This is a genomic window from Pseudomonas sp. 29 (genome assembly GCF_002754355.1).
Classification (GTDB): Bacteria; Pseudomonadota; Gammaproteobacteria; order Pseudomonadales; family Pseudomonadaceae; genus Aquipseudomonas; species Aquipseudomonas neuropathica.
In genome coordinates this window covers 1,019,870-1,077,268 of record NZ_PEEY01000001.1, presented here as the reverse complement: position 1 = coordinate 1,077,268, position 57,399 = coordinate 1,019,870, and the positions used below count along the sequence as shown (strand labels likewise).

Here is a 57,399-nt window from a genome sequence, read left to right as displayed (position 1 = left end):
ATGCCGCACAGTGACGCCAAGGTCTTGCGTGCGGCAAAAGCGGCGGGGCTGTTTCTGTCGCCGGGTGTCGCCACGCCGACCGAGGCCTTCGCGGCACTGGAGGAGGGCGCGGACATTCTCAAGATGTTTCCGGCTGAGCAGATGGGGCCGGCAGTCGTCAAAGCCTGGCTTGCGGTGTTGCCATCCGGAACGGTGCTGGCGCCGGTCGGCGGCATCACGCCGGACAATATGCAGGCGTTTATCGATGCCGGTGTAAAAGGTTTCGGCCTCGGTTCCGGACTGTTCAAACCGGGCATAACGCCGGAGCAAGTAGCGGTGAACGCCAAGGCCTACGTGGCTGCTTGGAAGGCCCTTCGCTAAGACTTTTTGGCGCTGTGTGCGCTGCATCTACAAGAGAGACAAAAAGATGAAAATCACCAAACTCACCACCTTTATCGTCCCGCCGCGTTGGTGTTTCCTCAAAGTCGAAACCGACGAAGGCGTGACCGGTTGGGGCGAACCCGTGGTTGAAGGGCGCGCGCATACCGTCGCGGCTGCCGTTGAAGAATTGTCCGACTACCTGATCGGCAAAGACCCACGCAACATCGAAGACATCTGGACTGTGCTCTATCGCGGCGGTTTCTACCGTGGCGGTGCGATCCACATGAGCGCGCTGGCCGGTATCGATCAGGCGCTGTGGGACATCAAGGGCAAGGCGCTTGGGGTGTCGGTGAGTGATCTGCTCGGTGGCCAGGTGCGCGACAAGATTCGCGTGTATTCGTGGATCGGCGGTGACCGTCCAGCCGACACCGCGCGTGCGGCGAAAGAGGCGGTGAGCCGTGGTTTCACTGCAGTGAAAATGAACGGCACCGAAGAACTGCAGTTCCTCGATACCTTCGAAAAAGTCGATCTGGCGCTGGCCAATGTCGCCGCCGTGCGTGATGCGGTCGGGCCCAACGTCGGCATCGGTGTCGACTTCCATGGCCGCGTGCACAAGCCGATGGCCAAGGTGCTGATGAAGGAACTCGACCCGTACAAACTGATGTTTATCGAAGAACCGGTACTCAGCGAAAACTACGAAGCGCTGAAAGAGCTCGCACCGTTGACCAGCACGCCGATTGCTCTGGGTGAACGGCTGTTTTCGCGTTGGGACTTTAAACGTGTGTTGAGCGAAGGCTACGTCGACATCATCCAGCCGGATGCCTCCCACGCGGGCGGCATCACCGAAACTCGCAAGATCGCCAACATGGCCGAGGCCTACGACGTGGCACTGGCGCTGCACTGCCCGCTGGGGCCGATTGCGCTGGCGGCGTGTTTGCAATTGGACGCGGCTTGTTACAACGCGTTTATCCAGGAGCAAAGCCTGGGCATCCATTACAACGAGAGCAACGATTTGCTCGACTACGTGAAGGATCCACGGGTGTTCGATTACGACAAAGGTTTCGTGAAGATCCCCAACGGCCCGGGGTTGGGTATCGAGATCAACGAGGAATACGTGATCGAGCGTGCGGCCGTTGGCCACCGCTGGCGCAACCCGATCTGGCGTCATGCCGATGGCAGTTTTGCCGAGTGGTGAGTATTGCCTGATTCAACACCAATCCCCTGTGGGAGCGAGCCTGCTCGCGAATGCTATGTCACATCCGACATCGATGTGACTGATCCGACGCCTTCGCGAGCAGGCTCGCTCCCACAGTTTTTAATCTCCACATGGATGGGAGATTTGCGTCATGACCTCAAATAAACATAAGAAGAGGCATCTCTCATGCAACCGCAAACCCTCACCGGGCAGGCGTCTTTAGTCACGCCTAGCCGCAAGCGGTTTTTCATCATGGTGTTGCTGTTTATCACCGTGGTCATCAACTACCTCGACCGCAGCAACCTGTCGATTGCCGCACCGGCGCTGACCAGTGAGCTGGGCATCGATCCGATTCACGTCGGTCTGATCTTTTCCGCATTCGGCTGGACCTACGCTGCCATGCAGATCCCCGGCGGCTGGCTGGTCGATCGTGTGCCGCCGCGCATTCTTTACAGCGTCGCGTTGCTGCTGTGGTCGCTGGCCACGGTGATGCTCGGTTTCGCGGCCAGCTTCATTGCGCTGTTCGTGTTGCGCATGGCGGTCGGTGCGCTGGAAGCGCCGGCTTATCCGATCAACAGTCGCGTGGTCACCACCTGGTTCCCCGAGCGCGAGCGTGCCACGGCCATCGGCTTCTATACCTCTGGACAATTTGTCGGCCTGGCATTTCTCACTCCGGTACTCGCTTGGCTGCAACATGAGTTCGGCTGGCACATGGTGTTCGTCGCCACCGGCGCCGTCGGCATCATTTGGGCGGCGATCTGGTACGCGGTCTATCGTGAGCCACGGGATTTCAAAGGCGCCAATGAAGCCGAAATCGACTTGATCCGCGAGGGCGGTGGTCTGGTCGATATTCAGCAAGAGTCCGCCAAGGTCAAAGCCAAATTCAGCTGGACCGATTTGGGCATCGTCCTGACCAAGCGCAAATTGTGGGGCATCTACCTCGGCCAGTTCTGCCTGAACTCGACGCTGTGGTTTTTCCTCACCTGGTTTCCGACCTATCTGGTGAAGTATCGCGGCATGGACTTCATCAAGTCCGGCCTGTTGGCATCGCTGCCGTTTCTCGCCGCGTTCATCGGTGTGCTGTGTTCGGGGTTCTTTTCCGACTTCTTGATTCGTCGCGGCTGCACGGTTGGTTTTGCGCGCAAGCTGCCGATCATTGGCGGGCTGCTGATTTCCACTTCGATCATTGGTGCCAATTTTGTTGAATCGACGCCGCTGGTGATTGCCTTTCTGGCGTTGGCATTTTTCGGCAACGGTCTGGCCTCGATCACCTGGTCGCTGGTGTCGACGCTGGCGCCGGCACGGTTGCTCGGGCTGACCGGCGGGGTGTTCAACTTCATCGGCAACCTGTCGGCGATCGCCACGCCGATCGTGATTGGCTTCCTTGCCAGTGGCGATTCGTTCGCGCCGGCGATCACCTATATCGCGGTGCTCGCGTTGATCGGTGCCTTGTCCTACTTGCTGCTGGTCGGCAAGGTCGAGCGTATCGAGTTGTAGTGGTCTGCGTCGGGCGACCATAATGCCGCCCGTTCCCTCGCTCAACGGTAAAGGCTGGATATGCAGGAAGACGCTCCGGAAAAAACCAAGGACGCCGCGCCCACCGGCACCCAGACGCTGTTGCGTGGCTTGGGTGTGGTGCAAGCGGTCGCCAGTGGCGCTCGCGATCTCAAGGAGATCGCCCGGCTGATCGGCACCACGCGCAGCACCACCCATCGTCTGGCCAGTTGCCTGGTGGATGAGCGCTATCTGCGCGTGGTGCCGCAAATCGGTTACCTGCTCGGACCGAAGCTGATCGAACTGGGTTTCCAGGCGCGTGAAGAGTTGCCGCTGGTGACCCTGGCCGGGCCGTATCTGGACGAGTTGTCGGCGCTGACTGGTGACACCGTGCACTTGGGCATTCGCGAAGGCGATGAAGTGTTGTATCTGCTGAAAAATCCGGGGCGCAACGGCCCGGAAATGCGTTCGCGGGTCGGCCATCGCATGCCGCTGGCGCGCACCGGTATCGGCAAGGCGTTGATGCTCGATGACTCGCCGAAAGATTGGCAGCGTCTCTACGACATCAGTCTGCCGGCAGGTGGGAAGAGTCAGTTCTGGCCGCAGCATCCTCAGCAGTCGTGGGAGCAGCTTGAGCAGCGCATGACCGAGTACGTCGCCGGTGGCTACGCCTTCGATCTGGAGGACAACGAACCGTCGATCCGCTGCGTGGCGGCGCCGATTCGTGATGCGAGTAAGGGCATCGTGGCGGCGATCAGTATCGCCAGCACCGTGCCGTACATGCCGCTGGAAAAAATGGCCGAGCTGATTCCCCTGATCAAAGGGGTCACAGCCCGGCTCTCGGCGGAACTCGGTCTGAAGATTTAAACCTTGAGCGTTGCCATGTCGATCACGAAGCGGTACTTCACGTCACCGGCAATCATCCGGGCGTAAGCCTCGTTGATCTGGCGGATGTCGAGCATTTCGATGTCGCAGGTGATGTTGTGCTCGGCGCAGAAATCCAGGACTTCCTGGGTTTCGGCGACGCCACCGATCAACGAGCCGGCCAGCACGCGACGGCTCATCACCAGTTTGCCTGCGTGTACCGGTGGATCAATCGGTTCGATCAGGCCGACCAGAATGTGCACACCGTCGAAGCGCAGGGTGTCGAGGTACGGGTTGAGGTCGTGCTGCACCGGAATGGTGTCGAGCAGGAAGTCGAAGTAACCGGCAGCGGCTTTCATTTGCTCGGCGTCGGTGGAAACGATCACGTGATCGGCGCCCTGACGACGACCTTCTTCAGCCTTGCTCGCCGAGCGGGTGAACAGCGTGACTTCGGCGCCCATGGCCTTTGCGAACTTGATGCCCATGTGGCCCAGACCGCCCATGCCGAGAATCCCGACCTTGTCGCCGGCCTTGACGCCGTAGTGCTTGAGCGGCGAGTAGGTGGTGATGCCGGCACAGAGAATCGGCGCGGCGCTGGCGAGTGCCAGTTTCTCCGGGATGCGCACGACGAAGTGTTCGCTGACGACGATGCTGTCCGAATAACCGCCCATGGTGTTGCTGCCGTCGACCCGGTCCGGGGTGGCATAGGTCATGGTCGGACCTTCGAGGCAATATTGCTCAAGGTTCGACTGGCAGGCTTCACAGGTGCGGCACGAGTCGACCATGCAGCCGACGCCGACCAGATCGCCTACTTTGTGTCGGGTGACGTTCGCACCGACGGCGGTGACTTTTCCGACGATCTCGTGGCCGGGCATCAACGGGTAAACGGCGATACCCCATTCGTTGCGCGCCTGGTGGATGTCGGAGTGGCAGACGCCGCAATAGAGGATCTCGATCGCTACGTCGTCGGCACGAGGGCTGCGGCGTTCGAATTTCATCGGGGCGAGGGGGGTGGTGGCCGATTGGGCGGCATAACCGATGGCGGTATACATGTGAAACCTCGCAAAAGCAGGAACAAGTGAGGCGGCGCATTCTGGGCGCCGACTGTCGGTCCGGCCATGACGATTCCTCCGGGTCTCATGCCTAATCCTCCGGCATGCGGGTTTGATCGGTCGCATTGGCAAAAGGATCTGCGATGATGCTTTCATCCCTTATTTTCGTGATTTTTTGTGAAGAGCAATTCGATGCAGTTGACCCGTCATCTTGATGCCAATGCCCGGCTGGTTTCGCTTATTGAACCGCTGGCGCTGCGCGATGGTTACAGCCAGACCGGGCTGCCGGGTGTGCAGGTGTTGCGTGCCAGTTGCGACGTTGCCCGTGGCCCGCACATTTACGAACCGAGCCTGATGATCATCGCCCAGGGCAGCAAACTGGCGTTTCTCGGGCCGCGCACCATGGAGTACGGCGCCGGGCATTATCTGATTCAGGCGCTGCCGGTGCCGTTCGAATGCGAGACGTTTGCCTTGCCGGATGCGCCGTTGCTCGGTGTTTCGGTGGCGATCGACCGGGTCTTGCTCGGTGAGCTGGTGCTGGCCATGGGGCTGGCGCCGGGCCGGCATATCCCGGCGCAGACGCCGGAGTCGATGACCTCGGTGGTGCTCGACGATGCCATGCGCGGTTGCGTCGAGCGCTTGCTCAGTTGCCTGCACGATCCGCTGGAATGTCAGATTCTCGGGCCGGCGCGGGTAAGGGAGTTGTTGTTTGTCGCGTTGCGTGGGCCACAGGCGGATGTGTTGCGGGCATTGGTCGAGCAGCAAGGGCAATTCGCGCGGGTGGCGGCGTCGATCAGTCATCTGCATGCGCATTACACCGAGCCGTTGAACGTTGAAACGCTGGCCGGTTGCGCGAACATGAGCGTGTCGACCTTTCATGAGCATTTCAAACGCAGCACGTTGTTGTCGCCGGTGCAGTATCTGAAGCGCCTGAGGTTACTGAAGGCGCAGACGTTGTTGGTCGCCGAAGGCCTGGGTGTGGCGCAGGTGGCGCATCGGGTGGGGTATCAGAGTACTTCGCAATTCAGCCGCGAGTACAAGCGTTACTTTGAGCGTAGTCCGGGTGACGAACGCGCTGCCTGATTAGACGATAATCCCCTGTGGGAGCGAGCCTGCTCGCGAATGCGGTGCATCAGTCGACATCATTTTTATATGACACACCGCTTTCGCGAGCAGGCTCGCTCCCACAGTTGTTTTGTGGTGTCAGAGGAGTTTTGGGCAACAAAAAGGCCCCCGATTCGGGAGCCTTGATGTTCAGGGGGTCGACTTACATATTTGGGTAAGTCGGGCCGCCAGCGCCTTCCGGCGTGACCCAGGTGATGTTCTGCGAAGGGTCCTTGATGTCACAGGTCTTGCAGTGCACGCAGTTCTGCGCGTTGATCTGGAAGCGCTTCTCGCCGTCTTCCTTGGTGATCACTTCGTACACACCGGCCGGGCAGTAGCGCTGCGCCGGTTCGTCGTACAGCGGCAGGTTCTTGCTGATCGGGATGCTCGGGTCGGTCAGCTTCAGGTGGCAAGGTTGTTCTTCTTCGTGGTTGGTACCGGAGATGAACACCGAGCTGAGTTTGTCGAAGCTGAGTTTGCCGTCCGGCTTCGGATAGTCGATCTTCTTGCAGTCGGCGGCGAGCTTGAGGCAGGCATAGTCCGGCTTGGTGTCGTGCAGGGTGAACGGCAGTTTGCCGCCGAAGATGTTCTGGTCCAGCCAGTTGAAACCGCCGCCAACGATGGCGCCGAACTTGTGGATCGCCGGGCCGAAGTTACGGCTGGCGAACAGTTCGTCGTAGAGCCAGCTCTTCTTGAACGCGTCGACGTAAGTGGTCAGCTCTTCAGTGCCGTCCTTTTCCGCGAACAGCGCGTCAGCCACCGATTCAGCGGCGAGCATGCCGGACTTCATCGCGGTGTGGCTGCCCTTGATCTTGGCGAAATTCAGGGTGCCGAGGTCGCAACCGATCAACGCGCCGCCCTTGAAGACCATTTTCGGCAGCGAGTTCAGGCCACCTTTGCAGATCGCGCGCGCGCCGTAGCTGATGCGCTTGCCGCCTTCCAGGTACTGCGCCAGCACCGGATGATGCTTGAGGCGCTGGAACTCGTCGAACGGCGACAGGTAAGTGTTGCTGTAGGACAGGTCAACGATCAGACCAACCACCACCTGGTTGTTTTCCAGGTGATAGAGGAACGAGCCACCGGTGTTTTCGGTGCCCATGATGTCCAGCGGCCAACCGGCGGTGTGCACCACCAGGCCTGGCTGATGTTTGGCCGGGTCGATTTCCCAGATTTCTTTCAGGCCGATGCCGTAGTGCTGGGCGTCGGCATCGCTGTCGAGGTTGTAGCGCTTGATCAGTTGCTTGCCGATGTGGCCACGGCAGCCTTCGGCGAACAGCGTGTACTTGCCACGCAGTTCCATGCCGGGGGTGTACAGGCCTTCTTTCGGGTTGCCTTCACGGTCGACGCCCAGATCACCAGTGATGATCCCGCGCACCACGCCTTGTTCGTCGATCAGCGCTTCCTGAGCGGCGAAACCCGGGTAGATTTCCACGCCAAGGTTCTCGGCCTGCTGGGCGAGCCAGCGGCACAGGTTGCCGAGGGAAATAATGTAGTTGCCTTCGTTGTGCATGGTCTTGGGCACAAAGAAGTCCGGAATTTTTTGCGCGTTTTCGGCGTTTTTCAGCACGAAAATATCGTCGCGGGTCACTGGCGTGTTCAGCGGCGCGCCAAGTTCTTTCCAGTCCGGGAACAGTTCGTTCAGAGCGCGTGGTTCGAATACGGCACCGGACAGGATGTGTGCGCCGACTTCGGAGCCTTTTTCGACCACGCAGACGCTGATTTCCTTACCGGCTTCGGCGGCCTTCTGCTTCAGACGGCAGGCGGCGGACAGGCCAGCGGGGCCGGCACCGACGATGACCACGTCGAATTCCATGTATTCGCGTTCCACAGGCTATCTCCTACTCAAGGCTCAACAGTTTTTTTTCTAATTTGGAGGTTTGATGTCGCATCCGCTATTCCTTTACGTTAACGTCAAGGGGAATATTGGAGACCGACCTTTCTCTCTAGGCGGCGCATTATATCTACACCACTCCGAGCGTCCAATACAAACGTTTGTTTGAATCGGCTCCAGCCCAGAGAAATCAAAGAAGCGCGGCTTATGAATGGTCATTTTGCTGTATTGACCGGAATAGGCGTTCCGGTCAAGATACGGGCGGTTTTGCGCTCGTCGTAGGCAGACTGGCGGTTTCAAGAGCACGTCTAAAGACAGGGCACAGGCAGTAGAAGGTGATGCGCAGCGCAGGTCCGGCGCGCAGTTTACACAGCGTGAAGATCAATGACTCGTCGGTCACCCCTGACGAACGGTCGCAGGTCCTCACACTGTGCAGCCACCAGACACCCAAGTCGGCGTTTTTAGAGGTGCCCTTTAGCCTGATGAGCATCAACCGCCAGGTTCGCCTAGGCGACTTTCTTTTCACCGGAGAGTAACGAGGAATCCATGAAGGTTCTTGTAGCTGTCAAACGCGTTGTGGATTACAACGTCAAGGTTCGCGTCAAGGCGGACAATTCCGGCGTCGATCTCGCCAACGTCAAGATGTCGATGAACCCGTTCTGCGAAATCGCAGTGGAAGAAGCCGTACGCCTGAAAGAGAAAGGTGTTGCGACTGAAATCGTCGTCGTCTCCATCGGCCCGACCACCGCTCAGGAGCAACTGCGTACCGCACTGGCTCTGGGTGCCGACCGTGCCATCCTCGTCGAATCCGCTGAAGATCTGACCTCGCTCGCCGTGGCCAAGCTGCTCAAGGCTGTGGTCGACAAGGAACAGCCGCAACTGGTTATCCTCGGCAAACAGGCGATCGACAGCGACAACAACCAGACCGGCCAGATGCTTGCTGCACTGAGCGGCTACGGTCAGGGCACGTTCGCCTCGAAAGTCGAAGTCTCCGGCGACAGCGTTGCCGTGACCCGTGAAATCGACGGCGGCGCGCAGACGGTTTCCCTGAAACTGCCGGCAATCGTCACTACCGACCTGCGTTTGAACGAGCCGCGCTACGCGTCCCTGCCAAACATCATGAAAGCCAAGAAGAAGCCTCTCGAAGTGCTGACTCCGGACGCTTTGGGCGTTTCCACCGCCTCCACCAACAAGACCCTGAAAGTCGAAGCGCCGGCTGCACGCAGCGCGGGCATCAAGGTTAAGTCGGTAGCTGAATTGGTCGAGAAACTGAAAAACGAAGCGAAGGTAATCTAAATGACTATCTTGGTTATTGCTGAACACGACAACAAAGTGCTGGCCCCGGCCACACTGAACACCGTGGCTGCTGCGGTCAAAATCGGCGGCGACGTCCACGTTCTGGTTGCAGGTCAAGGCGCTGGCGCCGTGGCTGAAGCCGCAGCGAAAATCGCTGGCGTGAGCAAAGTCCTGAATGCTGACAACGCGGCTTACGCGCATCAGCTGCCGGAAAACGTTGCTCCGTTGGTAGCTGAGCTGGGCGCTGGTTACAGCCACATCCTGGCTGCCGCCACCTCCAACGGCAAAAACATCCTGCCGCGCGTTGCTGCGCAGTTGGACGTTGACCAGATCTCCGAGATCATCTCGGTCGAAAGCGCTGACACGTTCAAGCGTCCGATCTACGCCGGTAACGCTATCGCTACCGTGCAGTCGACCGCTGCGATCAAAGTGATCACCGTGCGTGCCACCGGTTTCGACCCGGTTGCCGCTGAAGGTGGTTCGGCTGCTGTTGAAGCCGTTGCTGCTGCGCACAACGCCGGCACTTCCAGCTTCGTCAACGAAGAACTGGCCAAGTCCGATCGTCCTGAGCTGACCGCTGCCAAGATCGTCGTTTCCGGCGGCCGCGGCATGCAGAACGGCGACAACTTCAAGCATCTGTACGCTCTGGCCGACAAGCTGGGCGCTGCGGTGGGGGCTTCGCGCGCCGCCGTCGACGCAGGTTTCGTACCGAACGACATGCAGGTCGGTCAGACCGGCAAGATCGTTGCGCCACAGCTGTACATTGCCGTCGGTATCTCCGGCGCGATCCAGCACTTGGCCGGTATGAAAGACTCCAAAGTGATCGTTGCGATCAACAAGGACGAAGAAGCGCCGATCTTCCAGGTGGCCGATTACGGTCTCGTGGCGGATCTGTTCGAAGCCGTCCCTGAGCTGGAGAAGCTGGTCTAATCCAGCGGCTTCACTTATAAAGAGCCCGGCCTGTTGGTCGGGCTTTTTTTTGTCTCGGATTTGAGTGGGAGCGTTTTGCCATGGATCTGCGTTGCGGATGGTTGTGGGGGTTGGCCCTGTTGCCGGGGTTGGCGATGGCCGCTGGCAAATGCGAGCGCCTCGTCGTCACCGGTAGCCCGGATGCGCCGCCGTACCTGTGGCAGGACCCGCAGAATCCCAAGCAGTTGATCGGTGCCAGCGCTGATCTGCTGCAACAAGTCGCCAAAGACCTCGGCATCAAAGTCGAATTGCTCTACGCCGGCAAACGTTCGCAAGCCCTCGATGAAGTGCGCAGCGGGCGCATGGACATGCTCGCCGACGCGCCGCTGACCCTCAATGAGCTGGAAAACCTCGACTACATCCATCCGCCGTTGCTGGAAAACGACTATCTGGTGTGGACCCGCAAAGGCTCGACGCTGGTCTACAGCGAGGCCAAAGACCTGCACGGTCACGTCGGTGCGTTGTCGGAAAAGTCTCGTATGACCCAGGCATTTGGCACTTTCGCCGAGCAGAATCTGACCCTGACCCGGACAGCCAACCTCACTCAGGCGCTACAGAAATTGCTCTTGGGCGAAGTGGAATATGTACTCGCCGGCCGCTACTCGGGCATGGCCGCCGCGCAGGCATTGGGTATGGCCAATGACCTGTTGGTGTTCGAGCAACCGGTCGACCGGCCGGGGCTGTTCCTCGCGGTTTCGCATAACTCGGCATGCAACGATCCGTGGTTGCGCGGACAGTTGGCCAAAAAGATGACAGAATTGCCCGCGTCCGGACTGACGGAAGCCGCGCTGCAACGCAACATCGAGCGCTGGAAGGCGCAGCAGCAACAGCCGCCACAACCCGTCAGTGCCCCAAAACAGTAGGGATTCTTAGTGAGTATTCGACCTCTTTTCGCGGCTGTGGCCGTTCTGGCCCTGGCCGGTTGCGCGACCGATCCGGCACCCAATGAACAAATGCGCCTGACCGAGCAAGCCATCACCCAGGCCAAGGCTGTTGGCGCCACCGCCGACGAAGTGCCGGAAATGAAACTGGCCGAAACCAAGTACAACCGCGCCAAAGGCAACATGGCTGACCAGTCCTATCGGAACGCGCGTATGCGTTCGGAGCAGGCTGAACTGGATGCACGTCTGGCCGAAGCCAAAGTGCTGACGCAAAAAAGTCAAGAACAGGTGAATGTGCTTAACACCCGCATCGTCCGTCTGCGCAAGCAACTGGGAGATGCCCAATGAGTCTCAAGTCGAAAGTTGTCGGCGGCCTGATCCTCGCCGGTTGCGTCAGCCTGTACGGCTGCGCCGGTCAACACAGCGAATCCGCTCTGCAAGAAGCCAGCGCCGACTTCCAGAAGGTCAAGGAAGACTCCAACGTGCTGCGCATCGCGCCGAAAGACGTGATCCGCGCCGGTGAGTCCCTGGCTCGTGCCGATCGCCTGTCGACCTATTGGGGCAGCGGTTCCGATGTTGTGCACTACGCCTACCTGAGCCAGCGCTACAGCGAAATCGCCCGCGAGCATACCAATCAGGTGCTCAATGAGGAGCGCGCGGCCAAGCTCGAACTGGACCGCCAGCGCCTGCAACTGGCCTTGCGTGAATCGAAATTGCTTAGCGTGCAGCAGCAGGGCAAGTGGCTGGAAGAACAGATCGTTGCACTGGCCACCACGCAGACCGACCGTGGTCTGGTGATGACCCTCGGCGATGTACTGTTCGACACCGGTGAAGCAGAGCTGAAAAACTCGGCCAACCGTGTTGTGCTGAAAATCGTCCAGTTCCTGCAACTGAACCCCAAACGTGTAGTGCGCATCGAGGGCTACACCGACAGCACCGGCGGCAAACAGGAGAACCTCAAGCTGTCCCGTGACCGCGCACAATCGGTGGCGGACGTGTTGATGGACCTGGGCATCGACGACAAACGCATTCAGGTCGAAGGCTACGGCGACGAATACCCGGTGGACGCCAACGCTTCCGAGCGTGGGCGGGCACAGAATCGTCGGGTTGAAATTGTCTTCTCCGATGAAAAAGGCCAGCTCGGCGCCGCCCGTTAAGGGTTGCGTCTCTGGAAAGCCCGGGCTGTCATGCAGTGCCGGGCTTTTTTACGTCTGTCGATTGGCTCGCAATCCGTACAGTAGGGGGCAGACACCGCACTGTATGGTCGAGTAATGTGGCAACTGTCCCAGTACACTTCTAAACTGTTCCGGTATTGTTTCACACAAGAATAAAATGCCCGTGAAATCGAGTGCTGCGTCATGACCAATCTCTTGCTCTACCAACGTATTGCTCAGCAACTGGCCGAAGACATCCGCCGTGGGGTCTATCAACCGGGGGAGCGCGTGCCTTCGGTGCGCAAGATGAGTTCGCAGCTCAACGTCAGCCATGCGACGGTGTTGCAGGCTTACGCCAATCTCGAAGATCAGGGGCTGATTCGGGCGCGCCCGCAGTCCGGTTATTACGTGCACCAGACGCCGGCACTGACGGCGCCGACGCCGGACATCGCCCGTGTCGAGCGGCCGGGGCTGGTTACCCGCAGCAGCATCATTCAACAGGTTCTGGTCGAATCACGCCGCGAAGGTGTGTTCCCGCTGGGTGCGGCCGTGCCGAGTGTCGATTACCTGCCAGTGCGCGCACTGCATCAGCAACTGGCCAAGGTCACCCGCTTCCATAGTCCGCGTGCTTTCAGCTACATGTTCAGCCCCGGTTTTGAGCCGCTGCGCCGGCAAGTGGCGATCCGCATGCGCGACGCCGGTGTGGTGGTCGATCCGTCGGAAGTGGTCATCACCCACGGTTGTGTCGATGCCTTGCAGATGTCGTTGCGCGTGCTGACCCGCCCGGGCGATCTGATCGCCGCCGAATCACCGACCTATTACGGTTTGCTGCAATTGGCCGATCTGCTCGGCTTGAAGGTCATCGAAATCCCTAGCGATCCCGCCACTGGCATGAGCCTCGAAGCGCTGCAACTGGCCGCCAACCAATGGTCGATCAAAGCGCTGGTGCTGACCACGCGCCTGAGCAATCCGCTGGGCGGCACCATGCCCGAAGAGCGGCAGAAACAGTTGCTGCGTCTGGCCTCGGACTTCGACATCCAGATTGTCGAAGACGACATCTATGGCGAGTTGATGTTCGAGCAGGGCAAAACCAAAGCGCTCAAGGCTTATGACCGACTGGATCGGGTGATCTACTGTTCGAGCTTCTCCAAAACCTTGTCACCCGGTGTGCGCATCGGCTGGATGATCGCTGGCAAATATCAGCAGGAAATCCAGCGCTTGCAGACCTTCAGCACCCACTCGGCGTGCAGCGTGACGCAGATGGCGATTGCCGCTTATCTGGAAAACGGCGGTTATGACCGGCATTTACGGTACATCCGCCAGGAATACCGAAAAAACCTCAGCGCGTTCCAGTTGGCGGTGCAGCAGTACTTCCCCGAAGGCACGCAAATGACCCGGCCTACGGGCGGTTTCATCCTCTGGGTGAGCTTGCCGGGTAGGGTGAATACTCAGGAATTGCATGTGCGCGCCCTGCAGCAGGGCATCAGCATTGCGCCGGGACTGATCTTCAGTAATACCGAGCAGTTCAACCACTGTATTCGCCTGAACTGCGGGATTCCGTGGAACCGCGAGGCGGAGCGGGCGTTGATGACCCTTGGCTTGCTGGCGACGCAACTGTGTCAGGAAACCGCTGGCGGATTCTGAACGAGCGGTGGCTGATGCTTGTCTTGTGGCGCCCAACAAGCGAGCATATGGCCATCTGCCGTTTGCCACTGTTGGGTTCATGAAAGCGATTGCTCCTGCCGCTTGGGTTTTGCTGGGTTTGCTGATGATCGGTCATGCGCCTGGCGTCGTGGCCGCTGCGGCTCAGGAAAAACCGGCGGCGACGAGCCCGGCGAAAAAAAACACGCCAGCGCAGAAGGCAGCTCCGGCGAAGAAACCTCAGCAAAAAGTCATCAAGAAGCGCAAGCCAATCGCGTCCAAATCGAAACCTGCCAGCGAAGTGGTGAAAACCAGACTGCCGCCGGCCAGGCTCGATTTGAGTCTGCCCAAAGACATGGTTCAGGAACTGAAGCCCAAAGGCACGGTTGAGTTGCCCAAGCGCGAGGCGATCCTGCCGCAGATGTTTGGCGAGAAGAACAACGGCTTCCAGCTCAACGGCCGTTTGCTCAGCAACGAAATGCAGTTGCAACTGCGCAATGAAGAGCGCCGTGAAGTCGAAGGTGCGGCGCTGGATTTTGAATTCAAGCAGTGACTGCAGCCATCTGTGACCCGCAGACCAGACGCTTTGTCGGAGACTGGTCAGTCACATTCAGTTATCGGTAAAAACCCCGGTTCAGGGAATTTAAAACAGCCGTTTTAGCGGTTACTCTGTTCCGCGTCCCTTTTACACATCGCCCGTCGCGAGGAATTGTTCGTCATGAAATGCCGTGAAGGCTGTGGCGCTTGCTGCATTGCCCCTTCCATCAGTTCGCCAATTCCCGGCATGCCTGATGGCAAACCTGCCGGCGAACGTTGCGTGCAACTCTCGGTCGAAAACCTGTGCAGCATTTTCGGCCGCCCCGAGCGCCCGGCAGTCTGTTCCGGCTTCGCGGCGGATGTCGAAGTCTGTGGCAGCAGCTCGGAAGAAGCGATCAGGCTGATTGGCTGGTGGGAGCAGATGACGGCGGCGTGATGTGTCAAACGAACGGAACTTCAACAATAAGGAATAAGACTATGGGTTCGCTGCATCGTATCGCTGTGTTGTGTGGTTTGACCGCTGTGCTGGCTACCTCCGTCGCTCAGGCTGAAGACTGGAAAGTCGCCAAGAACGAGGACGGCATCAAGGTGTCCCTGAGTGAAGTGCCAGGTTCGGACTACAAGTCCTACCAGGGTGTTGCGCTGATGAAAACCACCGTCGCCAAACTGCGCGCACTGCAGGAAGACGTCTCCGGCGCGTGCGCCTGGATTCACGAATGCAAGACCCAGAAACTGCTCAAGCACGAGGGCGATCAGAGCTGGACCTACACCCAGTTCAACACGCCTTGGCCGGTGACCCCGCGTGATTCGGTGCTGCACATCACCACCGTTGAAGGCGCCGATGGCAGCCTGACCCGTAACCTCGAAGGTCTGCCCAAGTACATTCCGGAAGAGAAAGGCTTTGTCCGTGTAGCGCAGGTCAAAGGCTTCTGGAAATTCGTACCCAAAGGTGATCAGGTTGAAGTGACCTATCAGGTGCATACCGAGCCGGGTGGTAGCGTGCCGTCGATGATTGCCAACAAGTTTGTCGTCGATGCACCGTTCAATACCCTCAAAGCCTTGAAAGAACGCGCCGAGAAGTAATCGCGCGTTGCAACAAAACGCCCCGATCGATTCGGGGCGTTTTGTTTTGTATCTATATTGTGTTTCCAGATATGCGTTGCACGAAATTTTCACAAAGTGTTCCTGACAATTCGCCCGCGCTGTTTGCACGCTGTCCCGGTTCGCCGCTGCACTAAATGAAAGTGTCGGGCGGCAGGGCAGTTATCAATGGCAATGGTGCGGGTGATCGTGCAACATTTGCGCACCGCGCAAGCCCCGGGGTCTGGAATGACCAATAGAGGGCCTGGCGCCGCTGTATTTTTGCAACTTCAACTTCCAATGGGTCCTAAAACGACATGGCAAACCCGGACGCCCTGAATCAGCAGCGATCTTCTGCTCGCCTGCTGCAACCGACCGTCAAATCGCATCTGGCCTACACGCTGCTTTGCGCGCTGGTCATGATGGTGATGTTTTCCGTGCTGCGCCTCGCGCTGCTGGTCTACAACCGCGAGATGATCCTCGACACCCCGGCTTCGACCTTCCTCGAAGCCTTCGCCAACGGCCTGCGTTTCGACCTGCGCCTGGTGGTTTACGTGTGCATTCCGCTGGTACTGGCGCTGTTCAGTGCCCGCGCCATGGCCGCACGCGGCTTCTTCCGCTTGTGGCTGACCATCGCCTCAAGCATCGCGCTGTTCCTCGGCCTGATGGAGATGGACTTCTACCGCGAGTTCCACCAGCGCCTCAACGGCCTGGTGTTCCAGTACGTGAAAGAAGACCCGAAAACCGTGATGAGCATGCTCTGGTACGGTTTTCCGGTGGTGCGCTACCTGCTCGCGTGGGTGATCGGCACCGTCATTCTGACCCTCGCGTTCAAAGGCGCCGACCGTGCCACGCGTCCGCGCGGCCCGTTCAGCGGTGGCAGTGTCGGTACCCGTCAAGTTGCGCCGTGGTACACCCGTCTGGCGGTGTTCGTGGTCTGCCTGTTGATCTGTGTAGTTGCCGCCCGCGGCACCTTGCGTCAAGGCCCGCCACTGCGCTGGGGTGACGTGTACACCACCGACTCCAACTTCGCCAACCAGCTCGGCCTCAACGGCACGCTGTCGCTGATCGCGGCCGCCAAGGACCGTATGGGCGAAGACCGCAACAACATCTGGAAAGCTACACTGCCGCAGGAGCAAGCGCAGAAGGTCGTGCGCGATATGCTGCTGATGCCGGACGACAAACTGGTCGATGCCGATATCGCCGCCGTACGCCGTGAATACACGCCACCGGCCGACAAGACCCTGCCGATCAAGAACGTTGTCGTGATCCTGATGGAAAGCATGGCCGGTCACTCGGTCGGTGCGCTGGGTGCGCCGGGCAACATCACGCCATACCTGGACAAACTGTCAAAGGAAGGCTTGCTGTTCGACCGCTTCTTCTCCAACGGTACGCACACCCACCAGGGCATGTTCGCGACGATGGCCTGCTTCCCGAATCTGCCAGGTTTTGAATACCTGATGCAGACCCCGGAAGGCAGCCACAAGCTCTCCGGCCTGCCGCAGCTGCTCAGCGCGCGCAAGTATGACGACGTCTACGTGTACAACGGCGACTTCGCCTGGGACAACCAGTCGGGCTTCTTCAGCAACCAGGGCATGACCAACTTCGTTGGTCGTAACGACTTCGTCAACCCGGTCTTCTCCGACCCGACCTGGGGCGTGTCCGATCAGGACATGTTCGATCGTGGTCTGATCGAGTTGAAGAAGCGTGAAAACGGCAAGCCGTTCTATGCCTTGCTGCAAACGCTGTCCAACCACACGCCATACGCCTTGCCGACGCCATTGCCGGTCGAGCGTGTGACCGATCGCGGCAGCCTCAACGAACACTTGACCGCCATGCGCTACTCCGACTGGGCGCTGGGTCAGTTCTTCGAGAAGGCGCGCAAAGAGCCGTACTTCAAGGAAACCCTGTTCGTCATCGTCGGCGACCACGGCTTCGGCAACGAGCGCCAGATCACCGAAATGGACTTGGGCCGCTTCAACGTGCCGATGCTGATGATCGCGCCTGGTATTCAGGAGAAGTTCGGCACCCGTGACCACACCGTGGGGACGCAGATCGACATTGTGCCGACCATCATGGGCCGTCTCGGTGGCGAAGTGCGTCATCAGTGCTGGGGCCGTGACCTGCTCAATCTGCCGGAAGGCGACACCGGTTTCGGGGTGATCAAGCCGTCGGGCAGCGAGCAGACCACTGCCATCGTCACCGCCGACCAGATTCTGGTCCTGCCGAAGGACAAGGAAATGGGGCCGAAGATCTGGCAATACCAGTTGGGTGCCAATCCACATGCCGAGATCGTTCCGAATGCACCGCGCACTGCCGAGTTGAAACTCAAACTCGAAGCGTTCCTGCAAACGGCGACCAAAAGCCTGATGGACAACACTGCCGGTGTCATCAACGGCAAGCCTGATTGATCGCTTGCCGACAGTAAAATCCACGCAATAAAAAAGAGGCCCTGAACAGGGCCTCTTTTTTTTGCGCTTGAAGCGTTATATCCGACCGAGTAACAGCAGTACCAACAGCACCACCAACACCACGCCGATAATGCCCGAAGGACCATAACCCCAACTTCTGGAGTGCGGGAAGACCGGCAGACCACCGATCAGCAACAGGATCAGGATAATGATTAGAATTGTGCCCATGTCGATTTCCTTGTTGATAGCGTTCGAGAAGTCTTGGTATTCAAGGGCGACTGGAGACTAAGTAATTCCAGACGGCTTACAAATTCCGACCGGTGTGCATGAAAGAAAATTCAATGTTTTTTTAATGTATTTGGATCGCTCGCTTATTTCCTTTACAGCGAAAAGTTCGCCGCCTCGTTTCACTCGACAGCGCCTGCAGGAATCCATGTAGGAGCTGCCGAAGGCTGCGATCTTTTGATCCTCCATTCAGCAACTTGATGGAGCGTGGGCGCGCGCCGATCCTTCGCTACACTCCGCGCATCTTCCCCGGAACAACAAGGCTGTCTGCTATGCAAAATCGCATGATGATCACTGGTGCGGGCTCGGGCCTGGGTCGCGAAATCGCGCTGCGCTGGGCCCGTGAAGGCTGGCAACTGGCCTTGTCCGACGTCAGCGAACCCGGTCTTCAGGAAACCCTGAAAATGGTCCGCGAGGCCGGTGGCGACGGTTTTACCCAGCGCTGCGATGTACGTGATTACAGCCAGCTCACCGCGTTCGCTCAGGCCTGTGAAGAAAAGCTCGGCGGCATCGACATCATCGTCAACAACGCCGGCGTGGCCTCGGGTGGCTTTTTCAGCGAACTGTCGCTGGAAGACTGGGACTGGCAGATCGCGATCAACCTGATGGGCGTGGTCAAGGGCTGCAAGGCGTTCTTGCCGCTGCTTGAACAAAGCAAAGGCAAAATCATCAACATCGCCTCCATGGCGGCACTGATGCAAGGCCCGGCGATGAGCAACTACAACGTGGCCAAGGCCGGCGTGGTAGCACTGTCGGAAAGTCTGCTGATCGAACTGGCGCAGCAGGAAGTCGGCGTGCACGTGGTCTGCCCCTCGTTCTTCCAGACCAACTTGCTCGATTCGTTCCGTGGGCCGACCCCGGCGATGAAAGCGCAGGTCGGCAAGTTGCTGGAAAGTTCGCCAATTACGGCGGCGGATATCGCTGACTACATCTATCAGCAAGTCGCCGCTGGCGAGTTCATGATCCTGCCCCACGAACAAGGGCGCATGGCCTGGGCGCTGAAGCAGAAGAACCCGCAACTGCTCTACAACGAAATGACTTCAATGGCGGAGAAGATGCGCGCCAAAGCCAAACAGAACAACGGCTGACCTTGCCCGTTGCAGACAGCGTCGTTAGGGTGGCCGCACTGGTCACCTTGTCGAGACGCATCAATGCTCAATTACCTGTGGTTCTTTCTCGCGGCGCTGTTTGAAATCGCCGGATGTTTCGCCTTCTTCATGTGGCTGCGTCAGGGCAAAAGTGCGTTGTGGGTGATTCCTGCGCTGCTCAGCCTGACCCTGTTCGCACTGTTGCTGACCCGTGTTGAAGCCAACTATGCCGGTCGTGCCTACGCCGCTTATGGCGGCATCTACATTGTCACTTCGATTGGCTGGCTGATGGTGGTCGAGCGCGTGCGTCCCTTGGGTTCGGACTGGATCGGCGTGGCGCTGTGCGTGATCGGCGCCAGCGTGATTCTGTTCGGGCCACGCTTTTCTGCTGCCTGAAGGTCTTTTGTGGGAAGCGTCTGACAGCTCAGGGCGAGCATGGGTGTAAGGCAAAACTGATTTGCTCGCCGTGCATTGAAGAGGCGCGGCAAGCCGCGCATCTTCAGGGTTCGCTAACCCTGAAGGACGAATCTCATGCTTGTACTCAGCCGTGTCGTTGGTGAGTTGATTTCAATCGGTGATGACATCACCTTGCGCGTTCTGTCAGTGAACGGTGCCAGTGTGCGATTTGGCGTCGAGGCGCCACAAAAGGTCAACGTGCACCGCGCGGAGGTCTATGAGCGGATTCAGCGCAAGCAAGCCACGCAGAAAGTTCGCTGAGGATTTCAGTCGAACAGGTGCTTGGGCACGTCGTGCTTGAGCATCAACTGGCACTGCTCGCTTTCCGGGTCGAAGACGATCAGCGCCTGGCCTTTGGTCAATGCCTGACGCACGCGCAGCACGCGGGTTTCCAGCGGCGTGTCATCACCGTTGTCGGTGCCGTCGCGGGTGACGAAATCCTCGATGAGGCGGGTGAGGGTGTCGACTTCAAGAGCGTCGTAGGGAATGAGCATGGGCACCTCGGCTGAATCAATGGCGGGATGCTACGGCGATTGCGGTTTGCCTGCCAGTTTTGTGTTGCCTGTACCGACCTCATCGCGAGCAGGCTCACTCCTACAGGGGAACGCATTCCAAATGTGGGAGCGACGGTGCGACGATTCGACCTGCTCGCGAAGGCGATGGTTCTGCCAACAAAGATTTAACTGTCGGAACGCTGCCCCACCAGACTGTCCACCGACGGTACTCGCGTATCGCTCTCCATCTGTGTGTCATGCTCAATCTGATGACTGAAGCGATCCAGTGAAGCATTCGCTGGCGCCGCATCGCTGGCGAACACCGGCGGGCTCAGAATATAAGCGCCCAGCAAACGACTCAACGCCGCCAGACTGTCGATGTGCGTGCGCTCATACCCATGGGTCGCATCGCAGCCAAACGCGAGCAGGGCGGTGCGGATGTCGTGGCCGGCGGTCACCGCCGAGTGCGCATCGCTGAAGTAATAGCGGAACAGGTCGCGGCGCACCGGCAGTTCGTTTTCACCGGCCAGACGCAGCAAATGTCGCGACAGGTGATAATCGTACGGGCCGCCAGAATCCTGCATCGCCACACTCACCGCATGCTCGCTGGAGTGCTGGCCGGGAGCGACCGGCGCGATGTCGATGCCGACGAATTCGCTGACGTCCCACGGCAGCGCCGCCGCCGCGCCGCTGCCGGTTTCCTCGGTGATGGTGAACAGCGGGTGGCAGTCGATCATCAGCTCCTGGCCGCTGTCGACGATGGCTTTGAGTGCCGCGAGCAGCGCCGCAACGCCGGCCTTGTCATCGAGGTGACGGGCGCTGATGTGACCGCTTTCGGTGAATTCCGGCAGCGGATCGAATGCCACCACGTCGCCGATGCTGATGCCCAGCGAATCGCAGTCAGCCTTGGTCGCACAGTAGGCATCCAGACGCAGTTCGACGTGATCCCAACTGATCGGCATTTCATCAACGGCAGTGTTGAAGGCATGCCCGGACGCCATCAACGGCAAGACACTGCCGCGAATCACGCCGTTGTCGGTAAACAGGCTGACGCGGCTGCCCTCGGCAAAGCGGCTCGACCAGCAGCCGACCGGGGCGAGGGTCAAGCGGCCGTTGTCCTTGATCGCACGAACGGCGGCGCCGATGGTGTCCAGGTGCGCGGAAACGGCGCGGTCGGGGCTGTTCTTCTTGCCTTTGAGCGTGGCGCGAATGGTACCGCGTCGAGTCATTTCAAAGGGAATGCCGAGCTCTTCCAGACGCTCGGCGACGTAACGCACGATGGTGTCGGTAAACCCGGTGGGGCTGGGAATGGCGAGCATTTCCAGCAGGACTTTTTGCAGGTAGTTGAGATCCGGTTCGGGGATTTGCGTGGTCATGGAAACTCCTGATGGGTTGAGCACATCGATGGTTTCGATGAGGGGGATTTGGGGTGAATTTAAGGGCCCCTTCGCGAGCAAGTCGAATCGTCGCACCGTCGCTCCCACAGGGGAATGCATTCCAAATGTGGGAGCGAGCTTGCTCGCGAAGGCGTCAGCCCGGACAAAACAGATTCAAGAGACAGCCGGCTGACTGTGCGGAAACAACAAATCGACAAAGCGCTCCGCCGTCGGCTGCGGCTCATGGTTGGCCAGACCGGCACGTTCGTTGGCCTCGATAAATACGTACTCGGGTTGATCCGCCGCCGGCACCATCAAGTCGAGGCCGACCATCGGAATGTCCAGCGCCCGCGCCGCCCGTACCGCTGCATCGACCAGCGTCGGGTGCAGGATTGCGGTGACATCTTCCAGCGTGCCGCCGGTGTGCAGATTCGCCGTACGCCGCACAAACAGGTGCTCGCCGGCCGGCAGAATGCTGCTGTAGTCATAACCGGCCGCATGCAGGGTGCGCTGGGTTTCGTGATCCAGCGGGATCTTGCTTTCGCCACTGGTCGCCGCTTGCCGACGACGGCTCTGCGCCTCGATCAACGCGCCCACCGAATGCTGGCCATCGCCGACCACTTCCGCCGGCTTGCGAATAGCCGCGGCCACCACTTCAAAGCCAATCACCAGAATCCGCAGATCAAGCCCTTCGTGGAAGCTTTCGAGCAGCACGCGGCTGTCAAATTGCTTTGCCGTTTCGATGGCTTGCTGCACCTCTTCGATGCTCTGCAAATCCACCGCTACGCCTTGGCCCTGTTCACCGTCGAGCGGTTTGACCACCACCCGTTGATGCTCATCGAGGAAGGCCAGATTGTCGTCGGCATTACCGGCCAGTTGCTGCGAGGGCAGGTTCAGTCCGGCGCCTTTGAGCACTTTGTGGGTCAGGCTTTTGTCTTGGCACAGGCTCATGCTGATCGCGCTGGTCAGGTCGCTCAGCGATTCGCGGCAACGCACGCGACGCCCGCCGTGGCTGAGAGTGAACAGCCCGGCATCGGCGTCATCCACTTGCACGTCGATGCCGCGTCGATGAGCTTCTTCAACGATGATCCGCGCATACGGATTGAACTGCGCTTCTGGCCCCGGGCCGAGAAACAGCGGCTGGTTGATGCCGTTTTTGCGCTTGATGGCGAAGGTCGACAGATTGCGAAAGCCGAGCTTGGCGTAGAGGTTTTTCGCCTGCCGGTTGTCATGCAGAACTGACAGATCCAGATAGCTCAAGCCGCGACTCATGAAGTGCTCGATCAGGTGCCGCACCAGCACTTCACCAACACCCGGCCGCGAGCATTGCGGATCAACCGCCAGGCACCACAGGCTGCTGCCGTTTTCCGGGTCGTTGAAAGCTTTTTGATGGTTCAGGCCCATGACGCTGCCGATCACCGCGCCGCTGTCTTCATCTTCGGCCAGCCAGTACACCGGGCCGCCCTGATGATGCGGAGTGAGCCGCGTGGCATCGATCGGCAACATGCCGCGCGCCTGATACAACAGATTGATCGCCTGCCAGTCCGCCTCACTCTGCGCGCGGCGAATACGGAAGCCGCGAAACACACGGGTGGCCTGGCGGTAATCGCTGAACCACAGGCGCAAGGTGTCCGACGGATCGAGAAACAGTTGCGTCGGTTCCAGGCCGAGGATCTGCTGCGGCGCAGCGACGTACAGCGCGATATCACGCTCGCCGGGCTGTTCTCTGAGCAGCTCCTGTGCCAGCGATGCCGGGTCGGGAAACGTGTGGCCGATCAGCAACCGGCCCCAGCCGCAATGGACGGCGATCGGGTCGGCGGCCAGCGTGCTGCCGTCTTCGGCCAGACGCGCCTGCAAGCGTTCATAGGACGGCGTCTGACCGCGTAGCAGCCGTTGGTTGATGGCTGTGGCGTGGGGTTTCATCGATCAGATTCCTTGTTCACTGAGCCACAGGTTCAGGGCAGCCAGTTGCCACAACTTCGAACCGCGCAACGGCGTCAGTTGGCCTTGCGGATCGGTCAGCAATTTGTCGAGCATGGCCGGATTGAACAGACCGCGATCCTGACTCGGATCGAGCAGCAACTCGCGCACCCAGTTCAGCGTGTCGCCCTGCAAGTGCTTGAGGCCCGGCACCGGGAAGTAGCCTTTTTTACGGTCGATCACCTCACTCGGGATGACTCGGCGCGCGGCTTCTTTGAGCACTTGTTTACCGCCGTCAGGCAGCTTGAATTGGCCAGGCACTCGGGCCGAGAGTTCCACCAGTCGATAGTCGAGAAACGGCGTACGAGCCTCCAGGCCCCAGGCCATGGTCATGTTGTCGACGCGTTTGACCGGGTCATCGACCAGCATCACCGTGCTGTCCAGACGCAAGGCTTTGTCCACCGCCGCATCGGCGCCGGGCTGGGCGAAATGTTCTTTCACAAAGTCGCCGGCGGCATCGTTCGCGGTCAGCCATTTCGGCTGCACGGTGGCGGCGTAGTCGTCGTAGCTGCGGTCGAAAAATGCGTTGCGATACGCCGCGTACGGATCGGTCGCGCCGTCGACTTGCGGGTACCAGTGATAACCGGCGAACAATTCGTCAGCACCCTGGCCGCTCTGCACCACTTTGCAGTGCTTGGCCACTTCGCGCGATAGCAGATAGAAGGCGATGCAGTCATGGCTGACCATCGGCTCGCTCATCGCGCGGAACGCGGCGGGCAATTGCTCGATGATTTCTTTCTCGTCGATGCGCAGTTGATGATGCTGAGTGCCGTAGTGTTTGGCGATCAGATCCGAGTACTGGAATTCGTCACCGCGTTCGCCGCCGGCATCCTGGAAACCGATGGAAAAGGTCGAAAGGTTGTCGACGCCGACTTCACGCAACAGGCCGACGAGCATGCTCGAATCGACGCCGCCGGACAGCAGCACACCGACATCCACTGCCGCGCGTTGACGAATCGCCACCGCTTCGCGGGTGCTGTCGAGGACGCGATCAACCCAATCTTCGAGGGTCAGATTTTTCTCATCATCGTGTGGGCCGTAAGGCAGGGTCCACCAGGTTTTCTGTTCGGTGGTGCCATCGGCTTCAACGCGCATCCAGGTCGCCGGTGGCAGTTTTTCGATGCCGGCTAGCAGGGTGCGTGGCGCGGGGACCACGGCATGGAAATTCAGGTAATGATTGAGCGCCACCGGATCGAGGATCGGGTTGATGTCGCCGCCCTTGAGCAACGCTGGCAACGCCGAGGCAAAGCGCAGACGCTGGCCAGTACGCGACAGGTACAAAGGCTTCACGCCGAGACGGTCGCGGGCGATGAACAGGCGTTTGGCGTCGCGTTCCCAAATGGCAAACGCGAACATGCCATTGAGCTTCGGCAGCAGCGCTTCGCCCCAGGCGTGGTAGCCCTTGAGCAGCACTTCGGTGTCGCCACCGGAGTAGAACGCGTAACCCAGCGCTTCAAGTTCGGCACGCAGTTCCGGGAAGTTGTAGATCGCGCCGTTGAAGGCCAGGGACAAGCCCAGCTGGCTGTCGATCATCGGCTGCGCCGAGCCGTCCGACAGGTCCATGATTTTCAGGCGACGGTGACCCAGGGCAATCGGCCCTTGGGCATGGAAGCCCCACGCGTCGGGGCCGCGAGGGGCCAGGTGATGGGTAATTCTCTCGATCGCTGCAAGGTCTGCAGGTTGTTGATCAAAACGTAACTCGCCAGCTAATCCGCACATATAGTCCTTACCGGTTTTTCCGTTGGGGAGGGTGTTTCTTCAGCGGCCGAAATGGCCGGTACTCAGAAACTGACCCGGTGCGGTTGTGGGAGTTTTAGAACGATAAGTTATAAGCGGCACCGTCAGACCAGTGGGCCACCGTCATGGCCCGTGGTCTTCAGTTCATTTGCCGCGAATCAACCGACGTAACGCAAAGCGGTTGGGGTGACAGGCTTCGGCGACACTGCGTGGCAGCGGCAGAGGTTCATTGTCCAGCCATGCGGCGAGCAGTTCGCCGGACAATGGCGCGGTGATCAGCCCGCGAGAGCCGTGGCCGCTGTTGACGTATAAACCGTCCAGCCAAGGGCAGGCGATGTCCGGCACTTGGCGGGCGTCTTTGCTCAGCACCGAGTAGGTGTCGAGGAACGCTTCGCGGTCGGCGAGTGGGCCGACAATCGGCAAATAGTCAGGGCTGGTGCAGCGAAAGGCTGCGCGGCCCTGAAGATTTTCGACCGGCTGTTCGCTGATGTGCAGACGCGTAACCAGATCGCTTGAGATCTCTTCGAGCATCGCCAGATTGCCCACGTGTTCGGCGGTGGTCGGCGTCAGGTCATCGCTGTTGAAGTCGAAACTGGCGCCGAGCGTGTGTTCGCCCAGACGGGCAGGCGCAACGTAGCCTTCGGCGCAGACCACAGTGGCCAGTGCCTGGCTTTCTGCGGTTTCGGCGAGACGGGTGATCTGCCCGCGAATGCGCTTGAGCGGTAACTCGGCGCTCTGCGCAAAACATTTGATGTCGGCGGCACCGGCCAACACCACGACCGGCGCGCTGGCGAGCAAGCGGTCACCGTCGCGGGCTTGCCACTGGTCATCGACCCTGCGCAGTTGCAGTGCTTGGCAATGATTGAGCAGTTCGATGTTCGCCTGCGCCGCTTGCGCCTGACACAACGCCGGCGGATGCACCCAACCGCCTTCGGGATAGTACAAGCCGCCATGGGCCAGACCGACCCCGGCACGGGCCTGCGCCTCGGGCTGATCCAGCCACTGCAACAGGTCTTCCGGGAAGGCTTCGGCCAACTGGGCGTGACGCTCGGCTTCCTTGGCATTGAACGCCAGTTGCAGCACGCCGCAAGCGTCCCAGTCGGTGCCGCGTTGCAGGGTTTCCAGCAGGCGTCGGGTGTAACCGAAACCGCTGACGATCAGTTGCGACAGTGCCGTGCCGTGGGCGGACAATTTCAGGTACAGCACGCCCTGCGGATTGCCCGAGGCTTCTTGCGCCACCGCCGTATGGCGTTCGAGCAACGTCACCTGCCAGCCACGTGCGGCCAGGCTGGACGCCGTGGCGCAGCCGGCGAGACCGGCGCCAATCACCAGCGCTCGACGTTCAGCCGCGATCGGTGCAGGACGAGCGAACCAGGGTTTTTCCGGTGTCGGCGGCGTCACTTCCGCCGGCCAGCCGAGAAACTCGCCACGGAGGATTTCCCACTTGTGACCGATGCCCGGCGTGCGCTTCATTTTGAACCCGGCGGCGTTGAGCAAACGGCGGACCCAACCGGTACTGGTGAAGGTGCTGATGGTTGAGCCGGGCGCTGCCAGTCGCGCCAGCTCGACAAACAGTTCGGCAGTCCACATGTCGGGGTTTTTTGCCGGGGCGAAACCGTCGAGAAACCACGCATCAATCTGCGCGTCGAGCTGCGGCAGTTGTTCCAGGGCATCGCCGATCAACAGCGTCAGCGTCACGCGGCCGTGGGCCAGGGTGATGCGCTGAAAGCCGGCATGTATCGCCACGTAATGCGTCAGCAACTGATCGGCCAGTGGCTTGAGTTCCGGCCATAGGGCAAGCGCACGTTTCAGGTCGGCAGGGCTCAGCGGGTATTTTTCGACGCTGACAAAATGCAGGCGCGCACCCGCCATGGCGTGCTGCTCGAACAACTGCCAGGCGCAAAGAAAATTCAGCCCGGTGCCAAACCCGGTTTCGCCGATGACCAGTCGCCCACCCGCCGGCAGCGCGGCAAAACGCTCGGCCAGGCGGTTCTGTTCGAGGAACACGTAACGGGTTTCTTCCAGCCCCGACTGGTCGGAAAAGTACACGTCATCGAATACCCGCGAACGCGGGCGTCCGTGGTCATCCCAATCGAGTTGGGCGTGGGGCAATACAGGTTTCATGGCAGGCTCGGCAACGACAAGGCGGCCATTCTAGCCGATCGCGCAGGGGCTGCTTGATCCATGGCAAGGCTTGCGCCCGTTGACTCACGGACAATCCGCCAGCCGTGGGAATTTCTGCGCCGCTGCTGTGCCCAATCCGCTAGTCTTGCTGAATCCTGGAAGGAGCCGTCCCATGTTTGAATCCGCTGAAATCGGTCACGCCATCGACAAAGACACCTTTGATGCGGCCGTCCCGGCATTGCGTGAAGCCTTGCTCGAAGCTCAGTTCGAACTGCAGCAGCAGAAGCGTTTTCCGGTGATCATCCTGATCAACGGCATTGAAGGCGCGGGCAAGGGCGAGACGGTCAAGTTGCTCAACGAGTGGATGGACCCGCGCCTGATCGAAGTGCGCACGTTCGATCAGCAGACCGATGAAGAGTTGTCGCGGCCACCGGCGTGGCGCTACTGGCGAATGCTCCCGGCCAAGGGGCGCATGGGCATCTTTTTCGGCAACTGGTACAGCCAGATGCTGCAGGGGCGGGTGCATGGCTTGTTCAAGGATCCGCGTCTGGATCAGGCGATCGCCGGCGCCGAGCGTCTGGAAAAGATGCTCTGCGATGAAGGCGCGCTGATCTTCAAATTCTGGTTTCACCTGTCCAAGAAACAGATGAAGGCCCGGCTCAAAGCATTGGCCGATGATCCGCTGCACAGCTGGCGCATCAGCCCGCTGGACTGGCAGCAATCGGAAACCTACGACAAGTTCGTCAAATACGGCGAGCGCGTGCTGCGCCGTACCAGCCGTGATTACGCGCCGTGGCACGTGATCGAAGGCGCCGACGCCAACTATCGCAGCCTGGCGGTCGGCAAGATTCTCCTCGAAGGTTTGCAAAATGCGCTGAAGCGCCCGGACGTGCATCCGCACGATGTCAGCGCCGCGCCGCTGGGCACGCCGGTCGATCAGTTGAACCTGCTCGACAGCCTCGACCTGACCCAGCGTCTGGAGAAGAAAGACTACGAAGAACAACTGATCACCGAGCAGGCGCGCTTGTCTGGGCTGATGCGCGACAAACGCATGCGCCGCCACGCGCTGGTGGCGGTGTTCGAAGGCAACGATGCCGCCGGCAAGGGCGGGGCGATCCGTCGGGTCGCGGCGGCGCTTGATCCACGGCAATACAACATCGTGCCGATCGCCGCACCGACTGAGGAGGAGCGCGCTCAGCCGTACTTGTGGCGCTTTTGGCGGCACATTCCGGCGCGCGGCAAGTTCACCGTGTTCGACCGCTCTTGGTACGGCCGGGTGCTGGTAGAGCGGATTGAGGGCTTCTGCACGCCGGCCGACTGGTTGCGTGCCTACGGCGAAATCAACGATTTTGAAGAGCAGCTGTCCGACGCCGGAGTGATCGTCGTCAAGTTCTGGCTGGCTATTGATAAAGATACGCAGATGGAGCGTTTCCAGGCGCGCGAAGCGATCCCCTTCAAACGCTTCAAGATCACCGAAGACGACTGGCGCAACCGCGACAAGTGGGACGCCTATCGCGCTGCCGTCGGCGATATGGTCGACCGCACCAGCTCGGAGATCTCGCCATGGACGCTGATCGAGGCCAATGACAAGCGCTGGGCCCGGGTGAAGGTGTTGCGCACGATCAACCGTGCACTGGAAGAGGCCTTCGAGAAATCCGACAAGCACGCGAAGAAACACAAGGACTGAGCCGATAGACGCGCATACGCGGGGTGAATGATTGTCGCGGTGGTTGATGCGGTGGACTTATGCTCGGTCCACTCTCAACCGACTACAACAATGAGGTATGCCATGCGTGAAGTGGTGATCGTCGACAGCGTGCGGACTGGCCTGGCCAAGTCCTTTCGCGGCAAGTTCAACCAGACCCGTCCCGATGACATGGCGGCCCATTGCGTCAACGCGCTGCTTGAGCGCAACGACATCGATCCGGCCAGCGTCGAGGACTGCATTGTCGGCGCCGGCTCCAACGAAGGCGCGCAGGGCTACAACATCGGTCGTAACGTCGCGGTGCTGTCGCGTTTGGGCACCGGCACCGCCGGCATGACCCTCAACCGTTTCTGTTCGTCGGGCTTGCAGGCGATTGCGATTGCTGCCAACCAGATCGCTTCGGGTTGCAGCGACATCATCGTGGCCGGCGGCGTCGAGTCGATCAGCCTGACGATGAAAAGCGTCAACACCGATCACCTGATCAACCCGCTGCTCAAGCAGCAAACGCCGGGCATCTACTACACGATGGGCCAGACCGCCGAAGTGGTCGCGCGGCGTTATGGCGTCAGCCGTGAAGCGCAGGATCGCTATTCTTTGCAGAGCCAGATCCGCACCGCTCAGGCGCAGGCTGCGGGACTGTTCAACGATGAAATCGTGCCGATGGCGGTGAAGTATCGCGTCGAGGACAAAAACACCGGTGCAGTGCAGATTCTCGACGGTGTGGTTGATCGCGACGACTGCAATCGCCCGGACACCACCTATGAAAGTCTCGCCGGGTTGAAACCGGTATTCGCCGAGGATGGTTCGGTGACGGCGGGCAACTCGTCGCAGCTGTCCGACGGTGCGTCGATGACGCTGGTGATGAGCCTGGAGAAAGCCTTGCAGTTGGGCCTCAAGCCGAAAGCATTTTTTCGCGGCTTCACCGTGGCCGGTTGCGAGCCGGACGAAATGGGCATCGGCCCGGTGTTCTCGGTGCCGAAGCTGCTCAAGGCCAAAGGCTTGCAGGTGGCGGATATCGATCTGTGGGAACTGAACGAGGCGTTTGCTTCGCAGTGCCTGTACAGCCGGGATCGGCTGGAGATCGATAATGAGAAATACAACGTCAATGGCGGCTCGATTTCCATTGGTCACCCGTTTGGCATGACCGGGTCGCGGCAGGTCGGGCATCTGGTGCGGGAGTTGCAGCGGCGTAATCTGCGTTACGGCATCGTCACCATGTGCGTGGGCGGCGGGATGGGCGCGACGGGGCTGTTTGAGGCGGTGCGTTAATCCTCAATTCACTAGTTGTCTGTTCAGCCCTCTTCGCGAGCAAGCTCGCTCCCACAGTAGATCTTCAGTGAACACTGATTTTGTGTACACCAGAGATCCAATGTGGGAGCGAGCTTGCTCGCGAAGGGATCTACCGGGTTTACCGGTTGGAATCCTGTAGCTGCATCCGCGCGATATACGCCTTTATTTCCTGCTCAGCCTTCTCGGGACTGTCGAACGGCCCCTCAAGGGTATTTTCCCGAGTGCTGAAAAACAGTTCGCCGTTGACCCGGCACAAGCGATCACTGCGAAAGTGCGTGGCGGGGGCGCTGTCCTGCGCGCGCATTGCTAACATGATCGGTCTCCTTGGCTGGTGCGCTGGAAGGGATTCAATGAGCTTATGCCTGAAGCATTTGGCGCGCCTGTACAGCCGATCAACGGCGCGACGTCAATTTAATGCTGCGACCTGAACAGTTTCATTCGCGTCCTGGCCTTAACTGTCCCTGTGTGTCGGTTCATGGCGCGCCTAGAATGAGCGCACTTGTCAGCAGGCTTTGGGGTTTCCATGCACATTTCATCGGGTCGCTGGGTGTACGGCTTGTTCCTGGCGCTGCTGACCGCGTTTCTGTGGGGCATCCTGCCGATCAAACTCAAACAGGTGCTGCTGGTGATGGACCCGGTCACGGTGACCTGGTTTCGTCTGCTGGTGTCCGGTGGCTGTCTGTTCATCTATCTGGCGGTGGTAAAACGCCTGCCCAGTCGCAAAGTGCTGGGTCCCAGGGGTGGTTGGCTGGTGCTGATGGCGGTGCTCGGGCTGGTCGGCAACTATGTGTTGTACCTGATGGGGCTCAATCTGCTCAGCCCCGGCACCGCGCAACTGGTGGTGCAGATGGGCCCGATCATGTTGTTGATCGCCAGTCTGTTTGTGTTCAAGGAGCGTTTCAGTATTGGTCAGGGAATCGGGTTGGCGGTGCTGTTGATCGGTTTCGTGCTGTTTTTCAATCAGCGTCTGGCGGAGCTGCTGACCTCGTTGTCGGATTACACCGCCGGGGTTTTGCTGGTGCTGTTGGCGTCGACGGTGTGGACCTTCTATGCGCTGGGGCAGAAGCAATTGCTGACGGTATGGAATTCGTTGCAGGTGATGATGGTGATCTACCTGTTCTGCGCACTGTTGCTGACGCCGTGGGTGCATCCGCTCGAAGCGCTGAACCTCAGCCCGTTGCAGGGCTGGCTGCTGCTGGCGTGCTGCATGAACACGTTGATTGCCTATGGCGCGTTCGCTGAAGCGCTGGCGCATTGGGAGGCGTCGCGGGTCAGTGCGACGTTGGCGATCACGCCGTTGGTGACCTTTGGTGCGGTGGCGATTGCGGCGGGGATCTGGCCCGAATATGTGCATGCCGAGCAGATCAACGGGTTGGGTTATGGCGGGGCGGTGCTGGTGGTGCTGGGGTCGGCGCTGGTGGCGTTGGGGCCTTCGTTGATTGCCGGGTTGAAGGCGCGGCGGTTGAAGATGGCAGCCAGTTAAACCGCGTCGCCCCCATTCGCGAGCAAACTCGCTCCCACATTCGACTGCATTCTCATGTTGGAAATGCGCCCAAATGTGGGAGCGAGCTTGCTCGCGAAGACGGTCTTTCAGGCTCTACAAAACTTAACCCTTGGCGCCTGCCTCGATCATATTCTCCGGCCGCACCCACGCATCAAACTCTTCATCCGTCAGATAGCCCAACGCCAACGCCGCCTCACGCAAGGTCAGCCCTTCGCTGTAAGCCTTCTTGGCGATCTCCGCTGATTTGTCATAACCAATGTGCGGATTCAGTGCCGTCACCAGCATCAGCCCGCGCTCCAGGTGTCGGGCCATGACTTCGGCGTCCGGCTCCAGCCCGGCAATGCAGTGCTGCTGGAAGTTGCTGCAGCCATCGGCGAGCAGGCGAATCGATTGCAGCAGGTTGTGGATGATCACCGGTTTGAACACGTTCAACTGCAAGTGACCCTGACTCGCGGCAATGCCGATGGTCACATCGTTGCCCAGCACCTGACAGGCGAGCATCGACAGCGCTTCGCACTGGGTCGGGTTGACCTTGCCGGGCATGATCGAGCTGCCCGGCTCATTTGCCGGCAGCCGCACCTCGGCAAAACCTGCGCGGGGACCGGAGCCGAGCAGGCGCAGGTCGTTGGCGATTTTCATCAGCGCCACGGCGAGGGTTTTCAGCGCACCGGACAGGCTGGTCAGTGGTTCGTGGCCGGCGAGGGCGGCGAACTTGTTCGGCGCGGTGACGAAGGGCAGGCCGGACAGCGCCGCCAGTTCTGCAGCAATCGCCTCACCAAAACCATGCGGCGAATTCAGCCCGGTGCCGACCGCGGTGCCGCCCTGGGCCAGTTCACACACGGCTGGCAATGCGGCGCGGATTGCACGTTCGGCGTAATCCAGCTGCGCGATGAACCCGGACAACTCCTGACCGAAGGTGATCGGCGTCGCGTCCATCATGTGCGTGCGCCCGGTCTTCACCAGTTTCATGTGCCGCGCCGCCAGTTCGGCGAGACCACCGGACAACTCGGCAATCGCCGGCAGCAGTTGTTCCTGCACGGCCTGTGCGGTGGCAATGCTCATGGCGGTGGGGAAGCAGTCGTTGGAACTTTGCGAGCGGTTGACGTGATCGTTGGGGTGCACCGGGGTCTTGCCGCCGCGCGGGTTGCCGGCCAGTTCGTTGGCGCGCCCGGCGATGACTTCGTTGACGTTCATGTTGCTCTGCGTGCCGCTGCCGGTCTGCCAAACGACGAGCGGAAACTGGTCGTCGTGCTGGCCGTCGAGCACTTCGTCGGCAGCCTGTTCGATCAGGCGGGCGATGTCGGCGGGCAAATCGCCGTTACGGTCGTTGACCCGTGCAGCGGCTTTCTTGATCAGGGCCAGAGCGTGCAGTACCGGCAGCGGCATGCGTTCCTGACCAATGGCGAAGTTGATCAGCGAGCGTTGCGTCTGAGCACCCCAGTAGGCGTCGTCCGGGACTTCGATCTGGCCCAGGCTGTCGGTTTCGATACGGCTCATCGTGCACACTCCTGTTGGTCTGTTTGCGCAGTTTAGGCCGGCATCGGCCGTGGTGGTTCCCTCGAACCGATTGTTGACCGGTAAAACCCGGCCAATCAAGCACGGCAAGGCTCGGGGGTTGAGCCACGAGGTTTTTTAGGCGCAGAATGGTCGCCCTTGGGGTTTTACCTCGCCTAGCTGAAAAGGAAACTCGATGACTCGTCTTCGTGCCATCTGCACCGCGGTTGCACTGGTTTGCGCCAGCGGCCAGGTGCTTGCCGATACCGCCAGCCACAACGCCAGTGCTGAAGCTTTCCTGACCCTGGCGCACGCTGACAAGCTGGGCACTCCGGTGTACATGCAAGTGCAGCAAATGTTCGCTCAGCGTTTTGAACAGACCAAAGCCCCGGAAGCCAAGAAAGCCGTACTGGAAACCTACCAGGCCAAGGCCAACGCCGCCCTGGACCAGGCCATCGGCTGGAACAAGCTCAAGCCTGACATGGTCAAGCTTTACACCAGCAACTTCAGCGAATCCGAGCTGAAAGACCTGGTCGCGTTCTACCAGTCGCCACTGGGCAAGAAAGTCCTGGAAAAAATGCCGCAGCTGACTCAGCAATCGGCCCAGATGACCCAGGCCAAACTGGAAAGCGCCGTGCCTGTCGTCAACAAGCTGCTCGACGACATGACCAAAGAGCTGGACCCGAAAGGCGCTGCTGCGCCGGCCAAGAAGAAGTAAGCGGAGTTCGTGATGACCATGCAACAACGCATCGAATCGACGCTGGCCCTGCTTCAGCCTGAGCACCTGCAAGTGCTGGACGAAAGCCACATGCACAGTCGCGGGTTGCAGACGCACTACAAGGCCGTGGTGGTCAGCGCGCAGTTCGACGGCCTGAACCGGGTCAAGCGCCACCAGAAAGTCTACGGCACGCTCGGTGAGCTGATGGGCGAGTTCCATGCGTTGGCGCTGCACACCTACACCCCGCAGGAATGGGCAGAGATCGGCGCCGCTCCGGCATCGCCGACCTGTGCTGGCGGCAGTAAGCATTAAGCTTCGGTTTTTTGCTAGAATCCGCAACGCGCCGCTCACCCGGCGCGTTTTTTTTTGAATCCGGTTCACCCTTTGCGAGGGTAGCCACCTGGAGAAATACCCATGACACAACCGATTGTCGTGGCGGCACTGTATAAGTTCGTCACCCTCGAAGATTACGTCAACCTGCGCGAGCCGCTGCTGCAAGCGATGGTCGACAACCAGATCAAAGGCACCCTGCTGATCGCCGAAGAAGGCATCAATGGCACGGTGTCCGGCACTCGCGAAGGCATCGACGGTCTGCTCGCCTGGCTGAAGAACGACCCACGCATGATCGACATCGATCACAAAGAGTCGTACTGCGACGAGCAGCCGTTCTATCGCACCAAGGTCAAACTGAAGAAAGAGATCGTCACCCTCGGTGTCGAAGGCGTCGACCCGAACAAAAAGGTCGGCACCTACGTTGATCCGCAAGACTGGAACGCGTTGATCAGTGACCCGGAAGTGCTGTTGATCGACACCCGTAACGATTACGAAGTATCGATCGGCACTTTCGAAGGCGCCATCGATCCGAAAACCACCAGTTTTCGCGAATTCCCCGACTACATCAAAGAACACTTCGACCCGGCCGTGCACAAGAAGGTCGCAATGTTCTGCACCGGTGGCATTCGCTGCGAGAAAGCTTCGAGCTACATGCTCGGCGAGGGTTTCGAAGAGGTTTACCACCTCAAGGGTGGCATCCTGAAGTACCTCGAAGAGGTGCCGCAGGAAGAAACCAAGTGGCAGGGCGACTGCTTCGTGTTCGACAACCGCGTGACCGTGCGTCACGACCTCAGCGAAGGCGACTACGATCAATGTCATGCCTGCCGCACACCGGTCAGTGTTGAAGATCGCACCAGCGAGCATTACGTTGCTGGCATCAGCTGCCCGCATTGCTGGGATACGTTGAGCGAGAAAACCCGCCGCAGCGCCATCGACCGGCAGAAGCAGATCGAACTGGCCAAGGCGCGCAACATGCCGCACCCGATCGGCTACAACTACAAGCAAGCATCCACCGAGGCTTAATCATGTCTGCGCGCCTGCTCTATGTGATGGATCCGATGTGTTCGTGGTGCTGGGGTTTTGCTCCGGTGGCCAAGGCATTGGTTGAGCAGGCGCAAGCAGCCGGGGTGGAGTTGCATCTGGTGGTCGGTGGTTTGCGCACCGGCAGCGGCTCGGCGCTGGAGCCGACCACGCGTCGCTACATTCTTGAACACTGGCAAGCGGTCACCGAGGCCACCGGTCAACCGTTCAAGTTTGAAGGTGCGTTACCTGACGGTTTTGTCTACGACACCGAGCCTGCCTGCCGCGCGATCGTCACGGCGCGCAGTCTGGCGCCGGATTGCGCGTGGACATTGGTCGGACTGATCCAGCAGGCGTTTTACGCTGAAGGCCGCGATGTCACCCAGGCCAGTGTATTGGTCGAGTTGGCGGAGAAGGCCGGTGTGCCGCGCATCGAGTTCGCGGCGTTGTTCGATCATGCCGATCAGCACAAAGCCACTCAGGCCGATTTCAGTTGGGTGCAGGATCTGGGCATCGCCGGTTTCCCGACCCTGCTCGCCGAACGCAATGGCCAACTGGCGCTGCTGACCAATGGCTATCAACCGCTCAGCGAACTGTCGCCATTGCTCGGCCGCTGGCTGGAGCGCGCCGCCTGTGCCTGACCTGGCCGATGACACGCCAGCCGAAAAGCGTGTCGACCGGCTGAGCTGGGCAGAAGTCCGGCGACTGGCACTCACTCACAAAAAATCCCTATGGATTGCCAACGGCGTGGCTGTGCTGGCGACGCTGTGCAGCGTGCCGATTCCATTGCTGTTGCCGCTGCTGGTGGACGAAGTCCTGCTCGGCCATGGCGATGCCGCGCTGAAAGTCATGAACCATGTGCTGCCGACGATGTGGCAGCAAGCGGCCGGCTATATCGGCCTGATGTTGCTGGTGACCCTTACCCTGCGTTGCAGTTCGCTGTGCTTTGGTGTGTTGCAGTCGCGGCTGTTTGCACGGCTGGCCAAGGACATCGTCTATCGTATTCGCGTGCGTCTGATCGAACGCCTCAAGCGGATTTCCCTCGGCGAATACGAAAGCCTCGGTAGCGGCACAGTAACGACGCACCTGGTCACCGATCTGGATACCCTCGACAAATTCGTCGGCGAAACCCTCAGTCGCTTTCTGGTGGCGATGCTGACGCTGGTCGGCACCGCGAGCATCCTGATGTGGATGCACTGGAAACTGGCGCTGCTGATTCTGCTGTTCAACCCGCTGGTGATCTACGCCACGGTGCAGTTGGGCAAACGCGTCAAACACCTGAAGAAGCTTGAGAACGACAGCACCTCGCGCTTCACTCAGGCGTTGAGCGAAACCCTTGATGCGATTCAGGAGATCCGTGCCGGCAACCGTCAGGGTTTCTTCCTCGGGCGGCTCGGTCTGCGCGCGCAGGAAGTGCGTAACTACGCGGTCAACTCGCAGTGGAAAACCGACGCGTCCAACCGTGCCAGCGGTTTGTTGTTCCAGTTCGGCATCGACATTTTCCGCGCGGCGGCGATGCTCACGGTGTTGTTCTCCGACCTGTCGATCGGCCAGATGCTCGCGGTGTTCAGCTACCTGTGGTTCATGATCGGCCCGGTTGAACAACTGCTCAATCTGCAATACGCCTATTACGCGGCGGGCGGGGCGCTGGCGAGGATCAACGAACTGCTGGCGCGCGCCGATGAGCCGCAATATCCCGGCGGTGTCGATCCGTTCAAGGGCCGGGACACCGTAGGTATTCAGGTACAGGGCCTGAGCTTCGGCTACGGCGATGACCTGGTGCTGGATCAGCTGAATCTGTCGATTGCTCCCGGTGAAAAAGTTGCGATTGTCGGCGCCAGTGGCGGCGGCAAAAGTACCCTCGTGCAATTGCTGCTCGGGCTCTATACGCCACTGTCCGGCACCATCCGCTTCGGCGGTTCGACCCAGCAGGAAATCGGTCTGGACACGGTTCGCGAAAACGTCGCAGTGGTGTTGCAGCACCCGGCGCTGTTCAACGACACCGTGCGCGCCAACCTGACCATGGGCCGCACCCGCAGTGACGAGGCGTGCTGGCAGGCGCTGGAAATCGCTCAGCTCGAAGCGACCATCCGCGCCTTGCCCAATGGTCTGGACAGTATCGTCGGCCGCTCCGGCGTGCGCCTGTCCGGTGGGCAGCGGCAACGTCTGGCCATCGCGCGGATGATCCTCGCCGAACCGAAAGTCGTGATCCTCGACGAAGCCACCTCGGCCCTCGACGCGGCCACCGAGTACAACCTGCATCAGGCCATGGCGCGCTTCCTCAATGGCCGCACCACGCTGATCATTGCCCACCGACTGTCGGCGGTGAAACAGGCTGATCGCGTGCTGGTGTTCGATGGCGGTCAGGTCGCTGAAGATGGCGATCATCAGCAGTTGATTGCCGATGGTGGTCTGTATGCCAAGCTCTATGGTCATCTGCAGCAGATCCAGCGCCCTTGAGTTTCGTGCCGGTTTCTGTGCTTAGTGCTTGAATTGCATTAAGTAAAATCACTCGGAACGCCCGTACAGTCCCGCCATTTGCACAATCGACCTAGAGGACGGCAGAGCTGTCCCTTTGACTTGGCGAAAATTAGCCTAGGCTGAGCTGTCAGGAGCGGGATTTTCCGGTGTTCATCTGGCAGTGCTTGCGCAAGGGATCTCATGAAGCAAAAGCGGACTCTCGGAACGCCACGGTTGTTGGGCATCGTCTGGCCATTTATTGCCGTCGTGTTGTTTCAAGCGTTATTGGGCGGCGTGAGTCTTTACGTGCTCTCGGCGGTTCGCGGTTACGTCGCTGGTGAAAGCCTCTGGTCCAAGGGCCAGAAAGACGCGATTTACTACCTCAATCTCTACGCCGACAGCCGTGACGAGGCGATTTTCCTCAAGTACCGCACTGCGATCGGTGTGCCGCAAGGCGGGCATCAGTTGCGCCTGGCGCTGGATCATCAACCGCCGGATCTGGCCGCGGCGCGCGAAGGCATTCTCAAGGGTGGCAACCACCCGGACGATGTTTCCAGCCTGATCTGGCTGTACCTCAACTTCCGCCATTTCAGTTATCTGGAAACCGCAATTGACCGCTGGACGGTCGGTGACGCCTATCTGGTCGAGCTGGATGACGTGGCGCAGGAGATGCACCGCAGCATTTCGCAAAACACCGCCAGCAGCGCCGATATCCAGGGTTGGAAGGCACGCATTTTTGCCATCAACGATGGCGTGACCCCGGCCGCGAAAGCCTTCAGTGATGCCTTGGGCGAAGGCTCGCGGATGATCCTGCGGCTGCTGCTGTTGACCAATCTCGCCACAGCGCTGGGGCTGATCGTGCTGGCCCTGTGGCGCACGCACAAGTTGCTCAAACAGCGCCATGCCTTTGCCGAGGCGCTGCAACTGGAGAAGGATCGGGCGCACGTTACCTTGCATTCGATCGGTGATGGCGTCATTACCACCGACGTCAGCGGCGCTATCGATTACATGAACCCGGCCGCTGAAGCCATGACCCACTGGAAAGCCGAACAGGCGGCGGGTTTGCCGCTGGCGGCATTGTTCAATCTGCTCGACGACAACGCCCAGTCCGAAGGGCTGACCCTGATCGAGCACATTCTCAGCGGCAAGCTCAGTGGCGGCAGCGAGCACTCGAAGCTGATCCAGCGCCTTGATGGCACGACATTGTCGGTGACCTTGGTCGGCGCGCCGATCCGTAATGCCGGAAAGGTCAGTGGCACGGTGCTGGTGTTGCACGACATGACCCAGGAACGGCAATACATCGCCAATCTGTCGTGGCAGGCCACCCATGACGCGCTGACCGGGCTGGCTAACCGTCGCGAGTTCGAATATCGCCTGGAGCAGGCGCTGCACAATCTCACCCGCCATACCGGGCGGCATGCGCTGATGTTCCTCGATCTTGATCAATTCAAACTGGTCAACGACACCTGCGGCCATGCCGCCGGCGATGAGTTGTTGCGGCACATATGTACGCTGCTGCAGTCCGGACTGCGCGAGGGCGATACGCTGGCGCGACTGGGTGGTGATGAGTTCGGTATTTTGCTGGAGAACTGCGCGCCGGACGCGGCGGAAAAGATTGCCGAGGCGCTGCGTCAGACTGTGCAGAATCTGCACTTTGTCTGGAAGGGGCGGCCGTTCCTGACCACGGTGAGCATTGGTCTGGTGCATATCGCACAAATCCCGACGACCCTCGAAGCCTCATTGCGTGCCGCAGATATGGCCTGTTACATGGCCAAGGAAAAGGGCCGCAACCGCGTGCAGGTTTATCACGCTGACGATTCCGAACTGTCCCTGCGCTTTGGTGAGATGGCCTGGGTGCAACGCTTGCACATGGCCCTGGAGGAAAACCGTTTTTGTCTGTACGCCCAGGAAATCGCTCCGCTCAAGTCGGGTGACAACAACGGTGGGCATATCGAGATTCTGCTGCGTCTGCACGATGAAGCCGGGCGGATGATTCTGCCGGACAGTTTCATTCCCGCCGCCGAGCGCTATGGTTTGATGAGTCAACTGGATCGTTGGGTAGTTCAGAATGTATTTAAGGTTATTGCTCAATGTATTGCCCAAGAACATCAACAACCTTTAGCAATGTGTGCGATTAATCTGTCAGGCATTACTATAGGAGATGACGCGTTTTTGCACTTTCTGCGGGAACAGTTTGTTAACTATGCAATACCGCCTGAAATGATTTGTTTTGAAATTACAGAAACCAGTGCAATTTCAAATCTGGGCAGTGCAATAAGATTTATTAATGAACTCAAAGGCTTAGGTTGCTATTTTTCGTTAGATGATTTTTGCGCCGGAATGTCTTCATTCGCTTATCTGAAACATTTGCCTGTAGACTTCCTGAAGATCGACGGGAGTTTCGTAAAGGATATGCTGGACGACCCGATTAACCGCGCAATGGTCGAAGTGATCAATCACATCGGGCATGTCATGGGTAAAAAGACAATTGCCGAGTTTGTTGAAACAACCCAGATCGAGCAGGCCCTGCTTGAAATTGGTGTGGATTACGCTCAGGGTTATGTTATAGAACGCCCACAGTTGTTTACCTGCGACAGTTTGCAAAGTCGGCCCGCCAGACCGCACCCGCTGTTATTCAAAGCGCCTGGCACGTTCCGTTGAAGTCTCTCGCCGATCCTTACAATCACAAATCAAAAGGAGCCGAACAGTGATCGACACATTCAACCGAACCGGACCACTCATGGAAGCTGCAAGTTATCCTGCCTGGGCACAACAGCTCATTGAGGATTGCAGCGAGAGCAAGCGCCGGGTTGTCGAACATGAACTTTACCTGCGCATGCGTGATAACAAGCTCAGCGCCAGAACCATGCGTCAGTACCTGATCGGGGGCTGGCCGGTGGTTGAGCAGTTTGCGTTGTACATGGCGCAGAATCTCACCAAAACCAGGTTTGCCCGGCATCCGGGCGAAGATATGGCGCGGCGCTGGCTGATGCGCAATATCCGCGTTGAACTCAATCATGCGGATTATTGGGTGCACTGGAGTCGTGCACATGGCGTCAGTCTGGAAGACCTTCAGGCCCAACATGTGCCGCCCGAACTGCATGCCTTGAGTCATTGGTGCTGGCACACCAGCTCAGCCGATTCGTTGATTGTGGCCATCGCGGCCACCAACTATGCCATCGAAGGCGCGACCGGGGAGTGGTCGGCGCTGGTCTGCTCCACCGGCGTGTATGCCGCAGCGTTTCCCGAAGAGGATCGCAAGCGCGCGATGAAGTGGTTGAAGATGCATGCCCAGTACGACGATGCCCATCCGTGGGAGGCGCTGGAAATCATCTGCACCCTGGCCGGGATGAACCCGAGCAAGGCCTTGCAGGCCGAGTTGCGTCAGGCCGTCTGCAAGAGCTATGACTACATGTATCTGTTTCTGGAGCGTTGCATGCAACTGGAGACGTCGGAACGCTTGCTGGTCAACCGAGAGCGCAGGGCGGTAGTCGAGAGCTGATTCAAGCCTCACGCAATACCAATGTGGGAGCGAGCCTGCTCGCGAAAGCGGTATGCCAGTCAACTCATGGTTGAATGTCAGATCGCATTCGCGAGCAGGCTCGCTCCCACACTGTTTTGTGTTGCCTGAAAGGCTTAGCCCGCCATCGCCAGGCGGTTGCGACCTTCACGCTTGGCCACATACAACGCACTGTCGGCGCGCCGCAGCAAGCTGTCAGCCGATTCGCCCGGCAACAACGTCGAACATCCCAGGCTCACCGTCAATTCAATCAACTGTCCATCGGCATAGTATTCGGCCGCCTGCGTCGCATAACGAAGGCGTTCGCCGACCATTGCCGCCGCATCCCGGCTGGTGTTGGACAGCAGCACCAGAAACTCCTCACCACCGTAACGGAACACCATGTCGACGTTGCGCAGTTGCGCCTTGATTGTCGCCGCGATGGCTTTAAGCACGTCATCGCCGGCGCTGTGGCCATGGCTGTCGTTGACCCGTTTGAAGTGGTCGATATCCAGCATCAGCAGCGACAACGGTTGTTGATGCCGGCGGGACATATCGATCTCCCGCTGCAGGGTTTGCTCCATGGCGATGCGGTTACCGGCGCCGGTCAGCGGATCGCGCAGGGCACTCTGAGTCGCCTCGCGATAAAGCAGCGCGTTGCGCATCGGGTACAGCAAGGATGACAGTAACGACTCCAGTTGACCTTGTTCCTTGTCGTTGAAGCGCTGATTGCGACGGAACACCAGTTCGCCCATGTGCTCGCCTTCGTGGCTCAGGGTATAGCTGATCGAGTGGTGGCCGCGGGCACCGAACTCCAGACGCAGGTCACTGCCCTGATGCACGTAGCTAAGCGCGTCCAGGGGCACGAGACGCTGAACTTCGCGGAAAAACAGACCGAGGATGCGTTGCGGCTCGAGGCTGGTTTGCAGTTGCAGGCTCATTTGCTGGCGCAATTGCGCAAGACTGGCCGGTCGCTCCAGAAGGGGAGGCAGCTGACCAAAGCCCAGGCGTTGCAATTTGGCACTGTCAAAGTCAATTGCATTGGTCTGGGAGGGTGATTTCATATGGCGTGAGCCCCTAAAGCAGTAAGTCTGTCTTACAGGCTGGGTGAGAGCGGCTATGGGCTGCGCGTCATACTGATCCATCAGTCCCGTAGGACATTTGGCGTAAGTTTAGTCTGCCTGAAGACGATTAGTCAGCTATCGAAATCGGCCTTGCCCCACTGCCTTCACACGGCATGCTTTGAGGATATTTAGAGCGAAAGTCGTGCCATTCGGTTCGGTTTTATTTAAACCGTTTGGAATCAATAAGTTGGTTGATCAAGGGGGAGGGGCGCGGTGGAAAATTGACTGAAATATGACAGTCGCCAGCGGCAAATGCATGCCGCGACAGGAATCTGCCGCGGCAACAAAAGCGACGTATGGCAGTTATTGCGCGTTGAAGGCCTGGCCATTGATGCCGGTGCTGTCCGGGCCCATCAGGTACAGGTAGACCGGCATGATTTCTTCCGGTGTCGGGTTGTTCAGCGGGTTTTCCCCCGGATACGCCTGGGCGCGCATGCTGGTGCGCGTGCCGCCCGGGTTGATGCTGTTGGAGCGTACCGGCGCGACACCGTCGACTTCATCGGCCAGGGTTTGCATCAAGCCTTCGGTGGCGAACTTCGATACGCCATAAGCGCCCCAGTACGCACGGCCCTTGCGCCCGACGCTGCTGGAGGTGAACACCACCGAGGCATCCTGCGACAGCTTGAGCAGCGGCAGCAGGGTGCTGGTCAGCATGAACATGGCGTTGACGTTGACTTGCATGACGCGCATGAAGTTTTCACCGGACAACTGTTCGATCGGCGTGCGCGGGCCGATGATCGAAGCGTTGTGCAGCAGGCCGTCGAGGTGGCCGAACTCGGTCTCGATCATCGCGGCCAGCTCATCGTACTGATGGGGCAGGGCGGTTTCGAGATTGAACGGAATCACGGCGGGTTGCGGATGCCCGGCAGCCTCGATCTCGTCATACACCTGCGTCAGGTTCGCTTCGGTTTTGCCCAGCAGCAATACCGTAGCGCCATGGGCGGCGTAGGTTTTTGCGGCTGCCGCGCCGATCCCGCGACCGGCACCGGTGACCAGAATGACCCGATCCTTGAGCAATTCGGGGCGAGCGGAATAATCAAACATAAAAACCTCATCAAGTCAGATCGTTCCCACGCTCTGCGTGGGAATGCAGCCAATGACGCTCTGCGTCAGGTCTCAGCAACTGCAAAGCGCGCTATCGAGCACCTTGCGCAGCTCCGACGGATGATCCACCACCACGTCCGCCCCCCAATGCCGCGGGTTGTCGTCCGGGTGGATGTAGCCGAACGTCACCGCTGCCGTTTTCGTACCGGCATCGCGCCCCGATTCGATATCACGCAGATCATCGCCGACAAACAGCACCGTCGCCGGATCCAGATCAAGCATCTTGCACGCAAGGATCAACGGCTCCGGATCCGGCTTGCTGTTCTTCACGTGATCCGGGCAGATCAGCAAGGCCGAACGCTCAGCCAATCCCAGTTGCTGCATGATCGGCTCGGCAAAGCGCAGTGGCTTGTTGGTGACCACGCCCCAGATCAGCTTGGCCTTTTCGATATCGGCCAGCAGTTCACCCATGCCGTCAAACAGTTTGCTGTGCACGGCGCAGCCAACCAGATAGCGCTCAAGGAACTCCAGACGCAGTTCTTCGAAGCCCGGCGACTCCGGGTCCATCGAAAACGTCACCGCGACCATGGCTTTGGCGCCACCGGAAATCTCGTCGCGGATGTGCTTGTCGTTGATCGGCGGCAAGCCGCGATCTGCACGCATGGCCTGGCAGATGGCGATGAAGTCCGGCGCCGTGTCGAGCAGGGTGCCGTCCATGTCGAAAAGAACTGCTCTGATCGCCATCGGCTTACTCCTCGCGCAGGGTCTGGATCATGTAGTTGACGTCAACGTCGCTGGCCAGTTTGTAGTGCTTGGTCAGCGGGTTGTAGGTCAGGCCGATGATGTCTTTGACGGTCAGGCCGGCCATGCGGCTCCAGGCACCCAGCTCGGACGGGCGGATGAATTTCTTGAAATCGTGGGTGCCGCGCGGCAGCAGCTTCATGATGTATTCAGCGCCGATGATGGCGAACAGGTAGGCCTTCGGGTTGCGGTTGATGGTCGAGAAGAACACCTGACCGCCCGGCTTGACCATGCGGAAGCAGGCGCGGATCACTGACGACGGATCCGGCACGTGCTCGAGCATTTCCAGGCACGTGACCACGTCAAACTGCTCCGGCATTTCTTCGGCCAGGGCTTCGGCGGTGATCTGGCGGTACTCAACGCTGACGCCGGATTCCAGTTGATGCAGTTGCGCGACCGCCAGCGGCGCTTCGCCCATGTCGATGCCCATCACCGTGGCACCGCGTTGCGCCATGGCTTCGCTGAGGATGCCGCCGCCGCAACCGACGTCGAGGACTTTCTTGCCGGCCAGATTGACCCGCTCGTCAATCCAGTTGACCCGCAGCGGGTTGATGTCGTGCAGTGGTTTGAACTCGCTTTCGCGGTCCCACCAGCGATGGGCCAAGGCTTCGAATTTGGCGATTTCAGCGTGGTCGACGTTGCTCATGTTTAATCCTCTAAAACTTTAAAAGTGCTGTAGCCCTGGCGTTTGCGCCAAGGTGTTTACGATTCGGTGTGGCCGCTGATGCGCTGGCCCCAGGTCCGGGCGGTGGCGCCCAGTTGCTCTTCGTCCATGCGCGTCAGGCGGCGGTCGTCGAGCAGTTGCTTGCCGGCGACCCACAGGTGTTTCACGCAATCGCGACCGGTGGCATATATAAGCTGCGAGACCGGGTCATATACCGGTTGCTGGGCCAGGCCGGACAGGTCGAAAGCGACGATGTCGGCAGCTTTGCCAATTTCCAGCGAGCCGACTTGCGCCTCGATCCCCAGTGCGCGCGCGCCATTCAGCGTGGCCATGCGCAGTGCTCGATGGGCATCCAGAGCAGTGGCCGAGCCGGCGACGGCTTTGGCCAGCAGTGCAGCGGTACGGGTTTCGCCGAGCAGATCCAGATCGTTATTGCTGGCGGCGCCATCGGTGCCAACGGCCACGTTGACGCCAGCCTGCCACAAACGCTCGACCGGGCAGAAGCCGCTGGCGAGTTTCAGGTTCGATTCCGGGCAGTGGATCACGCTGGTGTTGCTTTCTACCAGCAACGTCAGGTCGTCATCGCTGATCTGGGTCATGTGCACGGCCTGGAAGCGCGGGCCGAGCAGGCCCAGACGACCGAGGCGCGCGAGCGGACGTTCACCGCGCTGCTCCAGCGCTTGCTGAACTTCGAAAGCGGTTTCGTGCACGTGCATATGGATCGAGGCGTCCAGCTCCTCGGCAATCACGCGGATTTTCTCGAGGTTTTCGTCACCGACGGTGTACGGTGCATGGGGGCCGAAGGTGATCTTGATCCGTTCATGGTGCTTGAGATCGCCGAACAACTCGACGCCCTGACGAATGGCTTCATCGGCGCTGCTGGCGCCCGGAATCGGGAAATCAAGGATTGGAATGGCGATCTGCGCGCGAATGCCGCTGTTGTGCACGCGCTCGCTGGCGACTTTCGGGTAGAAATACATGTCCGAGAAACAGGTGATGCCGCCCTTGATCTGCTCGGCGATAGCCAAATCAGTCCCATCGCGAACGAAATCTTCATCGACCCACTTGGCCTCGGCCGGCCAGATGTGATTTTCCAGCCAGGTCATCAGCGGCAAATCATCGGCCAGGCCACGAAACAGCGTCATCGCCGCGTGACCGTGCGCGTTGATCAGGCCGGGGGCGAGCAGCACATCCGGCAATTCCCGGGTTTCTGTGGCGTTACACTTCAATGCTTCGGCGCGCGGGCCGATAAACACGATGCGACCGTCGCGAATGCCCAGGCCGTGCTCCTTGAGCACAACGCCTGCAGGTTCGACGGGTACCAGCCAGGTCGGCAGCAATAATAAGTCGAGCGCAATGGCAGGTTTCGGCATCGAGGGGCGGTTCCAGTGCTTTTGTAAAGGATGGCGAAGTATACCCGAGCGTCTTCGCGGGGGGATCGCTATAATCGGCGGCTTTTGTTCATGAGTGCGGGGTGAGGGATGCGCGATCGACTGTTGGCTGCGGAGAAAGTAAAGGCCATCGATTGGCGAGATGGCGCGCTCCACCTGCTGGATCAGCGTATTTTGCCGTTCGAGGAAACCTGGATTGCCTACACCAGCGCCGCCGGCGTGGCCGAGGCGATTCGTTCGATGGTGGTGCGCGGTGCGCCGGCCATCGGCATCAGCGCAGCCTATGGCATTGTGCTGGCGGCCCGTGCCCGTCTGACCGAAGGTGGCGACTGGGCTGCGGCGCTGGAAGAAGATTTCGCCTTGCTGGCCGATTCTCGTCCGACCGCAGTCAATCTGTTCTGGGCGTTGGGCCGGATGCACGATCGACTGGATCGTCTGAAAGGCAACGCCGACCCGTTGGCGGCGCTGGAAGCCGAAGCCATTGCCATTCATGAAAGCGACCGCGAAGCCAACCTGACCATGGCCCAGCTCGGCGTTGACCTGATCCGCAAGCACCAGGGCAATGCGCAGGCGATTCTGACTCACTGCAACACCGGTGCGCTGGCTACCGGCGGGTTCGGTACGGCGCTGGGGGTGATTCGCGCGGCTTATCTGGAAGGCATGGTCGAGCGCGTTTACGCCGATGAAACCCGTCCGTGGCTGCAGGGTTCGCGCCTGACCGCTTGGGAACTGGCCAACGAAGGCATTCCGGTCACCCTGAATGCCGACTCCGCCGCTGCGCACATCATGAAAACCAAAGGCGTGACCTGGGTGATCGTCGGTGCGGACCGCATCACCGCCAACGGTGACGTGGCCAACAAGATCGGCACCTACCAACTGGCGGTCAACGCCATGCACCACGGCGTGCGTTTCATGGTGGTGGCGCCAAGTTCGACCATCGACATGAATCTGGCCAGCGGTGACGACATCCCGATCGAGGAGCGTGATGGCGCCGAGTTGCTCGAAGTGGGTGGCAAGCGCGTCGGCGCGGACGTTGAAGCGTTCAACCCGGTATTTGACGTGACGCCGGCCGACCTGATCGATGCGATCGTCACCGAAAAAGGCATCGTCGAGCGCCCGGATACCGCGAAAATGGCCCAGTTGATGTGCCGCAAACGCCTGCATTGATTGGCTTGATGTCTGCGTTGTCCTCTTCGCGAGCAGGCTCGCTCCCACAGGTTTTGTGAGCGCCACAGAACCCTGTGGGAGCGAGCCTGCTCGCGAAGGGGCCCTAAATGTCAATAAACATCGCTAAACCAAGCCCCAATTCTGCATTCAAAGAAGCTCTGAGCCTCTCTCGTCCCCGTTAAGCCTGTCACCGGTCAACTAACTATGCTCCATGCGCATCAGGGGGATAGGTGCGTGGCGGCTCTTGTGATAACATCCGGCGTTTTCCGAGGCAGCTCCACGGAGCTGTCTTTACTGCGCAAATCCGCGATCCAATGTTGATTTGTCGTAAGTCGGTGCATGGCACTCGGTCTGCCCCGACGAGCTTCGTTGGTCCCATATGGATATGACGAAGTTTCACCAGAAAAAGGAATCAGGCTTCTCATGGGCGAACTGGCCAAAGAAATCCTCCCGGTCAATATCGAAGACGAGCTGAAACAGTCCTACCTCGACTACGCGATGAGCGTGATCGTCGGCCGTGCACTGCCGGATGCGCGCGATGGCCTCAAGCCCGTGCACCGTCGCGTACTGTTCGCGATGAGCGAGCTGGGCAACGACTTCAACAAGCCGTACAAGAAATCTGCCCGTGTTGTCGGCGACGTGATCGGTAAGTATCACCCGCACGGTGATACCGCGGTGTACGACACCATCGTTCGTATGGCCCAGCCTTTCTCCCTGCGCTACCTGCTGGTAGACGGTCAGGGCAACTTCGGTTCGGTCGACGGCGACAACGCTGCGGCCATGCGATACACCGAAGTGCGCATGACCAAGCTGGCGCACGAGCTGCTGGCTGACCTGCACAAGGAAACCGTGGACTGGGTGCCGAACTACGACGGCACCGAAATGATCCCGGCGGTCATGCCGACCCGTATCCCCAATCTGCTGGTCAACGGCTCCAGCGGTATCGCCGTGGGCATGGCGACCAACATTCCGCCGCACAACCTCGGTGAAGTCATCGACGGTTGCCTGGCGCTCATCGACAATCCTGAGCTGACCGTCGATGAACTGATGCAATACATCCCCGGTCCGGACTTCCCGACCGCCGCGATCATCAACGGTCGCGCCGGCATTATCGAAGCCTACCGTACCGGTCGTGGCCGTATTTACATGCGTGCCCGCTCGATTATCGAAGACATCGACAAGGTCGGTGGCCGTCAGCAGATCGTCATCACCGAACTCCCTTACCAGTTGAACAAGGCGCGTCTGATCGAGAAGATCGCCGAGCTGGTCAAAGAGAAGAAGCTCGAAGGCATCACCGAACTGCGCGACGAGTCCGACAAGGACGGTATGCGCGTCGTGATCGAACTGCGTCGCGGCGAAGTGCCTGAGGTGATCCTCAACAACCTCTACGCCCAGACCCAGCTGCAATCGGTATTCGGCATCAACATCGTTGCGCTGATCGACGGCCGTCCACGCATCCTGAACCTCAAGGATCTGCTGGAAGCCTTCGTCCGTCACCGTCGCGAAGTGGTCACCCGCCGTACCGTGTTCGAACTGCGCAAGGCGCGCGAGCGTGGTCATATCCTCGAAGGCCAGGCCGTTGCCCTGTCGAACATCGACCCGGTCATCGCCCTGATCAAGGCTTCGCCGACGCCGTCGGAAGCCAAAGAAGCGCTGGTCAGCACGCCGTGGGAATCCTCGGCAGTGGTGGCGATGGTTGAGCGTGCCGGTGCCGATTCGTGCCGTCCGGAAAACCTCGATCCGCAATACGGTCTGCGTGAAGGCAAGTACTTCCTGTCGCCAGAACAGGCGCAAGCCATTCTGGAACTGCGTCTGCACCGTCTGACCGGTCTGGAACACGAAAAACTGCTGGCCGAGTATCAAGAGATTCTCAACCAGATCGGCGAGCTGATCCGCATCCTCAACAGCGCCGTGCGCCTGATGGAAGTGATCCGCGAAGAGCTGGAAGTGATCCGCGCCGAATACGGCGACCAGCGCCGCACCGAAATTCTCGATGCCCGTCTCGACCTGACCCTGGGTGACATGATCCCGGAAGAAGAGCGCGTCGTGACCATCTCCCACGGTGGCTACGCCAAGACCCAGCCACTGGCTGCGTACCAGGCTCAGCGTCGTGGCGGTAAAGGCAAGTCGGCCACCGGCGTCAAGGATGAGGACTACATCGCTCACCTGCTGGTTGCCAACAGCCACACCACGCTGCTGCTGTTCTCCAGCAAAGGCAAGGTTTACTGGCTCAAGACCTACGAAATTCCGGAAGCGTCCCGCGCCGCCCGTGGTCGTCCGCTGGTCAACCTTCTGCCATTGAGCGAAGGTGAATACATCACCACCATGCTGCCGGTCGATCTCGAAGCCATGAAGCGTCAGGCCGATGAAGAAGAAGCCGAAGGCGCCGAGGCTGATGTAGAAGAAATCGAAAACAGCAACGAGACCGATGAAGAACGTCGTGCTCGCATCAAGGCTGCTGACCGCAAGAAAGCCCCGTTCATCTTCATGTCGACCGCCAACGGTACCGTGAAGAAGACCCCGCTGGTGGCCTTCAGCCGTCAGCGCAGCGTTGGTCTGATCGCGCTGGAACTGGACGAAGGCGACATCCTGATCTCCGCCGCCATTACCGATGGCGAGCAGGAAATCATGCTGTTCTCCGACGGCGGCAAAGTGACTCGCTTCAAGGAATCCGAAGTTCGCGCCATGGGCCGTACCGCCCGCGGTGTGCGTGGCATGCGTCTGCCAGAAGGGCAGAAGCTGATCTCCATGCTGATTCCAGAAGAAGGCAGCGAGATTCTCACTGCTTCCGAGCGCGGCTACGGCAAGCGTACGGCGATCACCGAGTTCCCTGAATACAAGCGTGGCGGTCAGGGCGTTATCGCCATGGTCAGCAACGAGCGTAACGGCCGTCTGGTCGGCGCGGTTCAGGTGCAGGACGGTGAAGAAATCATGCTGATCTCCGATCAGGGCACTCTGGTGCGTACCCGTGTCGACGAAGTGTCGAGCCTGGGTCGTAACACTCAGGGCGTCACACTGATCAAGCTGGCCAAGGATGAAACCCTGGTTGGGCTGGAGCGGGTTCAGGAGCCTTCGGAAGTTGAAGGTGAAGAGCTTGAGGGTGAAGAGGGCGAGGAGTTCGAAGGCAATGTCGTGATCGACGATGCTGCCGAAGACCAGCAACTCGACGCCGCAGCAGACGAAGAACCGCAAGAATAAGCGGACAAACGAGGGGGCGGATGAGAATTCGCCCCCTTGTTATTTGTCCGGTATGAAATTTCGGCGCCCATGAAGATCCATGTGGGAGCGAGCTTGCTCGCGAAGGCGGAGTATCAGGCGACATCGTTGTTGAATGTCAGTCCGCCTTCGCGAGCAAGCTCGCTCCCACATAAAATCAGCGCCGACTGATATGTGATACCACCAAATCAGAGCGAGATTGGATGTGAGCAAGCGAGCCTATAACTTCTGCGCCGGTCCTGCGGCGCTTCCTGAAGCTGTCCTGCAACGTGCCCAGGGTGAACTCCTTGATTGGCACGGCAAGGGTCTGTCGGTCATGGAAATGAGCCATCGCAGCGATGAGTTCGTGTCCATCGCCACTCAGGCCGAGCAGGATCTGCGTGACCTGCTGAATATCCCGTCGAACTACAAAGTGCTGTTTCTGCAAGGTGGCGCCAGCCAGCAATTCGCGCAGATTCCACTGAACCTGCTGCCGGAAAACGGCTCGGCCGACTATATCGACACCGGTATCTGGTCGCAGAAAGCCATCGAAGAAGCCTCGCGCTACGGTCACGTCAATGTTGCCGCCACCGCCAAGCCTTACGACTATTTCGCCATCCCGGGCCAGAACGAGTGGAAACTGTCGAAAGACGCCGCTTACGTTCACTACGCGCCGAACGAAACCATCGGCGGTCTGGAATTCCAGTGGATCCCGGAAACCGGTGACGTGCCGTTGGTAGCGGACATGTCTTCGGACATCCTCTCGCGTCCGGTCGACATCTCGCGTTTCGGCATGATCTACGCCGGCGCACAGAAAAACATCGGCCCGAGCGGCATCGTCGTCAACATCATCCGCGAAGACCTGCTCGGCAAGGCGCGCTCGCTGTGCCCGACCATGCTCGACTACAAAGTCGCAGCAGATAATGGCTCGATGTACAACACCCCGCCGACCCTGGCCTGGTACCTGTCCGGTCTGGTGTTCCAGTGGTTGAAAGAGCAGGGTGGTGTCGAAGCGATCGCCAAACTGAATGACGTCAAACAGCGCACGCTGTACGACTTCATCGACGCCAGCGGCCTCTACAGCAACCCGATCAACAAGTCGGATCGCTCGTGGATGAACGTGCCGTTCCGTCTGGCTGATGATCGTCTGGACAAGCCGTTCCTGGTCGGTGCCGACGAGCGCGGCTTGCTCAATCTGAAGGGCCACCGCTCCGTGGGCGGCATGCGCGCCTCCATCTACAACGCCGTCGACATCACCGCCGTTAACGCGCTGGTGGCGTACATGGCTGAATTCGAGAAGGAACACGGCTGATGTCCGAGCAAGAACTCAAGGCACTGCGCGTTCGTATTGACGCTCTGGACACCAAAGTCCTTGAGCTGATCAGTGAGCGTGCGCGTTGCGCCCAGGAAGTCGCGCGAGTAAAGATGGCCTCGCTGGCCGAAGGCGAAGTGCCGGTGTTCTATCGTCCTGAGCGCGAAGCTCAGGTGCTCAAGCGTGTGATGGAGCGCAATCAGGGACCGCTGGGCAACGAAGAGATGGCGCGGTTGTTCCGCGAAATCATGTCCTCGTGCCTGGCGCTGGAGCAGCCGCTGAAAGTGGCTTACCTCGGCCCTGAAGGCACCTTCACCCAGGCTGCAGCCATGAAGCACTTCGGTCACGCGGTGATCAGCAAGCCGATGGCGGCGATCGACGAAGTGTTCCGTGAAGTGGCAGCCGGTGCGGTGAATTTTGGCGTGGTGCCGGTGGAAAACTCCACCGAAGGCGCGGTCAACCACACGCTGGACAGCTTCCTCGAGCACGACATGGTTATCTGTGGCGAAGTCGAGCTGCGCATTCACCATCACCTGTTGGTTGGTGAAAACACCAAGACCGACAGTATCAGCCGTATCTATTCCCACGCGCAGTCGCTGGCCCAGTGCCGCAAGTGGCTGGACGCGCATTACCCGAATGTCGAGCGCGTTGCGGTATCGAGCAACGCCGAAGCGGCCAAGCGGGTTAAAGGCGAGTGGAACTCGGCAGCGATTGCCGGTGATATGGCGGCCAGTCTGTATGGCCTGACCCGTCTGGCCGAGAAGATCGAAGACCGTCCGGACAACTCGACGCGCTTCCTGATGATCGGTAATCAGGAAGTACCGCCGACCGGTGACGACAAGACTTCGATCATCGTTTCGATGAGCAACAAGCCGGGTGCGCTCCACGAGCTGCTGGTGCCGTTCCATGACAACGGGATCGACCTGACCCGGATCGAAACCCGTCCGTCGCGCAGCGGCAAATGGACCTACGTGTTCTTCATCGACTTCGTCGGCCACCACCGTGATCCGTTGATCAAAGGTGTGCTGGAAAAGATCAGTCAGGAAGCAGTAGCACTCAAAGTGCTGGGTTCCTACCCGAAAGCAGTTCTCTAAGGGCGGTAGCAAATGAGTGGCAATTTCCTCGCTCTGGCACAGCCGGGCGTGCAACAACTTTCGCCGTACGTTCCGGGCAAGCCTGTGGACGAACTGGCGCGCGAGCTGGACCTGGATCCGGCCAAAATCGTCAAACTGGCGAGCAACGAAAACCCGCTAGGCGCCAGTCCGAAAGCCTTGGCGGCCATCCGCGAAGAGCTGGCCGAGCTGACGCGTTACCCGGATGGCAACGGTTTTGCGCTGAAATCCCTGCTGGCCGAGCAATGCCGTGTCGAGCTGAGCCAGGTCACTCTGGGTAACGGCTCCAACGACATTCTTGAGCTGGTCGCGCGTGCCTATCTGGCACCGGGCCTGAACGCTGTTTTCAGCGAACATGCTTTTGCGGTGTATCCGATTGCCACGCAGGCGGTCGGTGCTCAGGCCAAAGTGGTGCCGGCCAAGGATTGGGGGCATGATCTGCCTGCGATGCTCGCGGCCATCGATGGCAATACCCGCGTCGTATTTATCGCCAACCCGAACAACCCGACCGGTACCTGGTTCGGCGCAGAAGCGCTGGACGAGTTCCTGCAGGATGTTCCGGAGCACGTGTTGGTGGTGCTCGACGAGGCGTACATTGAGTACGCCGAAGGCAGTGATCTGCCGGACGGACTGGATTTCCTTGCCGCTTACCCGAATCTGTTGGTCTCGCGTACCTTCTCCAAGGCCTATGGTCTGGCGGCATTGCGTGTTGGCTACGGTCTGTCGACCCCGGTTGTGGCTGATGTACTGAACCGTGTTCGCCAGCCATTCAACGTCAACAGCCTCGCCTTGGCGGCAGCCTGTGCGGCGTTGAAGGATGAGGAATATCTGGCGCAAAGCCGTCAACTCAACGAGGCAGGCATGCAGCAGTTGCAGGCCGGTTTCCGTGAGCTGGGCCTGAGCTGGATCGAATCCAAAGGCAACTTTATCTGCGTCGATCTCGGTCAGGTAGCTGCTCCGATATTTCAGGGCTTGCTGCGCGAAGGCGTGATCGTGCGTCCGGTGGCCAACTACGGCATGCCGAACCACCTGCGGGTGACCATTGGTCTGCCGGCGGAAAACAGCCGCTTCCTCGAAGCGCTGCGCAAGGTTCTGGCTCGTGGGTGATGTCACTGCACTGCAATCTGCTGCACCTATGATCGGGCGCCTTGTGGTGGTCGGTCTGGGGTTGATCGGTGGTTCGTTTGCCAAGGGCTTGCGTGAAAGTGGCATCTGCCGCGAAGTGGTCGGGGTCGATCTCGATCCGCAATCGCGCAAGCTGGCGGTCGAGTTGGGTGTGGTCGATCGTTGTGAAGATGATCTGGTGGTGGCCTGTCAGGGCGCTGACGTGATTCAGCTGGCGGTGCCGATTCTGGCCATGGAAAAAGTGCTCGCGCGTTTGGCGAGTATTGATCTGGGGGCGGCGATTCTGACCGATGTCGGTAGCGCCAAAGGCAATGTGGTGCGCGCGGCGACCGAGGCGTTTGGCGGCATGCCGGCGCGTTTCGTGCCGGGCCATCCGATTGCCGGCTCCGAGCAGAGCGGGGTGGAAGCCTCCAATGCCGAACTGTTCCGTCGCCACAAAGTGATCCTCACGCCGCTTGAGCAAACCGATCCGGCGGCGTTGGCTGTGGTCGATCGTCTGTGGCGCGAGTTGGGCGCCGACGTCGAGCATATGCAGGTCGAGCGTCATGATGAAGTGCTGGCCGCGACCAGTCATCTGCCGCACCTGCTGGCCTTTGGTCTGGTCGACTCTTTGGCCAAGCGCAATGAAAATCTTGAGATCTTCCGTTACGCTGCGGGCGGTTTCCGCGATTTCACAAGAATCGCCGGAAGCGACCCGGTGATGTGGCACGACATCTTCCTCGCCAACCGCGAGGCTGTCCTACGCACACTCGATACATTTCGCAGCGACCTCGACGCTTTGCGCGACGCGGTCGATGCAGGGGATGGGCACCAATTGTTGGGCGTCTTCACGCGCGCCCGGGTTGCCCGCGAGCATTTCAGTAAAATCCTGGCCCGCAGGGCCTATGTGGACGCTATGAATTCCAACGATCTGATCTTCCTGGCTCAACCTGGTGGCCGCCTGTCCGGTCGGATTCGCGTACCGGGTGACAAATCCATTTCCCACCGTTCGATCATGCTCGGCTCGCTGGCCGAAGGCGTCACCGAAGTCGAAGGTTTCCTTGAGGGCGAAGACGCCCTGGCGACCTTGCAGGCATTCCGCGACATGGGCGTAGTCATCGAAGGCCCGCACCACGGACGCGTGACCATTCACGGTGTCGGCCTGCACGGCCTGAAACCGGCGCCGGGCCCGATCTATCTGGGCAACTCCGGCACGTCGATGCGTCTGCTGTCCGGCCTGTTGGCTGCACAGAGCTTCGACAGCGTTTTGACTGGCGATGCCTCGCTGTCCAAGCGTCCGATGAACCGCGTGGCCAATCCGCTGCGCGAAATGGGCGCGGTCATCGAAACTGCTGCCGAAGGTCGTCCACCAATGACCATTCGTGGCGGGCATAAACTCAAAGGCCTGACTTACACCATGCCGATGGCTAGCGCACAGGTGAAATCCTGCCTGCTGCTCGCCGGTCTGTACGCTGAGGGCAAGACCACCGTGACCGAGCCGGCTCCGACTCGCGACCATACCGAGCGTATGCTGCGTGGTTTCGGTTATTCGGTAAGCGTTGATGGCGCCACGGCATCGGTTGAGTCCGGTGGCAAACTGATTGCGACCCATATTGAAGTGCCGGGCGATATCTCGTCGTCGGCGTTCTTCCTGGTCGCAGCATCGATCGCTGAAGGTTCGGAACTGGTGCTTGAGCACGTCGGCATCAACCCGACCCGTACCGGCGTGATCGACATCCTGCGCCTGATGGGTGCGGACATCACTCTGGAAAACCAGCGTGAAGTCGGCGGCGAGCCTGTGGCTGACCTGCGCGTACGGGCAGCTAAACTCAAAGGTATCGAGATTCCCGAAGAGCTGGTTCCGCTGGCCATCGACGAATTCCCGGTGCTGTTCGTGGCGGCGGCCTGTGCCGAAGGACGCACTGTGCTGACCGGCGCTGAAGAGCTGCGGGTCAAGGAGTCGGATCGCATCCAAGTCATGGCGGACGGTCTATTGGCGCTGGGCGTCAAATGCCAGCCGACCCCGGACGGCATCATCATCGACGGCGGCCAGATTGGCGGCGGCGAAGTGCATGGTCACGGCGATCACCGTATCGCGATGGCTTTCAGTGTGGCCTCCCTGCGCGCCACCGCACCGATCCGCATCCATGATTGCGCTAACGTCGCGACGTCGTTCCCCAACTTCCTCGCGCTGTGCGGGCAGGTCGGTATTCGTGTGGCACAAGAGGCTCAGTCGTGAAAAACATTGCACCGGTCATCACCATTGATGGGCCAAGCGGCTCGGGCAAAGGCACCGTAGCCGGAATTCTGGCCAAGCGTCTGGGCTGGAACCTGCTGGATTCCGGTGCGTTGTACCGCTTGCTGGCATTTGCTGCGCACAACCATGGTGTCGACCTGACCAATGAAGAGCTGCTGAAGAAGCTTGCCGCTCATCTGGATGTTCAGTTCATTGCGGCGACCGAAGGTCAGTTGCAACGGATCATTCTGGAAGGTGACGAAGTCAGCGATGTGATCCGCACCGAAAGCGTCGGCTCCGGCGCTTCGCAAGTGGCTGCATTGCCGGCCGTACGCGAGGCGCTGCTGCAGCGCCAGCGTGCTTTCCAGGAAGCGCCGGGTCTGGTGGCCGATGGTCGCGACATGGGCACAGTGGTTTTTCCGGATGCACCGCTGAAGATTTTCCTGACCGCCAGTGCCGAGGAGAGGGCGCGCCGTCGATATTTGCAGTTGAAGGGCAAAGTCGAGGGTGTTAGTCTGTCGAGTCTGCTAGATGAGATCCGTGCACGCGACGAGCGTGACACCCAGCGAGCGGTAGCCCCGCTTAAGCCGGCGGCTGACGCCATACAGCTGGATTCCACGGAGTTGTCCATCGATCAGGTGCTTGAACGCATCATGAGCGAGATCGCCATTCGCGATATCGCCGGGTGACCAAGAAGGCCGCAGGGGACCAGTCATAGTCCTGCGACGCTTCTTCTATATGAAACTAACCCACACCGTCTGGGGTGTGGAGATGGGCGTATCCTTCGCCCTCATTTACAGGAATTAAAATGAGCGAA

Annotated in this window: 51 protein-coding genes (2 of these 51 only partly in view); 36 read left to right on the top strand and 15 right to left on the bottom strand. The window is 59.7% G+C overall.

Translation table 11 applies throughout. The annotated features are described in order from the left end of the window. The 4 genes from CLU80_RS04985 to CLU80_RS04970 form a co-directional block, all read left to right on the top strand. A protein-coding gene (locus CLU80_RS04985; protein WP_093435368.1) for a 2-dehydro-3-deoxy-6-phosphogalactonate aldolase crosses the window boundary here: on the top strand, positions 1-360 show its 3' portion. 261 nt of this gene lie to the left of the window's left edge; only the last 360 of its 621 coding nucleotides appear in the window; its start codon lies beyond the left edge, outside the window; it ends in the stop codon at positions 358-360. A 46-nt stretch (positions 361-406) separates the two neighbouring features. Next, the gene (gene dgoD, locus CLU80_RS04980; protein WP_007908327.1) at positions 407-1,555 is read left to right on the top strand and encodes a galactonate dehydratase; all 1,149 of its coding nucleotides are present in this window, start codon (positions 407-409) and stop codon (positions 1,553-1,555) included. A gap of 186 nt (positions 1,556-1,741) precedes the next feature. Continuing rightward, positions 1,742-3,052, top strand: coding sequence for an MFS transporter (locus CLU80_RS04975; protein ID WP_099756895.1), 1,311 nt, complete (start codon positions 1,742-1,744; stop codon positions 3,050-3,052). Between the two features lie 60 nt (positions 3,053-3,112). Next, positions 3,113-3,916 (top strand): IclR family transcriptional regulator, encoded by an 804-nt coding sequence (locus tag CLU80_RS04970; RefSeq protein ID WP_093435365.1) that lies wholly within the window; start codon positions 3,113-3,115, stop codon positions 3,914-3,916. Here the strand turns inward: CLU80_RS04970 and CLU80_RS04965 are convergent. Then, the gene (locus CLU80_RS04965) at positions 3,913-4,965 is read right to left on the bottom strand and encodes an NAD(P)-dependent alcohol dehydrogenase (RefSeq protein ID WP_093435364.1); all 1,053 of its coding nucleotides are present in this window, start codon (positions 4,963-4,965) and stop codon (positions 3,913-3,915) included. The two genes, CLU80_RS04970 and CLU80_RS04965, sit on opposite strands and share 4 nt — an antisense overlap. Before the next feature lie 192 nt (positions 4,966-5,157). Between CLU80_RS04965 and CLU80_RS04960 the strand changes: the two genes are divergently transcribed. Further along, positions 5,158-6,048 (top strand): AraC family transcriptional regulator, encoded by an 891-nt coding sequence (locus tag CLU80_RS04960; protein WP_099756894.1) that lies wholly within the window; start codon positions 5,158-5,160, stop codon positions 6,046-6,048. Positions 6,049-6,232: 184 nt separating this feature from the next. Here the strand turns inward: CLU80_RS04960 and CLU80_RS04950 are convergent, their stop codons facing one another. After that, entirely contained in the window at positions 6,233-7,897 is a 1,665-nt protein-coding gene (locus CLU80_RS04950) for an electron transfer flavoprotein-ubiquinone oxidoreductase (RefSeq protein ID WP_016985998.1), read from the bottom strand. 549 nt (positions 7,898-8,446) lie between these two features. Here CLU80_RS04950 and CLU80_RS04940 point away from each other — a divergent pair. The 10 genes from CLU80_RS04940 to CLU80_RS04895 all read left to right on the top strand — a co-directional run bounded on the left by CLU80_RS04940 (position 8,447) and on the right by CLU80_RS04895 (position 17,869). Further along, positions 8,447-9,196 (top strand): electron transfer flavoprotein subunit beta/FixA family protein, encoded by a 750-nt coding sequence (locus tag CLU80_RS04940; RefSeq protein WP_007908338.1) that lies wholly within the window; start codon positions 8,447-8,449, stop codon positions 9,194-9,196. Beyond that, positions 9,197-10,126: an electron transfer flavoprotein subunit alpha/FixB family protein gene (locus tag CLU80_RS04935; RefSeq protein WP_093435361.1), complete on the top strand. Its 930-nt coding sequence runs from the start codon at positions 9,197-9,199 to the stop codon at positions 10,124-10,126. It abuts the gene before it with no gap. An 80-nt stretch (positions 10,127-10,206) separates the two neighbouring features. Beyond that, positions 10,207-11,028: a substrate-binding periplasmic protein gene (locus tag CLU80_RS04930; RefSeq protein WP_099756891.1), complete on the top strand. Its 822-nt coding sequence runs from the start codon at positions 10,207-10,209 to the stop codon at positions 11,026-11,028. 9 nt (positions 11,029-11,037) lie between these two features. Next, the gene (locus CLU80_RS04925; RefSeq protein WP_093435356.1) at positions 11,038-11,394 is read left to right on the top strand and encodes a DUF4398 domain-containing protein; all 357 of its coding nucleotides are present in this window, start codon (positions 11,038-11,040) and stop codon (positions 11,392-11,394) included. Further along, positions 11,391-12,203, top strand: a complete 813-nt coding sequence (locus CLU80_RS04920; RefSeq protein WP_093435353.1) for an OmpA family protein — start codon at positions 11,391-11,393, stop codon at positions 12,201-12,203. The genes CLU80_RS04925 and CLU80_RS04920 overlap by 4 nt, the downstream gene beginning before the upstream one ends. 201 nt (positions 12,204-12,404) lie before the next feature. Beyond that, the gene (locus tag CLU80_RS04915) at positions 12,405-13,844 is read left to right on the top strand and encodes an aminotransferase-like domain-containing protein (RefSeq protein ID WP_016985994.1); all 1,440 of its coding nucleotides are present in this window, start codon (positions 12,405-12,407) and stop codon (positions 13,842-13,844) included. A 79-nt stretch (positions 13,845-13,923) separates the two neighbouring features. Further along, entirely contained in the window at positions 13,924-14,394 is a 471-nt protein-coding gene (locus CLU80_RS04910; RefSeq protein WP_099759341.1) for a translation initiation factor 2, read from the top strand. Positions 14,395-14,559: 165 nt separating this feature from the next. Continuing rightward, on the top strand, positions 14,560-14,814 hold the full coding sequence (locus tag CLU80_RS04905) for a YkgJ family cysteine cluster protein (protein ID WP_007908349.1): 255 nt from the start codon (positions 14,560-14,562) through the stop codon (positions 14,812-14,814). 41 nt (positions 14,815-14,855) lie between these two features. Continuing rightward, positions 14,856-15,461 carry an START domain-containing protein gene (locus tag CLU80_RS04900; RefSeq protein WP_016985992.1) on the top strand — a complete coding sequence of 202 codons (606 nt, stop codon included), beginning with the start codon at positions 14,856-14,858 and terminating at the stop codon, positions 15,459-15,461. A gap of 314 nt (positions 15,462-15,775) precedes the next feature. Continuing rightward, positions 15,776-17,869, top strand: coding sequence for an LTA synthase family protein (locus tag CLU80_RS04895; protein WP_093435350.1), 2,094 nt, complete (start codon positions 15,776-15,778; stop codon positions 17,867-17,869). A gap of 75 nt (positions 17,870-17,944) precedes the next feature. On the opposite strand, the gene CLU80_RS04890 is transcribed toward CLU80_RS04895, so the two are convergent. Continuing rightward, positions 17,945-18,103: a DUF3309 family protein gene (locus CLU80_RS04890; RefSeq protein WP_169432680.1), complete on the bottom strand. Its 159-nt coding sequence runs from the start codon at positions 18,101-18,103 to the stop codon at positions 17,945-17,947. A gap of 323 nt (positions 18,104-18,426) precedes the next feature. On the opposite strand from CLU80_RS04890, the gene CLU80_RS04885 reads away from it, so the two are divergent. From CLU80_RS04885 to csrA, 3 genes are all read left to right on the top strand, one after another. After that, positions 18,427-19,242, top strand: coding sequence for an SDR family oxidoreductase (locus tag CLU80_RS04885; protein ID WP_093435347.1), 816 nt, complete (start codon positions 18,427-18,429; stop codon positions 19,240-19,242). A 63-nt stretch (positions 19,243-19,305) separates the two neighbouring features. After that, positions 19,306-19,638, top strand: a complete 333-nt coding sequence (locus CLU80_RS04880) for a YnfA family protein (RefSeq protein ID WP_016985989.1) — start codon at positions 19,306-19,308, stop codon at positions 19,636-19,638. Between the two features lie 135 nt (positions 19,639-19,773). Further along, positions 19,774-19,959: a carbon storage regulator CsrA gene (csrA, locus tag CLU80_RS04875; protein ID WP_016985988.1), complete on the top strand. Its 186-nt coding sequence runs from the start codon at positions 19,774-19,776 to the stop codon at positions 19,957-19,959. 5 nt (positions 19,960-19,964) lie between these two features. Here csrA and CLU80_RS04870 read toward each other — a convergent pair whose 3' ends face one another. From CLU80_RS04870 to mnmC, 5 genes are all read right to left on the bottom strand, one after another. After that, on the bottom strand, positions 19,965-20,192 hold the full coding sequence (locus tag CLU80_RS04870) for a YheU family protein (RefSeq protein ID WP_003192759.1): 228 nt from the start codon (positions 20,190-20,192) through the stop codon (positions 19,965-19,967). A gap of 185 nt (positions 20,193-20,377) precedes the next feature. Then, a complete protein-coding gene (locus tag CLU80_RS04865; RefSeq protein ID WP_077574040.1) occupies positions 20,378-21,568 on the bottom strand; it encodes an osmoprotectant NAGGN system M42 family peptidase in 1,191 nt (396 codons plus the stop codon). A gap of 174 nt (positions 21,569-21,742) precedes the next feature. Further along, positions 21,743-23,491, bottom strand: coding sequence for an N-acetylglutaminylglutamine synthetase (gene ngg, locus CLU80_RS04860; RefSeq protein WP_099756890.1), 1,749 nt, complete (start codon positions 23,489-23,491; stop codon positions 21,743-21,745). A gap of 3 nt (positions 23,492-23,494) precedes the next feature. Then, positions 23,495-25,267: an N-acetylglutaminylglutamine amidotransferase gene (locus tag CLU80_RS04855; protein WP_099756889.1), complete on the bottom strand. Its 1,773-nt coding sequence runs from the start codon at positions 25,265-25,267 to the stop codon at positions 23,495-23,497. Between the two features lie 162 nt (positions 25,268-25,429). Further along, positions 25,430-27,409, bottom strand: coding sequence for a bifunctional tRNA (5-methylaminomethyl-2-thiouridine)(34)-methyltransferase MnmC2/FAD-dependent 5-carboxymethylaminomethyl-2-thiouridine(34) oxidoreductase MnmC1 (gene mnmC / locus CLU80_RS04850; protein ID WP_099756888.1), 1,980 nt, complete (start codon positions 27,407-27,409; stop codon positions 25,430-25,432). A 172-nt stretch (positions 27,410-27,581) separates the two neighbouring features. On the opposite strand from mnmC, the gene pap reads away from it, so the two are divergent. Together pap and CLU80_RS04840 are read left to right on the top strand one after the other, a co-directional pair. Next, positions 27,582-29,096, top strand: a complete 1,515-nt coding sequence (pap, locus tag CLU80_RS04845; protein WP_095048579.1) for a polyphosphate:AMP phosphotransferase — start codon at positions 27,582-27,584, stop codon at positions 29,094-29,096. A 102-nt stretch (positions 29,097-29,198) separates the two neighbouring features. Further along, complete coding sequence (locus CLU80_RS04840) at positions 29,199-30,383, top strand: thiolase family protein (RefSeq protein ID WP_099756887.1); 1,185 nt, start codon at positions 29,199-29,201, stop codon at positions 30,381-30,383. Positions 30,384-30,522: 139 nt separating this feature from the next. On the opposite strand, the gene CLU80_RS04835 is transcribed toward CLU80_RS04840, so the two are convergent. Beyond that, on the bottom strand, positions 30,523-30,717 hold the full coding sequence (locus tag CLU80_RS04835) for a DUF6316 family protein (protein ID WP_093435328.1): 195 nt from the start codon (positions 30,715-30,717) through the stop codon (positions 30,523-30,525). Between the two features lie 210 nt (positions 30,718-30,927). Between CLU80_RS04835 and CLU80_RS04830 the strand changes: the two genes are divergently transcribed. Further along, the gene (locus CLU80_RS04830) at positions 30,928-31,887 is read left to right on the top strand and encodes a DMT family transporter (protein WP_099756886.1); all 960 of its coding nucleotides are present in this window, start codon (positions 30,928-30,930) and stop codon (positions 31,885-31,887) included. A 123-nt stretch (positions 31,888-32,010) separates the two neighbouring features. Here the strand turns inward: CLU80_RS04830 and CLU80_RS04825 are convergent, their stop codons facing one another. Then, a complete protein-coding gene (locus CLU80_RS04825) occupies positions 32,011-33,405 on the bottom strand; it encodes a class II fumarate hydratase (RefSeq protein ID WP_007908383.1) in 1,395 nt (464 codons plus the stop codon). 193 nt (positions 33,406-33,598) lie between these two features. Between CLU80_RS04825 and CLU80_RS04820 the strand changes: the two genes are divergently transcribed. The 7 genes from CLU80_RS04820 (at position 33,599) to CLU80_RS04790 (ending at position 41,435) form a co-directional block, all read left to right on the top strand. Next, positions 33,599-34,120 carry a DUF2059 domain-containing protein gene (locus CLU80_RS04820; protein ID WP_034155305.1) on the top strand — a complete coding sequence of 174 codons (522 nt, stop codon included), beginning with the start codon at positions 33,599-33,601 and terminating at the stop codon, positions 34,118-34,120. A gap of 12 nt (positions 34,121-34,132) precedes the next feature. After that, the gene (locus CLU80_RS04815) at positions 34,133-34,432 is read left to right on the top strand and encodes a BolA family protein (RefSeq protein WP_064391455.1); all 300 of its coding nucleotides are present in this window, start codon (positions 34,133-34,135) and stop codon (positions 34,430-34,432) included. A gap of 102 nt (positions 34,433-34,534) precedes the next feature. Beyond that, a complete protein-coding gene (trhO, locus tag CLU80_RS04810) occupies positions 34,535-35,476 on the top strand; it encodes an oxygen-dependent tRNA uridine(34) hydroxylase TrhO (RefSeq protein ID WP_099756885.1) in 942 nt (313 codons plus the stop codon). Positions 35,477-35,511: 35 nt separating this feature from the next. Then, complete coding sequence (locus CLU80_RS04805; protein ID WP_175559631.1) at positions 35,512-36,114, top strand: DsbA family protein; 603 nt, start codon at positions 35,512-35,514, stop codon at positions 36,112-36,114. After that, positions 36,107-37,933 (top strand): ABC transporter ATP-binding protein, encoded by a 1,827-nt coding sequence (locus CLU80_RS04800; protein WP_099756884.1) that lies wholly within the window; start codon positions 36,107-36,109, stop codon positions 37,931-37,933. The genes CLU80_RS04805 and CLU80_RS04800 overlap by 8 nt, the downstream gene beginning before the upstream one ends. A gap of 201 nt (positions 37,934-38,134) precedes the next feature. Further along, positions 38,135-40,594: an EAL domain-containing protein gene (locus CLU80_RS04795; RefSeq protein ID WP_099756883.1), complete on the top strand. Its 2,460-nt coding sequence runs from the start codon at positions 38,135-38,137 to the stop codon at positions 40,592-40,594. A 79-nt stretch (positions 40,595-40,673) separates the two neighbouring features. Next, positions 40,674-41,435, top strand: a complete 762-nt coding sequence (locus CLU80_RS04790) for an iron-containing redox enzyme family protein (protein WP_371857736.1) — start codon at positions 40,674-40,676, stop codon at positions 41,433-41,435. A 134-nt stretch (positions 41,436-41,569) separates the two neighbouring features. Here the strand turns inward: CLU80_RS04790 and CLU80_RS04785 are convergent, their stop codons facing one another. The 5 genes from CLU80_RS04785 to CLU80_RS04765 all read right to left on the bottom strand — a co-directional run bounded on the left by CLU80_RS04785 (position 41,570) and on the right by CLU80_RS04765 (position 46,438). Further along, positions 41,570-42,496 carry a GGDEF domain-containing protein gene (locus CLU80_RS04785; RefSeq protein ID WP_093435313.1) on the bottom strand — a complete coding sequence of 309 codons (927 nt, stop codon included), beginning with the start codon at positions 42,494-42,496 and terminating at the stop codon, positions 41,570-41,572. Between the two features lie 363 nt (positions 42,497-42,859). Continuing rightward, positions 42,860-43,600, bottom strand: a complete 741-nt coding sequence (locus tag CLU80_RS04780; RefSeq protein ID WP_025113079.1) for a YciK family oxidoreductase — start codon at positions 43,598-43,600, stop codon at positions 42,860-42,862. Between the two features lie 72 nt (positions 43,601-43,672). After that, a complete protein-coding gene (gene mupP / locus CLU80_RS04775; protein WP_093435311.1) occupies positions 43,673-44,344 on the bottom strand; it encodes an N-acetylmuramic acid 6-phosphate phosphatase MupP in 672 nt (223 codons plus the stop codon). A 4-nt stretch (positions 44,345-44,348) separates the two neighbouring features. Then, on the bottom strand, positions 44,349-45,047 hold the full coding sequence (gene ubiG, locus CLU80_RS04770; RefSeq protein WP_093435309.1) for a bifunctional 2-polyprenyl-6-hydroxyphenol methylase/3-demethylubiquinol 3-O-methyltransferase UbiG: 699 nt from the start codon (positions 45,045-45,047) through the stop codon (positions 44,349-44,351). Positions 45,048-45,103: 56 nt separating this feature from the next. Continuing rightward, complete coding sequence (locus CLU80_RS04765; protein ID WP_099756882.1) at positions 45,104-46,438, bottom strand: TRZ/ATZ family hydrolase; 1,335 nt, start codon at positions 46,436-46,438, stop codon at positions 45,104-45,106. 108 nt (positions 46,439-46,546) lie between these two features. On the opposite strand from CLU80_RS04765, the gene mtnA reads away from it, so the two are divergent. The 8 genes from mtnA to rpsA form a co-directional block, all read left to right on the top strand. After that, entirely contained in the window at positions 46,547-47,623 is a 1,077-nt protein-coding gene (mtnA, locus tag CLU80_RS04760) for an S-methyl-5-thioribose-1-phosphate isomerase (protein WP_093435305.1), read from the top strand. 423 nt (positions 47,624-48,046) lie between these two features. Next, complete coding sequence (gyrA, locus tag CLU80_RS04755; RefSeq protein WP_093435302.1) at positions 48,047-50,821, top strand: DNA gyrase subunit A; 2,775 nt, start codon at positions 48,047-48,049, stop codon at positions 50,819-50,821. A 223-nt stretch (positions 50,822-51,044) separates the two neighbouring features. Further along, positions 51,045-52,130 carry a 3-phosphoserine/phosphohydroxythreonine transaminase gene (gene serC, locus CLU80_RS04750; protein ID WP_099756881.1) on the top strand — a complete coding sequence of 362 codons (1,086 nt, stop codon included), beginning with the start codon at positions 51,045-51,047 and terminating at the stop codon, positions 52,128-52,130. Further along, positions 52,130-53,224, top strand: a complete 1,095-nt coding sequence (pheA, locus tag CLU80_RS04745; RefSeq protein WP_060540878.1) for a prephenate dehydratase — start codon at positions 52,130-52,132, stop codon at positions 53,222-53,224. The genes serC and pheA overlap by 1 nt, the downstream gene beginning before the upstream one ends. 12 nt (positions 53,225-53,236) lie before the next feature. After that, positions 53,237-54,349, top strand: coding sequence for a histidinol-phosphate transaminase (hisC, locus tag CLU80_RS04740; protein ID WP_099756880.1), 1,113 nt, complete (start codon positions 53,237-53,239; stop codon positions 54,347-54,349). Between the two features lie 28 nt (positions 54,350-54,377). Further along, positions 54,378-56,585: a bifunctional prephenate dehydrogenase/3-phosphoshikimate 1-carboxyvinyltransferase gene (locus tag CLU80_RS04735; protein WP_256573919.1), complete on the top strand. Its 2,208-nt coding sequence runs from the start codon at positions 54,378-54,380 to the stop codon at positions 56,583-56,585. After that, a complete protein-coding gene (cmk, locus tag CLU80_RS04730) occupies positions 56,582-57,271 on the top strand; it encodes a (d)CMP kinase (protein WP_064391442.1) in 690 nt (229 codons plus the stop codon). Before CLU80_RS04735 ends, cmk begins: the two co-directional genes overlap by 4 nt. A 119-nt stretch (positions 57,272-57,390) precedes the next feature. After that, positions 57,391-57,399, top strand: partial view of a 30S ribosomal protein S1 gene (gene rpsA, locus CLU80_RS04725; protein WP_093435292.1) — the beginning only. The gene runs 1,677 nt beyond the window's last position; 9 of the gene's 1,686 nt are visible here — the first part of the coding sequence; the start codon lies at positions 57,391-57,393; the stop codon falls past the right edge of the window.

What these genes read in the sequence shown, in the direction of transcription:
- dgoD (WP_007908327.1), top strand. Translation starts at nt 407, where the DNA reads ATGAAAATCACCAAACTCACCACCTTTATCGTCCCGCCGCGTTGGTGT.
- CLU80_RS04975 (WP_099756895.1), top strand. Translation starts at nt 1,742, where the DNA reads ATGCAACCGCAAACCCTCACCGGGCAGGCGTCTTTAGTCACGCCTAGC.
- CLU80_RS04970 (WP_093435365.1), top strand. Translation starts at nt 3,113, where the DNA reads ATGCAGGAAGACGCTCCGGAAAAAACCAAGGACGCCGCGCCCACCGGC.
- CLU80_RS04965 (WP_093435364.1), bottom strand. Translation starts at nt 4,965, where the DNA reads ATGTATACCGCCATCGGTTATGCCGCCCAATCGGCCACCACCCCCCTC.
- CLU80_RS04960 (WP_099756894.1), top strand. Translation starts at nt 5,158, where the DNA reads ATGCAGTTGACCCGTCATCTTGATGCCAATGCCCGGCTGGTTTCGCTT.
- CLU80_RS04940 (WP_007908338.1), top strand. Translation starts at nt 8,447, where the DNA reads ATGAAGGTTCTTGTAGCTGTCAAACGCGTTGTGGATTACAACGTCAAG.
- CLU80_RS04935 (WP_093435361.1), top strand. Translation starts at nt 9,197, where the DNA reads ATGACTATCTTGGTTATTGCTGAACACGACAACAAAGTGCTGGCCCCG.
- CLU80_RS04930 (WP_099756891.1), top strand. Translation starts at nt 10,207, where the DNA reads ATGGATCTGCGTTGCGGATGGTTGTGGGGGTTGGCCCTGTTGCCGGGG.
- CLU80_RS04920 (WP_093435353.1), top strand. Translation starts at nt 11,391, where the DNA reads ATGAGTCTCAAGTCGAAAGTTGTCGGCGGCCTGATCCTCGCCGGTTGC.
- CLU80_RS04915 (WP_016985994.1), top strand. Translation starts at nt 12,405, where the DNA reads ATGACCAATCTCTTGCTCTACCAACGTATTGCTCAGCAACTGGCCGAA.
- CLU80_RS04910 (WP_099759341.1), top strand. Translation starts at nt 13,924, where the DNA reads ATGAAAGCGATTGCTCCTGCCGCTTGGGTTTTGCTGGGTTTGCTGATG.
- CLU80_RS04905 (WP_007908349.1), top strand. Translation starts at nt 14,560, where the DNA reads ATGAAATGCCGTGAAGGCTGTGGCGCTTGCTGCATTGCCCCTTCCATC.
- CLU80_RS04900 (WP_016985992.1), top strand. Translation starts at nt 14,856, where the DNA reads ATGGGTTCGCTGCATCGTATCGCTGTGTTGTGTGGTTTGACCGCTGTG.
- CLU80_RS04895 (WP_093435350.1), top strand. Translation starts at nt 15,776, where the DNA reads ATGGCAAACCCGGACGCCCTGAATCAGCAGCGATCTTCTGCTCGCCTG.
- CLU80_RS04885 (WP_093435347.1), top strand. Translation starts at nt 18,427, where the DNA reads ATGCAAAATCGCATGATGATCACTGGTGCGGGCTCGGGCCTGGGTCGC.
- CLU80_RS04880 (WP_016985989.1), top strand. Translation starts at nt 19,306, where the DNA reads ATGCTCAATTACCTGTGGTTCTTTCTCGCGGCGCTGTTTGAAATCGCC.
- csrA (WP_016985988.1), top strand. Translation starts at nt 19,774, where the DNA reads ATGCTTGTACTCAGCCGTGTCGTTGGTGAGTTGATTTCAATCGGTGAT.
- CLU80_RS04870 (WP_003192759.1), bottom strand. Translation starts at nt 20,192, where the DNA reads ATGCTCATTCCCTACGACGCTCTTGAAGTCGACACCCTCACCCGCCTC.
- CLU80_RS04865 (WP_077574040.1), bottom strand. Translation starts at nt 21,568, where the DNA reads ATGACCACGCAAATCCCCGAACCGGATCTCAACTACCTGCAAAAAGTC.
- ngg (WP_099756890.1), bottom strand. Translation starts at nt 23,491, where the DNA reads ATGAAACCCCACGCCACAGCCATCAACCAACGGCTGCTACGCGGTCAG.
- CLU80_RS04855 (WP_099756889.1), bottom strand. Translation starts at nt 25,267, where the DNA reads ATGTGCGGATTAGCTGGCGAGTTACGTTTTGATCAACAACCTGCAGAC.
- mnmC (WP_099756888.1), bottom strand. Translation starts at nt 27,409, where the DNA reads ATGAAACCTGTATTGCCCCACGCCCAACTCGATTGGGATGACCACGGA.
- pap (WP_095048579.1), top strand. Translation starts at nt 27,582, where the DNA reads ATGTTTGAATCCGCTGAAATCGGTCACGCCATCGACAAAGACACCTTT.
- CLU80_RS04840 (WP_099756887.1), top strand. Translation starts at nt 29,199, where the DNA reads ATGCGTGAAGTGGTGATCGTCGACAGCGTGCGGACTGGCCTGGCCAAG.
- CLU80_RS04835 (WP_093435328.1), bottom strand. Translation starts at nt 30,717, where the DNA reads ATGTTAGCAATGCGCGCGCAGGACAGCGCCCCCGCCACGCACTTTCGC.
- CLU80_RS04830 (WP_099756886.1), top strand. Translation starts at nt 30,928, where the DNA reads ATGCACATTTCATCGGGTCGCTGGGTGTACGGCTTGTTCCTGGCGCTG.
- CLU80_RS04825 (WP_007908383.1), bottom strand. Translation starts at nt 33,405, where the DNA reads ATGAGCCGTATCGAAACCGACAGCCTGGGCCAGATCGAAGTCCCGGAC.
- CLU80_RS04820 (WP_034155305.1), top strand. Translation starts at nt 33,599, where the DNA reads ATGACTCGTCTTCGTGCCATCTGCACCGCGGTTGCACTGGTTTGCGCC.
- CLU80_RS04815 (WP_064391455.1), top strand. Translation starts at nt 34,133, where the DNA reads ATGACCATGCAACAACGCATCGAATCGACGCTGGCCCTGCTTCAGCCT.
- trhO (WP_099756885.1), top strand. Translation starts at nt 34,535, where the DNA reads ATGACACAACCGATTGTCGTGGCGGCACTGTATAAGTTCGTCACCCTC.
- CLU80_RS04805 (WP_175559631.1), top strand. Translation starts at nt 35,512, where the DNA reads ATGTGTTCGTGGTGCTGGGGTTTTGCTCCGGTGGCCAAGGCATTGGTT.
- CLU80_RS04795 (WP_099756883.1), top strand. Translation starts at nt 38,135, where the DNA reads ATGAAGCAAAAGCGGACTCTCGGAACGCCACGGTTGTTGGGCATCGTC.
- CLU80_RS04790 (WP_371857736.1), top strand. Translation starts at nt 40,674, where the DNA reads ATGGAAGCTGCAAGTTATCCTGCCTGGGCACAACAGCTCATTGAGGAT.
- CLU80_RS04785 (WP_093435313.1), bottom strand. Translation starts at nt 42,496, where the DNA reads ATGAAATCACCCTCCCAGACCAATGCAATTGACTTTGACAGTGCCAAA.
- CLU80_RS04780 (WP_025113079.1), bottom strand. Translation starts at nt 43,600, where the DNA reads ATGTTTGATTATTCCGCTCGCCCCGAATTGCTCAAGGATCGGGTCATT.
- mupP (WP_093435311.1), bottom strand. Translation starts at nt 44,344, where the DNA reads ATGGCGATCAGAGCAGTTCTTTTCGACATGGACGGCACCCTGCTCGAC.
- ubiG (WP_093435309.1), bottom strand. Translation starts at nt 45,047, where the DNA reads ATGAGCAACGTCGACCACGCTGAAATCGCCAAATTCGAAGCCTTGGCC.
- CLU80_RS04765 (WP_099756882.1), bottom strand. Translation starts at nt 46,438, where the DNA reads ATGCCGAAACCTGCCATTGCGCTCGACTTATTATTGCTGCCGACCTGG.
- mtnA (WP_093435305.1), top strand. Translation starts at nt 46,547, where the DNA reads ATGCGCGATCGACTGTTGGCTGCGGAGAAAGTAAAGGCCATCGATTGG.
- gyrA (WP_093435302.1), top strand. Translation starts at nt 48,047, where the DNA reads ATGGGCGAACTGGCCAAAGAAATCCTCCCGGTCAATATCGAAGACGAG.
- pheA (WP_060540878.1), top strand. Translation starts at nt 52,130, where the DNA reads ATGTCCGAGCAAGAACTCAAGGCACTGCGCGTTCGTATTGACGCTCTG.
- hisC (WP_099756880.1), top strand. Translation starts at nt 53,237, where the DNA reads ATGAGTGGCAATTTCCTCGCTCTGGCACAGCCGGGCGTGCAACAACTT.
- CLU80_RS04735 (WP_256573919.1), top strand. Translation starts at nt 54,378, where the DNA reads ATGATCGGGCGCCTTGTGGTGGTCGGTCTGGGGTTGATCGGTGGTTCG.